This is a genomic window from Paenibacillus sp. LHD-117 (assembly GCF_030929555.1).
Lineage (GTDB): Bacteria > Bacillota > Bacilli > Paenibacillales > Paenibacillaceae > Pristimantibacillus.
This window is the reverse complement of sequence record NZ_JAVFVT010000027.1, coordinates 57,672-101,442: the sequence shown is the minus strand read 5'-3', so window position 1 is coordinate 101,442 and position 43,771 is coordinate 57,672. Positions and strand designations below refer to the sequence as shown.

Genomic DNA, 43,771 nt, shown 5'->3' with positions numbered 1-43,771 from the left:
GTTGCCGCGACGACTGGTGAAGTGGAGCCTTTAATCGTGAAAGTCTGAGCAATTTTAAGCAATACTGAGGAGCACGTGCGTTAAGTGTCCTAGACTCAAGAATTCAGGGGTTGAACCGGTATTTTTGGATGGTATTTTAAGAAAAACTGATATTATGCTAGAGGAGCTGCAGGGTGTCACTGTATTGTCGTACCTGAAAAAAATGCAGTATCCGTTCGAATGTTAAACAAATATACAGATAACTATGAAGAAGACCAAATTACGTTCAATGAAACATTTTATAATTGCCTTATAAATATGTGATTGTTTTCGCGGCTGTCTCTGCTCGGTCCGCCAGAAGGATTACTAGGGAGCGAATTCAGGTAAATAACTTATTTCCAGAGGTGGTAAATTGAATCTATTTAGAGCATTATTAATAATTCATATCTTAGTATTATTAGTGTCTTGTAGTAATGAGTCAAACTTAATCTCATCCACCAGTACTAATTCGCAATCTGCTGAAACTGAAAAAACAGAAAAAGAATTGGTTAATAAAATTATGGGTAGATGGTTTAGTGCTGAAGATATACTAATTTTCTTAGAGCTAAATGATAATATTGAAATTACTTAAAGCTATTCCTGCACGCGCAACTGCAAGGCAGCGAAGGACTGCGGGATATCGCCGACGACGTGCTCAGTCTCGCATTTCAGCAGGAGCTTGGTCTCACGTCTATCTCGGCAGCCCAACATAGTCGCAAGCACTAGCAGGTGAATCCGGAGTTGCTCCAGCATGTGTTCGAGCGTCTCGTCAAGCGGATTCTCACGACATACCGTGCGCCGGCTCATCGCAGCAAGATCGTCGACTCAACAACCGTTACCCTGTGCCTGCAGAAGTACAAATGAGCATAATATGAGGAAGAAAAAGCCGGTTACAACCTTTTGCGTGGCAGTAACCGGCTTTTTGTTTAAGTGTACGTTATTGAAGCTGTCATTTAGAGTTGATCGTGACTGTTTGAGTTTTCTGATCCCAGCTAACCTTAGCTCCTGCAGACTCACTGACGAACCGAATACCGACAATTAAGGTGCCATCGGCTAAAAAGGGCGGTTCAGTAAGCTGAACAGCTTCTCCATTAACGTAGGCAGTCGTACTATCCATGGTTAGTTTAAGCGTAAGTCCATCTTTTTGAGCTGTGACACTTTTTTCTACATTATCCCACTCAACGCTCATGCCAAGCTTGGTGAATATAGGTCGGAACGGGATCATGGTCACACCGTTCGTTTTGTAGACTTTTGAATCAGAAGAGAGATCCTCACCGTCAAAGAGTACCTTAGCAGCGTTCTTCGCATTTACCGATGATAATGCTTTTGCCGATGATAAAGCCATGTATTCGGATGCCAGATCCGCAATACCGTCAACGATACGGTCCTCGGCGTAACCGGGCTGCAGACGCGAGCCGAGCACCTGAAAGGTCTGGTGGCCGAAGGATTCATTGTCAGGAATATAACCGGACGCGGCCTTACCATTGGCGATGGTCACGAACATCGTCTTGGTCATGGGCGACTCTTCCTTCACCCGCAAGCCTATCTTCGTATAAACCTCGGCATTTACCGTCGCCAGGGCGATATCCCCAATGCCGAGTACGCCGATCCGTACGTCTACGTCGTCGCCATCCTCATATACGCCGGCTACACCCTCGCGGGCATTGTCCAGACGCTTACGGCCTGGGAAGGTCAGCGTTTCTTGCAACCCCCGAATTACCGGAGATGCATCAAATTCCTCTGTATGGGTCATTACTCGGATGACTTCCTCCCCGAGAATAATACCTAGCGCTTCCATATAATCAGCTAGCTGCTTTGCAATTTCAGGATCCAGGTCCCCATGCGGAACCTCGTTGTTTCGCAGCGGAGCCTCTACGTCTTCGCGGACCAATTCGTAGCCGTTTATCTCGACGCCGCTTTTGGACGCAAGCGCGTTGGTTCCGGTCCTCAACCACCTCGGGTTCTGATCTCCCGACGCGCCTTGGGTGAATACGGTAATCATATCATCGCCGAAAGCCTGCTCTACGTAACGACTTGTCGCAGATGCAAAATCCCCACTCACGACGCCTGACAAATAACCGTTAACAGGGTGCATGGCATAGTTTACATAGGCAGCAATCGGTTTGCCGTTTGGACGAACGAACGAAAGAACCGCAACGGTCTTGTCCGAAGGCGCATCCAGGTTCGCGGCCTGGGTCCAACGATGCGTTTCTGGGTTGATTGTGTCCCGATTGACATTCAGGTCAGCTGTTCCGGTAGAATAGCCGACAAGAGCCGGTTCCATCTCGGAGGCAGCTTCCTTGACCGCATCCAATAGCACATCAGCAATAAAGTCGGTGCCGTACCTCGGGGTGCCGGATGGCGGTGGAGGTCCTGCCGGCCGATCGCTGTGAATATGGGTAGGAGAGATAATGATATTCTCGAGTGGAGTGTCCAGCTCGGCTGCTATCCGCGTACTGGCATCGGCCCAAACCGGCTCATCGATTCCGCTTATATCGGCGCCGATCAGCGCACCGCGAGTCCCGTTATTTTCGAACACGATCGCGCGGACATAAAGCTTTTCATGTTCATACTCGTTAAGCGGCGGGTAATCCGGGTTGACCGGCGGCGTAATATCGAGCCGTGAGATCCCGACAAGTAATTCCTCGGAATTGCTGGTCGCCGCCCCTGCCGTTGATTCAAAAGGCGAAATTCCCACTGAGATTGTTAAAGCTACAGCGACGCATGACACAAAAACTTTACGTAAACCCATTTCCTCATCCCCTTATTAAAGTATTGGTCTGTTCTAATCATGCTCTTAGTTGTATGCGCTTACACACTTATATTACATCGTTTACTTCCCATCTATCTCACGAAATAGAAGATAATATTATTATTATCTATATTATTTTGTGTTTTCAATCGCCGCCAATACGCACCCGCGAATCATATTCTGGTACGAAATCCCGACGTCCTAATCTTAGTTTCACGAATCTTGCTGTCCAATCCACTCATTCAGTTGCTTATTTACAGCGGAGCCCCCCTGTTTCATTGCTTCTATGATAAAATGGGGCATAATATTATTATGCTTTTTACCCAGCTTCACTAGCGTTGCATTAAATCGTGACGATCTTTATGTCTGAAAATTCATATTTCAAGGCTAGTAAATCCAAAAGGACGGACGCCTCCTAAAGGTAGCTCTTCCAACTTGGATGAATAATGTAAATTTGTTCACACGAGTAATTATCTGAAAGGGTTGGAAGTTCAAAGTGATTGGATTAGATAGTGTCTCATAAGTACGTTTTGGGGTGATTACATGGAAGAAAATTTGAAGATTTTACTTTCTTCGTTAAGTTGGAGTTGTACGGAGGAAGAACAATCCAAAGCTATTTTTCAACTGGTTCAATTTAAAGAAAAACTATTTGATTGTTTGATTACTGAATCGGGTAAAGATAAATGGGAAAATTGCATTAAGATAATTAGTCAATTTGAATATCAGGATAAAGTGAAAATGATTCCACAAATGCTTTTTCTTCTCAAAGATATGAACTGGCCAGGAGCCATTGAATCAGTTAATTTAATGTTGGGAATGGAGTCAGAAGATTTAGCGCCTAGTATTATTAATGCATTAGAAGAAGCCGTTCATGAGAATGACACAATATGGATTGCATGGTTAAAGGAATTTATAGTGACACGTAAACTCAAATTATTACTCGAAGAATATTCTGAAGTACTCAAACTTGCAGAATGGTGAACCCACCATATTCACGCTTCGATCATGCCCTCGGTCCGGCATATGGAGGTCTAAATGGATAATAGCCAAACGCAAGAATGTACCAACAAATGAAAGGACGCGATAACATGGGAAATAACTTTTACAAAGTATTAGGGACGGTTTTTATGGTCATTAGTGGACTGCTGTATACCCTCGAAAGAATAACAGAAAGAATATCGTCCTCAATTATCGAAGCAGGCTATGCGACTAATGGACATATCACTGATATTGAACCTGAATATCTAGGGTTCTTTCACAACTTTTTTGTTTGGTTCTTTCTGTTTGTCGGGTTTTTGTTGTTAGTATATGGATTCCCTAAGAAAACACATGACAAATAAAGATTAAGAAAAAGCAAAATAGAGAACTAGATTAACAAACCTTCCTCAATAGGGAGGGGTTATGGTAAAATGTTCCTAATGATCTAGTTTCGAAATGCCGGCAACGGCAGATTGATACAAAACTGTACGGTGGTAAGATGAACCCCTCTTCGAGATGTGATTCTGCTTGGCTTTGAAGGTTCCCAAATCGTAAACAGATGAATCCAGCCCTGCAAAAGCGGTCAACTGTTTAATGGTAGGGAACCTTTTTTAATCGCCAATCTCCGCAACTATTTATTGAGTACAGCCGGACACATCCGACTCCCGAAAAATCAAAGAGCAAGGAGGCGTAATGTTGCTGATTCGACAAGGTCGCATTCAAGATAAGTTTCAACTAACCAAGATGAGATTTGACTTTTCTATGGAAAACAAAGTGACAACCCCCGATTTATATCAATCATTTTATGAAGAGTGTAATTTATTTTTTGAAGACATGTTTGAATCGAAACGATGGGTTGTTTGGGTTGCTGAAATAGAAGGCGAAATTGTATCACATGTTTTTATTGAGATAATAGATACGGTTCCAAGACCAGGACGAAAGAAATCCCCATTTGGGTACGTTACGAATGTATATACAGTACCTGAATATCGATCACAAGGGATTGGTGGCAAAATCTTGGATGAAGTAAACAACTGGGCGAAAGAAAACGGATTAACATTTTTAATGGTATGGCCCAGTGAAACCAGTGTTCAATTTTATGAAAGATATGGATTTAGGAGCGCCGAAGAAATGATGGAGAATCATTTAAAACATAATGTGGTCGTAAGAAAGGGGTCATTTTCATGTCAAGTAAAACCATCAATGAATTTTCTAGTTTCATCTCTTATATCGAGAGCCTAAGAAATCTACCAGAACAATATTGGATGCTACCCATTGCACCGGGAAAATGGATTTTAAAAGAATTGGTTTGTCATCTATGGAATTGGGATCACTATAGCTTGAACGTAATGATTCCTTTGATGGAGGCAGGCGCAAAGCTGCCCGATTTTGTAAATATTGAAGAACATAATGAGGCTGCAAAGGAATTAGCTAAGTCGTTTAACAACGCAATCGATCTTATTGATGTATTTGTAAAGAACAGGGAAGAGATGGTACAGCTATTAATCCAAAAATATGACAAGACTGTCAGGTTTACGATTGGTAATGGAAAAAGACAATACTCATTTGATAGTTATGTGGGTATTTTTACTCATCATGACGAACATCACAAAACACAAATAGAAGATATGAAGCGCCGGCTTCATCTGTGAATAAAATTGATATTTAGGAGTAGATTTTATGGTCAATCCAAAACATTTTGTTTCAGCGGCTGCAATTGTACTAAATGATAAAAACGAAATATTGCTTATTAAAGGTCCCCAAAGAGGCTGGGAAATGCCAGGTGGAGTAGTAGAAGAGGGAGAGTCATTAACGCAAGCAGCGATCCGAGAAACTAAAGAAGAGTCGGGCGTAGATATAGAAATCATTAGATTTTGTGGAGTCTACCAGAATGTAGCGGAATCGATTTGCAATACGTTGTTTCTAGCGAGGCAAATTGGCGGAGAACCCATAGCCACGAATGAAAGCTTGGAGACTGGTTTTTTTCCAATCGAAGAAGCGTTAGGCATGGTGACCTTTATGAATTTTAGGCAACGGATCGAAGCCTGTTTAAACCCGGAGAAAGCTCTAAACTTTGTTGAATTCTAAAACTAGAAGGGACGATTTACAATGACACGGCAGATTACGTTGGCTGATGGCAGAAATGTCGAAGTAGATTGTCTTAGCTGCGCTTTAACAAGTGGATTAATAACGCCAACTGGCGGAGTCATTTATGAATCGAAACATTTTCATATCCATCAAGATGTTGCATATCCAATACGGGGATTAGTGATTCTGGCTTCAAAACGGCATTTTTACTGTATGGATGAGCTCACTGACGAAGAACAATTTGAATATATTTCGTTAATCCATAAGGTTAGAAAGGAACAACGAACAAGACTCGGGATAGAGCAGGTTTATTTTTTTTACAACGAAGACACTACGCATCACTTTCATTTATGGATGGTTCCTAGATTTGAATGGATGAATCAATTTGGGAAATCAGTAGAATCCTTAAGACCTGTCTTATTACATGCCAGGAATCAAATGAACAATGAAGAAAATATGAAGGATGTTATTGAAGGAATTAATGAATTAAGAGAGGGATTAAAAGGGAGAGACGGTGATGGATATCAATCAAATCGAAATCGTTACTTTGGAAGCTAAACATTTTGTAGGAGTTCCAGTGACTAATGTCTTCCAAAGATTTGATGCCGAAAGAATGAAAGAGGCAAACCGTATATTTATGACGAGAAGAGAAGAGATTAAAGCAATCCTCAATGAGCGAGAATATGTGTGCCCTCATTTTGCAAACGATATTTTATTTACATATATTTACTGCATGGAAGTTGTAGAAATAAAGGAAATTCCAGATGACATGATTGGCTTCAGTATTCCAAGTCAAAGATATGTCAAATTAAGATCTGTTGATCAAGATCCATATGCGTTAAGTAAAGCTTTTTTAAAAGAAAAAAAACTTGAAAATAATATCCGCTCACTAGCGTTAGAAGTGTTTAGATTTGGAGAAGAACAACACTTCAATCATGCAGATATTTTCGTACCAATAAAATAACAGAACGATCTCAAGACTTTGGTGATAATACATCAACTCACTACGAGAGGAACTTCGAAATGATTACATACGCTGAGAATAAAAAACTTCATGCAAAAGATGTTGCTAAGGTGTTCAAAAACTCGGGAATAAAAAGACCTTATGATGACCTGGACCGAATACAAAGAATGATTGATCATTCAGATCTTATTATTAGCGCTTGGGACGAAAATAAATTAATTGGTATCGCGAGAGCGATAACGGATTTTTCATACTGTTGTTATTTATCCGATTTGGCAGTCGATCAGGAGTATCAGAATCAAAGCATAGGAAAAAATCTAGTAAATCGATTACAACTCCTTTTGGGAGATGAAACATCGTTAGTTCTGCTATCTTCGCCGGGAGCTATTCATTTCTATCATAAAATTGGGTTTGAGAAATCGGATAAAGCATTTGTCATTGCAAGAAAGAAGTAGAAAGAAACGGAGAGATTTCAATGAAGAATATCTTTCTAGTCAGACATTGTAAGGCCGATGGGCAAGATCCATTGGCCAGATTAACGGATGAAGGAAGAGTTCAAGCGAAACAAATAGCTGAGTTTTTCAAGAATGAATCTATTGATGAGATTATTACGAGCACGTTCAAAAGAGCGATCGATTCAATCTCCCCATTGTGTGATGAGCGTAATCTGGACTATTCGGTCGATACAAGGCTTGAAGAGAAGGTATTAAGTTCATTGAAATTAGATAACTGGATGGAACTTCTGAAGGAATCTTTCGATCAATTAGACATTGTTTATGAAGGCGGGGAGTCCTCTAAGGCGGCAATGAATAGAGGAATAGAGGTCATCCATGAAATTATGAATGGGCTAAACCAAAACGTTGTGGTAGTAACACATGGAGCGTTGATGACCTTGATTATGAAATACTTTGATAACAGTATCGGCTATGAAGAATGGCGTAATTTAACAAATCCTGATATTTATCTTCTAAAAATAGATGACACAAACCCTATGGTCGAGCGAATATGGAAATAAGAAATGGAATGTTCCCGAAAGGCAAGTCGAGACTTCCGTTGTATTGCGGAGTAATTGAAAGGTGGATTGAAGCATCATGTCTCGGAACATAGATAAACGCAACATTTTGGATGACGAGGTTTTTACGTACAAAGTATCAAAGGACAATAAGGTATTCATTTCCTGGAGAGGGAAACAGGTGACGATTTTATCGGGGAAAGAAAGCGAGAAGTTTCTTCAAAAAGTCATGAACGCCGATCATAAGGAAGCGCAATTGATCATGGCAAAAGTGACCGGAAATTTTAAGCGGGGCAATGAAAAGGATCATAAGTAGGAGTCGGGAGAATTGTAACGAAGAAAGAATGTAGCTTAAAAATGCTGAAACGAGGTACTTCGTTGTGAATCAAGTTTCGGAAATGGTTTCAACATTTTGTTTGTTTTTTCTAATACAACTTCCGGTATTAATTGTTTATAACTTAATTAGGAACAGAAATGTACTCAAACATATTCGTATAATAATAGCTATAGCCTATGTAATGGTAATTGCGGAATTAACGTTATGGTCTTGGTCTCCTGTTACAGGTCAAACGCCGATTCGTTGGTCGGATATTTCATATAATTTTATACCCTTTAACAGTATCCTCGGTTCTTGGAATCATTCGTATTATCTCGTTGGTATTCGAAATATTGTAGGCAATATTTTTTTATTGCTGCCGCTGGCCATTATTCTTAAAACGAAAGGCTCGTTTAGGGTCTTTTGGGTTGGATGTGCGATCTCGTTAGCTATTGAAATGGTTCAAGGCCTTTTATCGAAATATGGATTCATTAACAGGAGATCCGTTGATGTAGACGATTTAATCTTAAACACTGCAGGTTTTTATATGGGCTACTTGATCCGGAGCGTCTTAACCCACTTTTATAGAAGGGTGCTTTATGGTAAGAGTTCATTAATGGGGGTAGGGGGATCGCATGCATCTCAGAGGCGTGATTCTTGAAGGTTATTCCAACGCGGGCAAGACGTCGGTACTCAAAGCGATAAAAAGATATCAGGCACTCGATGAAACCGCAGAACGCAGCGTCGTTGTGCTTGGAGAACATTATTCTCAAGTGTTAAACAACGTCCATGGACAGTTTATCTCTTTAACTCCCGAAGAGCATCTCAAATTGCTTCGAGACCGGGTCGATATGTTAAAAAATCTTGATAGTTGGGCAGCTCATCTAGGTCCGGCATCTCGAAGTTCCAGAGGTTTATTTTTTGTCCTTGAGCGGTTTCATCTAAATCATAGAGCTGCCTTTCCAGACGAAAAGTCTGCTGAAATCAGCTTAATCGAACAAGATCTGCTAGCTATGGGCGCGAGATGTGTCTTGCTTACAATCTCCGATGAAGTGGTTGAAGAACGCGTGAAGAGTAGGCAACCGGCGGAGTGGGCGTGCAAATCGAGGGAAGAGATCGAGCGATCCTGTAATCAGCTCATCCATTCTCAATTGGAGTACAGATTTCAAGCTGAACGATCCATCATACCCACTTTGGAAATCAACACGGATGCTAAGGACTGGGATGAATACGCTCGTTTGATCATGGCGGGTAGTTGACTTGAAATGATAGATGATCGTAAGCCAAAGTAAACGAGGTGTTATAAGCCAAATGATCAAATATAACCAGATGAAAATCGAAGACGCCTCTCATTTAAGAGAAATTGATCGGTCGGAGTATATCGATCACACATATAAAATGATCAATGGCGTGTTGACTGCGATTCCCGAATCCGGTCATGAATGCCCGAGTTGGAATGATGCGATGCTGAACGGTTTGGAAAGCCGATTTGTGTTCGAGCTCCAAAACGGCGGAACGGCGATCGGCGCTTACGATGATAACAAGTTAGTCGGCTTCGGGGTGCTAGCCCATCTTTTCCGCGGCGAATACAAAGATCAACTTCAGGTCGATTTGATGTACGTGTCCCGGAACTATCGCAGGCAAGGGATTGGGACAACGATCCTGCAACAGTTAAGCCATCTGGCGAAAAATAAAGGCGCCAAATCCTTGTATATTTCGTCTACCGAAACCCGCTCGGCCGTGTCGTTCTATATGAGTCAAGGCGGACGCTTGGCGCAAAAGGTGGATGATGAATTGTTCGAGAAAGAACCGGCCGACATCCACATGGTAAAGGAGCTCGATTAATAATGGATGCTCAGCAGGTTGCGATTCGGGCATGCCAAGAATCCAAAAAATACTTGAAGCCCGGCATATCCGAGAAGTGGTTTTCGGATAAATGCGAGGAAATTATGTTCTCACTCGGCGCTGAAAGCTTATGGTATCCCATGCTCGTTAATTTCGGCCGCAACTCGATCTACTGCAAGAGCCACTGCTAGGCAAAACATGGGCGATTGAACCTCACATCAGCAACGGGACATTTGGCGCTAAATTCGAAAACGTTATTCGAAAGTAAACTACTATTGGATGGAGAAGATAAAATGAAACTAGCGTTTTTAATAATCGACATGCAGACGATCTATTTGAAAGATCAGGTAGAAGAGAAAGCGATCCAAAGATCATGCGAATATATCAATCATGTTGCGGGCGTCATTCGTTCACACAATCATTTGGTTGTCCATGTCCAGGACGTCGAAGGCATAAATGATTCGAACAGAGAAAGTTATCGTATTATTCCCGAGATTGACGTTCAGCAAGATGATCTCATCGTGACCAAAGAATACTCGAATGCCTTCTGGAAAACGGAATTAGAGCAAGTGTTATCAGCCAACGGCATTAAACTTGTCATCCTTTCTGGTTTTGCGGCCGAGCATTGCGTCTTATTTACCTATAATGGCGCGATTGAACGAGGATTCAAACCTATACTGTTGCAACATGGCATTCTCAGCACGAATCATGAGGCCATTCTTGCCGCCAACAGAGACCGGCACCTGATTTCATATCCAGTCATTGAATTTCTTGCCATGGAGTCATGATCAAGATGAAACGCATGGTTATGATTAGCGATATCCATGGATGTATCCAACAACTTGACCGATTGCTGCAGCTTATCGCTTTTCATCCAAAAGAGGATCAGCTGATCTTGCTTGGCGATTATGTGGATCGGGGGCCGAATAGCAAAGAAACCGTGAACAAGGTAATCGAGTTGGTTCGCGAACAGGGTGCCATTGCTTTGCGCGGGAATCATGATCAAAGGCTCGTTGATTTGATTCGCAACGATAGTCATGCGATCCGATCGAAGTTTCTCCAGCATGGAGGCGCCCAAACGATTCAAAGCTATTGCGATCTCGATCTCGATCATGATGTTACGGATGAAATACTAGACCAAGCGATAGAGACGATTCGTGTTCGTTATAGCCATCATATCGATTTTCTAAGCGATCTTCCGTTATATCACGAAGACGAAAACCATATTTATGTTCATGCCGGGCTGAATCCCGCCTTCGCGAATTGGAAGGAACAATCCGAACATGATTTTATGTATATCAAGGATCCTTTTATTCGATCGGACTTCGATCTTGGCAAAACGGTTGTGTTCGGACATACGAGAGCGATGGCTATTCATGGATCCGCCGATGTTTGGTTTGGCCGGGACAAGATCGGGATCGATGGCGGATGCGCCTACGGCATGCAGTTAAACGGCTTAATCTATCAGGACGAAATTTATAAAACCGTACGAATCGAATTATAAACAGGGGTAGGATGACAAGTCATGAAAATAACGTTGCGAGAACTAAACGAGCAGGATGCGGCCACGGTCTCCAATGCTTTTCGAGAACAAGGATGGAACAAGCCGATCGAGCAATACGTTCGTTATTTGGATGAACAGCGAGGCGGCCGGCGCGTTTCGATCGTGGCCGAAGCCGACGGGGATTTCGCCGGATACGTCAATGTGATATGGAACTCTCATTATCCGTCGTTCAGGGAGCAGTCGATTCCGGAAATCAATGATTTTAACGTTCTGATCAAATACCGCCGTCTAGGGATTGGGACCAAGCTGATGGATCAAGCCGAGGCCGTCATCCAAGAACGGTCTAATGTCGCCGGCATTGGAGTCGGTTTATTCTCGGATTATGGCCATGCTCAAATTCTGTACGCAAAACGAGGTTATGTTCCAGATGGCAAAGGCATTCATATCGGCGATCGTTATGCCAGCTACGGAGATCAAATCACGATTAACGATGACGTTGTGCTCTATTTGACTAAAATTCTAAAGTAAGGGATGACTGCAACGAATGAAAGTAAGCAAAAAAACGGGAGAAAATTACAACTGGGGATCGAATTGCGATGGTTGGCATTTGGTCAATAACGATGATTTGAGCATTATTCATGAAAGAATGCCTCCCGGAACAAAAGAAACGAGACACTATCATAACCGTTCGAGGCAATTCTTTTTTGTGCTGTCGGGAATGGCCACGGTCGAGATGAACGGGGAGCAGTTTGAAGTAGAGGCGCAAGAGGGACTCGAAGTTCCGCCTCTTACCCCGCATCAAGTGTTTAACCGTACGAATGATGACATAGAATTTTTGGTAGTTTCACAACCGACGACCAAAGGAGATCGGATTTTGCTAGAGGAATAGGGAATATAAATGACAAGGAATTGGGGCTGAATGATTTGATTCTTTGGATAAATGGCGCGTTCGGATCCGGCAAGACGACGACTGCAAATGAACTTCATCGCAGAATCCCGCATTCGTTCATCTACGATCCCGAAAACATCGGTTATTTTATTCGGAAGAATGCGCCTAAGTCGATGCAGAAGGATGATTTTCAAGACCATGAGTTATGGCGATCATTTAACTATTCCATGCTTCTGTCCATTGCAAAAGACTATTCAGGTACCGTCATCGTACCCATGACGATAGTGGATGAACAATATTTCGACGAGATCGTGACGCGATTGCGGACGGAAGGGGTCGAGGTCAAACATTATACGTTGGCCGCAAGCCGCGACACGTTGCTGAAACGGCTGAAGCGAAGAGGAGATGGCAGCGGCTCATGGCCGGCCAAGCAGATCGACAGATGTATCGCAAGTTTATCGAAGGAAACGTTCGCGAAACAGATCGAAACGGATCAGTTGACCATCGATGATACGCTTGAGATTATCTCGGCTGATGCGAACATCCCGCTGAGACCGGACCATAGAGGGATCGTGAAGAAGAAACTCGATCGATTGGCTACCACGATAAAGCATATTCGATTTTAGCCGTCACTTTGAAAAAAAAAAGGAGTGTACATAAATGGGTATCATCATTCGCACCGAAACGTCCAAAGATATCGAGCAAGTCTTCGACGTGAACCGGGCGGCATTCGGCAATCGCGACGACGAAGCGCAATTAGTAGAGCGAATTAGACGATCGGAGCAGTTTGTCGCTCAGCTCTCCATCGTGGCCGAGCGGGATGGCGATATCATAGGTCACTTGCTGCTTAGTAAGGCGGAAGTTGTTGATGATGAAAGTAGGCATGAAGTCATTGTACTTGCGCCGATTGCCGTGCTCCCGAATGTCCAGAAGCTGGGCGTCGGCACACGGCTAATTGAAGAAGGGCTAAAGCGATGCAAAGAGCTCGGTTACGGTTTGGTTCTATTGATCGGGCACCCTGATTATTATCCGAGATTCGGATTCCGTCCGGCGCGTTCCTTCGGTTTGGAATTACGACAATTCGAAGTGCCCGATGACGTATTCATGGTTTGTGAGCTCCAAGAAAACGCGTTGCGGCAAATAAAAGGCGAGCTGCGGTACCCGGTTTCATTTTTCGACAATAGTGGTTCTGCCAGATGAACACAATGGATCGAATCGCCCTTATTCGGGCCGAAGAAAAAAAGTATCACGATCAATGTTATGATCGAAATCTCTTATTCGAACCGGGATCTTGGCTGTATAAGCCTGTCCGCACGGTGATGGAGCTTCTCCCCCTGTTGGTAGACAAGGAAGGCATGCGGGTATTGGATCTTGGTGCAGGCGTCGGACGGAACGCCATCCCTATCGCTCAATACTTACAATCCCGGTCAGCCTCCGTTGTCGCCGTCGATCTCTTGGAATCGGCCATTCACGGCTTGCATGATTACAGCCGACAACATGGCGTAGACGATTCGATCGAACCGGTCTTATCCGACATTGAAGGATATGCCATCGCGGAGAACTCGTTCGACTTCATATTTGCCGTGTCCGCACTTGAGCATCTTCGTTCGATAGATTGCCTTACCGCGAAACTCTCGGAGATGGCGAAGGGAACGAAATCCGGCGGAATCATTTGTATTATTATGGGTACGAACGTTCGTGAGGTGTTGGAAGAGACCGGAGAGACGATCGAACCGATGTTCGAGCTTAATCTTCCGACGGGAAAGCTTTTACAACTGCTAGAAACACAATTTAGGGATTGGGACGTTCTGAATCATCATGTAAACACACAACGATATTCCATTGAACGACAGGGGCGAGCCGTGCAACTTTCATGCGATTGTTTGACGTTTTCGGTTCGTAAACGATGGTAATCGATGGTATGATAAAAGTGCTAAGGCGCCGTGATCGGAAGGAGCGGATGATACGTGGAGTGTCTCGGTTGCAGGTTGGCCAACAATAAAATAGAAACAAACATCGTCTACGAAGACGAATACGTCACCTGTCTGCTCGACATCGATCCCATACACGAGGGTCATACGTTAATCCTGCCCAAGGCGCATCTGACGGAGCTCGAATCGATCGATGAGGTTACTCTGCTGGCCATCATGCGCGCATCGGCACGAATCGCTGCCGTATTAAAAGAAGCGTACCATCCCGACGGCATATCGATCATGCAAAACGGAGGACTATTTAACGACCTTAATCATTATCATATGCATGTATTTCCCCGTTACGATAACGATGGTTTCGGTTGGATGGAACCGACGGTAAGCACATCCCCGCGAAATAGCTTGCAAAACGTGCGGGACCTATTAGTCCGAAAATTAATGTAGTTAACTATCCAATCTCTATCACTAGGGAGGTTTTTTCGTGCCGTATCCTGATCTTGCTGCGTTTCCCACATTATCCAAGACGATCGATTGGGGCGAAGTAAAAGCCCAATTTGCTTTCGCCGACAAGGTCCGACGAGCGGTTGGTCAGCAATGTCAGCATCGTCCCTTGCGTCGGAGATCGGTATGTGATTTTCCAAGTCGACAATGGCATGTGGGAGCTGCCCGGAGGAACGTTGGAGCCGGGAGAACGATATATGGAAGCGCTGCGGCGCGAGGTTATGGAAGAGCTTGGCGGCGAGCTTCAGTCCTATGCCATTATCGGGCAGTTCAATTGCGAGTCGAGCTCAGCTAGTCCCTTTAAGCCCCATATTCCTCATCCCCGATTCGTGAGGGTTATGGGATACGGTCAAGTCAAGCTGGTCGGCAAACCACTGAATCCGGCTGACGGAGAACAGGTCGTAGCCGTAGAGGTCGTCGGGATCGATGAGGCGATTCGCCGATTCGAGAGTGTAGGCCGCTCGGATTTGGCCGAGCTTTATCGTCTGGCGGATGTGATTCGAAAACAAACGGAGGTGCATCATTTTGGGAACCGCATATGAATCGATTCGGCCGGAGCATGAAGCTTTTATCCGGGAACAGTACTTATTTTTTGTAGGAACGGCAGCGCCGGACGGTCATGTTAACCTTTCGCCGAAAGGGCATGATGTATTTCGTATCTTATCGCCAAACCGCGTCGCGTATCTCGACTTGACCGGCAGCGGCAACGAAACGAGCGCTCACTTGACGGTTGCCGATCGGATCACGTTCATGTTCGTCGCTTTCCAAGGAAAGCCGCTCATTCTGCGGTTTTACGGACGCGGTAAAGTCATCTTGCCGGGATCGGAACAATGGGAAGAGTTAGCGCCGCTCTTCGAGCTGATGCCCGGACACCGGCAAATTATTGTGGCGGACATCGATATCGCGAAGACGTCATGCGGTTTCAGCGTACCGTTTTATAGCTATGACGGCGAACGGAATACGCTTCTTGATTGGGCGAACAACAAAGGGGAAGAGAAGCTGACGGAATACCGGAAGCTCAAAAATTCAACAAGCATGGACGGAATCCTTACGCCGATCGGCGAATCCTTGCTTTAACGGACCTGTCGGTCTGTAGGCGATAGGTTATTCACCCATGATCTTCTAGGAGGGATCACGTTTGGACCCCGGCGTGCAATCGAAGCGGGGCGGGCCTGGTCGAGGAAAGAGATTCCGATGAGTGAAGCGCGTGCTGCCGCCTTCGCGGCGCATGCGGCGGCGCGCGACGCAGGCCATGCAGCTGCATGCGCGGCCGCGAGAGCGGCGGGACATGCGGCCGCGACGGCTCATGTCGCCGGGCATGCCACACATGCGGCTACGTACGCCGCCAAAGCGGCAGCCTTTGCGTCCTGCCCGACCGAAGCAACCGCAGTCACGACCGCGGAACGCATCTGGCAATATCAACAGTTGCTTCAACGGGAGGCATACATTCAATCGTCGCCAACCGAGAAAGGTTAGGAACGCAGCATGAGGTTTGTACCTTCAACGGAAGAAACTTTGCTTGAAGAGCTGAAAATCATCAATTCCAACGTATATTACAACAGAATTGTCAAGGGAAAGCCAACCCTCACGATCGAAGATGTAGCGGAAGAATGCGCCGAAGCGCGCCAATTCGGCGCGGAACGTTATTTGATCGAAACGGATGACCGTTTTATCGGGATTTTGGAGTTGCTTATGCACAATCCAAAAGACGGCTGTACATGGTTGGGGCTACTAATGATGAAGCGAGACCATCAGAGGCAGGGATTGGGTTATGCCGCGCTTGAACGATTCTACGATTTGTTGAAGGCGCGCCAAGTCTCAAACTTCCGGTTAGGCGTCGTCGTGCAGAACGAACCCGCGCATCTCTACTGGCAGCGGCAAGGCTGCATTCAGGTGAAGACGACAATGAATAATGATGGTCAGGAAATCGTCATTTACGAGAAAACGCTATAGGGATAACCGGATCGGTCAGGGGGCGCAAGTTACGATGAACATCATTCGCACGATTACGCAAGAAGAAGCAGAATCCTTCTGGGCTCTCCGGTTAGAGGCGCTGCAGACGAACCCGACCGTATTTGGAAGCTCATATGAAGAAGCTCTTCATACTTCTGCAGAGGTTGTTAAGGAGCGGCTGCGATGCGATGGTAATCAATTTGTATTGGGCGCTTATTCCGGCGAGAATCGGCTCGTTGGCATGGTCGGATTTAAGCGGGAGACATCGATTAAGGCCAAACATAAAAGCTTTATATGGGGAATGTATGTAACGCCGTCATTCCGTCAGCACGGCATTGGCAGGCTGCTGATGGAAGAGGCTTTACGCCGTGCTTCCGCCATGCATGGACTCGACCTTGTTCTACTTTCAGTCGTCACATCGAACGAAGGGGCGCGCAAGCTCTATCATTCTTTGGGATTCGAAACCTATGGAACGGAGCGCTGCGCTTTGAAGATCGGCGGAGTCTGTTACGACGAAGATCATATGGTGTATTGGATACCTACATTACGGGCGAAGGATGAGGTATGAAATGATTTTGGAATCGGCACTTCTCAAGAGGATAGTTTTCGAAGACCGCGGCTCCATGCTCGCGAAACGGTACGCCCATTAAAAAGGGTGTACCGTTTTTCGTTTGCTATCGGGTGGCTATGCTATAATGATTGAACTCAAAAATAGCCCGCAAAAGGAGACGAATCCCATCATGACGATAGAATTACATACGGAGCGATTAAGGTTGAGGAGGCTGGAACCAACGGGTGGTGACGCTGCCGCGGTGCTCGACTACTTCAAACGGAACGAACGGTTTTTGGAAGCGTGGGAAGTGAAGCGAGAGGCAAGTTATTATACGCTAGATGCGCAGACGGATCTATTACGACAAGATCAAGCAATGATGAACACGAGCCAGATGTCTAAGTTTTGGCTTTACAAATGCGGCGAGCCGGAACGGATTATCGGGTCGGTTGCGCTCAGCAATATCGTCCGCGGCGCTTTTTTGTCTTGTCACCTTGGTTACCGACTAGATGAAGCCGAGCTGAATAAGGGGTTCATGACAGAAGCGATCGGGAGAGTCGTTGCTTATGCATTCGAAGAGCTGGGGCTGCACCGGATCGAAGCGAACATCATGCCGCGTAATACGGCATCGCTTAAGGTCGTGGAGAAACTTGGTTTTCGAGACGAAGGACTGGCGCTGCGCTATTTGAAAATAAACGGGAAATGGGAGGACCACATCCATATGGTCCTCCTTAACGAAGAGCTGGAATAAACAAGATTCACTCATTGCGGGCAAAAGATGAAATCAAACGGCTGCGATTTTCACTTTTTTGTAGACAGACGATTTGTCATAATGGGATCAGCAGCTACCCATTCTTCAATAGCTTCCGGAACGAGGAGTCTAACGTCTCCAAGTCGGTCGAGCCTATGATGGAGTCGGTTACCTTGCCCTCTGTGTTCACGAAATATAATGCGGGGAAGCCGTCGCCACCGTATCTGGCGTAAACGTCGCCTTTCAGGTCGAGTAGAATTGGGTACGCAAGCGCATGGCGTTCCGCGTAGGCGCGCACTTCCGATAAGTCGTCTCGATTCGTGATGTTAATGCCGATCAGATTAATACGATCCTTATATTTTTCATGTAGGGCCGCCATCTTCGGCGCATCTTCGTTACAGTATGTGCACCAGGACGTAAATAACGAGATGACCGTAGGCTTCTCGGCGAAGTCGACCGTGACCGCTTCGTTGGTGCGGAGTTCGGGCAATTGGATTTGGGAAGCTTGGACTGTAGCTGCCTTGCCATTCCAATTGGTTAACCCGATGTAACAGATGAAACCGACCGCGAGGATCGCGATCGAGATATTCAATATTTTTTCACCGCGTTTCAATCGAAATCATCCTTTCTTGATCGCCAATATCCATTACTAACCATTATACGCCAACCTAGGAAAGTATCATAACTATATCAAAAAAATTGGAGAGATTATCATGTCGAATCCTATGATCTCAATCGTCGAAGTCACTCGTGAATCAATGAATCCGGAGACGCTCCAAGCGTTAGCCGAGTTGCTTGTCAACGTCGTCGATGACGGCGCGTCCATCGGTTTCCTGCCGCCCTTCTCCTTCGAACTAGCTCGCGCGTATTGGGAAGAAGTTCTGCAGCCAGGGGTATTGTTATGGATCGTCAAGCGCGATGACGCCATTGTCGGCACGATCCAGTTGCAGCTTGCGATGAAGAGCAACGGGTCGCATCGCGCCGAAATCGCGAAGGTCATGGTCCATACCGGTTACCGCAAACAAGGAATCGCAAGATCACTTATGCTAACCGCGGAATCGAGAGCGAAAGAGGTAGGAAGAAGTTTGCTCGTGCTAGATACAAGAGAGGGAGATCCATCGAATCTATTGTACCTGTCGCTTGGTTATACGGAAGCCGGGCGCATCCCGCAATACGCTCGTTCGGCCACAGGAACGTTAGACGGCACCGTGCTCTATTATAAGCTTGTCTAGCGACTCGTTCGATTTCGGATAAACATAAATCTAATGCGGTCAAAAATCAGCTTCCCGCTTATCCATTCCTCCTCAAAATCGGTTATAATGTTGGAGGATAGAAAATTGTAGAAAGTGGGAGCAGCATGGGTCGTAAATGGAATAACATCAAAGAAAAGAAAGCATCCAAAGATGCCAATACAAGCCGCATATACGCGAAGTTCGGAGTCGAGATTTACGTTGCGGCGAAGAAGGGCGAACCGGATCCGGAATCCAATCGCGCACTGAAGGTCGTTCTGGAACGCGCGAAAACGTACAACGTGCCAAGAGCCATCATCGACCGAGCGCTCGACAAGGCGAAAGGAAGCGCGGACGAGAATTACCAGGAGCTCCGTTACGAAGGTTTCGGTCCGAACGGGTCCATGGTTATCGTGGACACGCTCACCAATAACGTGAACCGGACGGCTCCGGCCGTACGCGCCGCGTTCAATAAGCAGGGCGGCAGCATGGGCGTGAGCGGATCGGTTTCCTATATGTTCGACGCAACGGCCGTGTTCGGCGTATCCGGCAAGTCGCTGGAAGAAGTGATGGACATCATGCTGGAAGCCGACGTCGACGTGCGCGACATTCTCGAGGAAGAAGATTCCGTCATTGTCTATGCCGAGCCGGATCAATTCCATGCAGTTCAGGAAGCGTTCAAGAAAGCGGGAGTGGACGAGTTCACCGTTGCCGAATTGACGATGCTCGCCCAGAATTACGTAACGCTGCCAGGCAACGATGCCGAGGCGCAATTCGAGAAGCTGATCGACGCGCTGGAAGATCTGGAAGACGTGCAGCAGGTTTATCATAACGTTGAGCTTGAAGACTAATTGAACTGCAGCACATGGTGAAACGGCTGTCGCTGTCCTTTGGCGGCGTGGCGCGCTTCATTCCGAGAATTCTAAGCTCGGATAAGGTGCAAAAAGGGAGATGGAGACATGGATTTACGATATCCGATTGGCCAGTTTGCACATGCCGGCGATATTGATGCCGAGCAAAGAGAAGCATGGATTCGGGACATCGCCGAGCTGCCGGCATTGTTGAAGGAAGCGGTCAAGGACTTAAGCGAGGAACAGTTGAATACGCCATATCGCGATGGCGGTTGGCAAGTGCGCCAAGTTGTTCATCATATCGCGGACAGCCACATGAACAGCCTGATCAGGTTCAAGCTGGCGCTTACAGAGGAGCATCCGACAATCCGTCCGTATTACGAGGAAAGATGGGCGGAGCTGGCGGATACGACTGACGAACCCATCGATTCCGCGCTGGAATTAATCGATGCTATGCATCGCAAGTGGATCACGTTATTGCGGGCGATGAGCGAGGAGCAATTCGCGCGAACGTTCTATCACCCCGGATCGGGCGAGACCGTCCGTCTAGACACGAATCTCGGCATCTATTCCTGGCATGGCAGGCATCATTTGTCCCATATCACCAGGCTTGCGGATCGCTCGGGCTGGAAATAACATCATCAGCGAATTAACTAAAAGCGCAAACGGGTGGTACGCACACGTTTGCGCTTTTTTTGGCCACGATAGAATTGAAACCATAGAACGGTTGTTTGCGTAATGCAGGGCAAGGGTAATCCTTATGATAGAAAACAATACACGATACGCCAGTTTATATCGGGCCTAGGGAGGCATGTCAATTGAAGAGTAAAGGACTTGCGGTTATTTTGGCCGTTACGTTATTCGTCGCACAAGGCTGCGGCATCTTGGACGGGATCGGTCAGACGGTGAATTTCGCCACGGAAACAACGACTTATATGGACTCGCTGAAAACTTTCGGAACAGAGATGAATACGCTCGCCGAGCAAGCGGTTGCCGATCTGGATGCGAGAACGGATCTGAAGGAACGCATCCTGGCCTTGAAGGAACAGATCGTTCAATACGAAGGGTTAACCGTTCCTGATTACGCAAAGGATCTGCATGCTTCGATCGTTCAATACAACGAGAACCTGCAAACCGGCCTTGACCAGGCACTCACGAACATTGAACAGGGGAGAGCCGCGTTCGACGCGACGGGTATTCCCGACACGCTTAACAAATTAAACGAGCTATTGGGACAAATCAACCAGTTGGCTCCTTAACGAGAAGCCGGGGTATATTGCGCAGCCTTGTTTTGCGGGTTACAATGGATAAGAACATATGATCCGTCAAATGAGCAAGGAGAGTGCACCAGGTTTTGACATCCAAGAACTACTCATCGTTTTCATTTTCTTCGCACTATCGTTTAATGGCCTTGCTGCTCGTCGTCGTCATCGCGGGGATGAGCCAAGGCCTGCTTTTGCCTCTATTATCCATTATGTTGGAGCATTCGGGCGTTTCTTCCGATCTGAACGGAATCAACTCGGCGGCCATGTATATCGGTATTTTCTTGACGATGTTCATCATCGAGAAGCCCGTTGTAAGGTTTGGCTACAAGAAGGTGATCGTAACCGGCATTCTACTCGTCACGATCTCGACACTGCTATTCCCAGTCACGCAAACATTAACGGCATGGTTCATTCTCCGGTTGCTGGTGGGCGTTGGCGACAGCTCGCTTCACTTTGCAACGCAGCTATGGATCGTCAGTTCAAGCCCGGCGGATAAACGGGGCAAGTATATATCCTTATACGGCATGGCGTACGGCGTGGGCTTCAGCATCGGTCCGCTTGGCATAAACTTGCTTGCTCTCGGTCAAGCACTCCCGTTCGTCGCAAGCAGCCTGTTCTTCACGGTGGTGCTGCTCCTCGTGCTTCGGATGAAAAACGAATGGCCGGAGAAAGCCGCGAAGGATACCGCCGCGGAGAATCGGTTTATCCGAACGTATCGGCTCGCATGGTTCGTCTTGATCCCGGGACTTCTGTACGGGCTGATGGAAGCATCCATGAACAGTACTTTTCCGCTATATGCCATTCGAATCGATATCGGCCAGCAATGGATTTCGCTGCTGCTTCTCGCCTTCGGCATCGGCAGTTTGATCCTACAGCTGCCTCTCGGCGTTTGGAGCGACCGAATCGGGCGCAAGCCTGTATTGATCGGCTGCGGGTTCATCGGCGCTTTCGCTTTCCTTACTGTGCCTTTGGCAGGGGACAATATTGCTGTATTGTTTGTCCTATTCATGGCGGCTGGAGGCGTCGTCGGTTCCTTCTTCTCGCTCGGACTAGCTTATGCGGCCGACATACTGCCACGGAACATCTTGCCGGCTGCGAACGTCATTGCTTCGATTCACTTCAGTCTGGGCAGCGTGATGGGACCGACGTTAGGCGGCTTCGGCATGCAATACGTGTCCTCGCATAGCCTGTTTTTGTTCCTTGGCGCAGCTTTCCTTTTCTTCGCCCTGCTCGGCTTCGGCTTCCGTCCGAAAGCCCAGCAGATCTCTTCGGGATGAGCGAAGAGGGCGTTCAGGAATTAGGATAAATTCTAATAAATCGTAAAACTTACTGTGGCAAAGGATGAATCCATTCGATGAAAGTGATCATAACGGGCGTCACCGGCATGGTCGGAGAAGGCGTCTTGCACGAATGCCTCTCTCATCCATCCGTTCTTGAAGTGCTGGTCGTGAACCGCAAGCCATGCGGCAAGTCGCATCCGAAGCTGAAAGAGATTATCCATAACAACTTCTACGAGCTGAGCAGCATCGAAGACGAGCTCAAAGGCTACGACGGTTGTTTCTTCTGTTTAGGCGTCACGTCCGTCGGGTTGACAGAGGAGTCGTATTCGCGAATCTCTTACGACCTTACTCTCCAAGTGGCATCTACCTTAGCCCGCTTGAATCCGGAAATGGTATTTTGTTACGTATCCGGCAGTGGCACGGACAGCTCGGAGCGCGGCAGAAGCATGTGGGCCAGGGTGAAAGGACGCACCGAGAACCATCTTATGTGGCTGCCTTTCAGGCGCGCGTATATGTTTAGGCCCGGATATTTGCATCCTACCCCCGGTTTGAGCAACGGCCATCGCTACTACAAGTGGCTGAGTCCGCTTTATTATTTGCTTCGCCCATTCTTGCCCAATCAACTGCTGACGCTTCGGCAGCTCGGACTCGCGATGATCCATTCCGTCAGTCGCGGTTATCCCAAGGCGATCCTTGAGACAAAGGATATCGCTTATCTCAGCAAACCGGAAGGAGCTCGTTAGCTCTCATGACCATCGAATCACTAGTCGAGATGTTTCGCAGCAACGGCAATGCGGAGGATGCGCGCGCGATGGACGCGTACATGAAAGACCATTTTCCCCATCTCGGAATCCGAACTCCGCAGCGGCGCGAGCTTCAGAAGTCGTTTCTGAAGTTGCATCCGCCTCAGAAGGAGTGGATTCCCATTCTATGGGCCCTGCCGGAGCGGGAGTTCCAACTGATGGCCGTTGATCTGCTCGTGGGGATGAAGAAAAAGCTGACCGCCGCCGACTTGCCAATGGTGGAGACGGTTATCACGAATAAGTCATGGTGGGATACCGTCGACTTAATCGCGTCGCATGTTGCCGGCAGCATCTTCCGCAAGGACGAAGACGCAAGAAGAACCTTTTTGAAGCGGTGGATTGAATCTCAGAATATGTGGCTCAATCGGACGGCCATTCTTCATCAGCTGACTTACAAATATGATAACGATGAAGCATTGTTGTACGAATGTATCCTACCGCATATAGGTTCGGGCGAGTTTTTCCACCAGAAAGCGATCGGCTGGGCGCTTCGGGAATACGCGAAGGTAAATCCGGACGCAGTGAAGACGTTCGTGGCCACCCATCAATTGAAACCGCTTAGCGTTAGAGAAGCGTTGAAGCATTTTCGAGAATCGTAATCGAACAAGCCTTGCATGGCATTGGCATCACGACGCTCGATCAACTCGCGGGCATAACCGAAGCCGAACTCATGAAGCTTCACGGCATGGGGCTGAAAGCAAGGGATATTCTCAAAGCGGCACTACTGGAACGCGGACTGTCGTTCGCGAAGTAGTTAAAGGAAAACCGCCGTGTCAACCCATTCCAGAGGTGCGGATTATGCGGATCAAGATCGAAATCATCGGTCCCCCAACGATTGTAGCCAAAACGATTTTCCGGTTCCCGTTTCTGATGGACAAATCGCTGTAACATGACGCGATTTGTTCTTTTTATTATATTTAATGTCAAGCCAATCGACGCTTGGAAGAGAACGGATATTCGAATATCATTCGCATAAGAATGGGACGCTAATGGCAATGTATGGCCTAAACTATGCCATCGATATGCGATAAGGACGGGGGACATCAAATGCGATTCAAGGACGTATTCTCCATCATCGGACCAAGCATGATCGGACCTTCCAGCTCTCATACCGCAGGAGCCGTTCGGCTTGGCATATGCGCACGGCAGGCGCTAGGCGACATGCCGACGCATGCCGAGATCCGTTTCTTCGGTTCGTTCGCGGATACGTACGCGGGCCACGGAACGGATCTTGCCATCGCCGCAGGTTTGCTCGATCTCGAAACCGACGATCCCCGCATCAGGCATTCGATCATGCTTGCCGAGCAACTGGGCATGTCGATCAAGTTCGTGCCGATGACGAGGCCAAGCGCGCATCCGAACACGGCCGCTATGCTGCTAAGGAAGGATGAGAGAAGCGTATCGATGACGGGCTGCTCTATCGGCGGAGGAAACATCGAAATTATCGGCGTGAACGGCTTCGATGTGAAGTTCACGGCCGTATACCCGACGATTCTCATCTATCATCGGGATCGTCCGGGCATGGTCGCGGAAATATCGGATATCGCTCGCCAGGCTGGCATTAATATCAGCTACATGGAAGTCGATCGCAAAACGCGCAACGGCGAGGCGTTAACCGTCATCGAGAGCGACGAACGATTCGATCCCGAAGCGGCGCGGCGGCTCGAAAGCTTGGCCGATGTCAAGGAAGTCAGCATTATCGATTTGTCGAGGAAGGAGACAAGGCCATGAGATTTTCAACGCTGGATCAGCTCAAGGTATTATGCCAGGCAGAATCGGTCACGATCGGCCGTCTCATGGTGATCGAGCAAGCGCATGAAACCGGCAGCAGCGAAACGCAAATCATGGAGCAGATGACGGCCTATTACGGCATCATGAAGGAAGCAGTGCGCAAGGGGCTGGAAGAAGACACAACTTCAAGGAGCGGATTAACAGGCGGCGATGCGAAGCGCGTCATGACGTTCTTTGGAGATACCGGCATGCCTGCTCTCGGCGAATCTGCTTGTAAGGCCATGGCCTATGCGCTGGCTGTCTCGGAGGTGAACGCATCGATGGGACGTGTTATCGCGACGCCGACCGCGGGATCCTGCGGTATCATCCCAGGCGTGTTCGTCAGCACGCAGGAGCGATTCGGCTGGACGGATGATCATATGGTATACGGCTTGTTCGCCGCCGGCGCAATCGGCTACGTCATCGCCAATAATTCCTTCGTCTCCGGAGCCGAGGGCGGCTGTCAGGCCGAGGTCGGATCCGCAATCGGCATGGCCGCTGGCGCGTTGACGGAGCTGCGGGGCGGAACGCCGGAGCAAGCGGTCCATGCCGTCGGTCTGGCGCTGAAAAACTCCCTCGGCCTCATCTGCGACCCCGTAGGCGGTCTCGTCGAAATTCCTTGCATCGTGCGCAACGGATTCGGTTCGGTGACGGCGCTTGCGGCCTCCGATATGGCACTCGCAGGCGTTCGGAGCGTCATTCCTTCGGATGAAGTCATCGACGTGATGCTGGAGGTAGGCTCATCCATGCCGGAGAAGCACCGCGAAACCGCCAAGGGAGGACTCGCCCAGACGCCTACAGGCCGCAAGATCATGTATCAACTGTACGGGAAGGGAGGCACGACCAAAAAATGATCGACGTCAATATAAAAGCACTTAGAGCGGACTCGAATCCGTCTCTAAGTGCTTTTGTTTGGGTCAGCCGATTATGAACGCAGCGTCTTAAGGGCGCCGCTCCATGCGAGAACTTGGTCCAACATGCCGTTCACGTTCGTCAAGTGCAGATCCGCCGGCTTAAACGCGCCGTTATCGAAGTCGGTGAACAGCGAGAGTGCGGGGTGAACGCGCACGTCTGCGACGGACAGTTCGCCGAGGATGCCGCGAAGATGTTCGGCTGCTCGCGCGCCGCCGACTGAGCCATAGCTGACAATGCCTGCCGCTTTGTTATTCCAAGCGTCGCGGGCGTAATCGAGCGCGTTCTTGAGCGCGCCCGTGATGCTATGGTTGTATTCTTGGACGATGAAGACGAATCCGTCCAAGCTCGCCAGCTTCGTATTCCAGGCGGTCGCTTGCTCGGTAGCGTCGGCTTCGCCGAGAAGTGGAAGCTTGTAGTCCGCGATATCGACGATTTCATAATTGGCGTCGCCGCGTTTGTCCGCGATTCCTTTCACCCATTCCCCTACCTGCGGGCTCACGCGGCCCTGTCTTGTGCTGCCAAGAATGATACCGATGTTTAATGCTGCCATTTCTCTTTCCTCCTCGATCTATTTGTTTTTTCCAGGCCTATTTCTTAAATAACCAAATTCACCCGGATTCATTCACAATATAGGATAATTTTGGAGAAAGCAAGCGCCTAGAGGACTAGGCCGTCGCTGAGTACGTGTTCAAAAAGTCCGGTTTTCAGCACAAGAGCGTATGCTTCCGAAGCTGCGTTTTTTTCAAAAACGCTGAAGAAGATTGGATGAAGCTAGAAAATGAGGAGCGGAGCGTAGTGATAGCTACGTGAGCACCTGCAATGTTTCCGGAGGAAACATACTTCGTAAGCATTCGCTTAGTTTCGGCTGAATTCAAGATTCGATGTCGAATACGCTACCTGGTATACTTCGTGATCAAAAGTGGACTTTTTGAACAACCACTATATTATTGGCTATAGCCCTAACGAACGATTTCCGTCATAATACGAATAAAGCTTGAACTCGCTAACTTTCAATGCAAGTCTAGAGGAGGGTGGAAATGGACGAACCATTAAACCAACAGAAATTATTCAAACGAACGATGATTGTCGTTCTTTTATCCCAGCTGTTCGGAGGAGCGGGGCTTGCCGCGGGCGTGACCGTCGGCGCGCTGCTTGCCGCAGACATGCTGGGCACGGAAAGTTACGCCGGCCTTCCATCGGCTCTACTGACGCTCGGTTCAGCCCTTGCTGCGTTTCTGATCGGCCGGTTCACGCAGCGATTCGGCCGCAGACCGGGGCTTGTCACCGGGTTCTTGGCCGGCGGTATCGGCGCGATCGGCGTTATTCTGGCTGCCGTGTACGAGAACGTCATTCTGCTATTTCTATCGCTATTCATCTATGGCGCGGGCACGGCAACCAATCTTCTAGCCAGGTATGCGGGTACGGATCTTGCGAAGCCGAATCAACGGGCAACCGCGATCAGCATGGCGATGGTATCCACGACATTCGGTGCCGTTGCGGGCCCCAACCTGGTCGACGTCATGGGACGGTTCGCAGAATCGATCGGCATCCCCGCGCTTGCCGGACCGTTCCTTCTCGGGGCAGCCGCGTTTATCCTAGCAGGTCTAATCGTGTTCATCCTGCTGCGCCCCGATCCATTTTTTGCGGCCCGGTCGATTGCCGAGCAGCAGAAGAATGCGGGTGAAGGGCTTGGCCAGGGCATCTTGGCAACCGTCAATAAAAGAGGAATCGCCGCTGGCGCTTGCGTTATGCTGTTGACCCAAATGGTCATGGTCGCCATCATGACTATGACGCCTGTCCACATGAAACATCACGGCCATGGGCTGACGGAAGTCGGCGTCGTCATCGGCATTCATGTCGGCGCGATGTTTCTGCCTTCTCTCGTGACCGGCATGCTGATCGACAAAATCGGACGCATGCGAATGGCGATCGCCTCCGGAATCGTGCTGCTCCTCGCGGGGCTGCTTGCCGCCTACGGCTCAGGAGATTCCATGCCGATTCTGATCACGGCTCTGGCCCTGCTGGGCTTAGGCTGGAATCTTGGATTGATTAGCGGCACGACGCTCATCGTGGACGCTACGCCGCTATCAGCAAGAGCCAGGACCCAAGGCAACGTCGACGTGCTCGTCGCGCTTGCCGGCGCATCAGGCGGAGCGTTGTCGGGCGTCATCGTGGATTATTCCAGTTATGCGGCTCTATCGTTAGCCGGCGGATTATTATCCTTGCTGTTAATACCCGTGTTGTTATGGTCTAATGCGAAACCTCGCACGGAAACGAATGGACAGAGGAGCATCGAAACATGAAATTAACGACATTAACGATCGATGGACGAGAGCGAGCCGCCGTCGGCTTGCCAGGCGGTTACCTGCTGACCGAAACGATGAATGGCTCGTTCGGCAAGCAATGGGGGGAGTCGGTCGATAAGATTCTTGCGAATGGCGACATCCCTTCATTGCAAGCCTTTCTTCGCGAAGAAGGAAACAAACTTGATCAGTTGGCGCCTATTCCTTACGGGGAAGCCGTGTACGCGCCCTTGCTCCGCACCTCCAAAGCCGTATGGGGAGTCGGCGCGAACTTCAGGGAAAAAGCGGCCGAGATGGCCGTGACCCCACCAGACGGAGAGCCGATTTGTTTCCTGAAGCCTCCGACCACCCTTATCGGACCAGGCGAGCCTATACGGCTTCCTGGCTTGTCCGACCGGGTAACGGCGGAAGCGGAGATCGGCATCGTCATCGGCCGCACATGCCATCGCATTTCCGAAGAAGAAGCGATGGATGCCATTGCGGGATTCATCCCGACGCTCGATATGACCGCACAGGATATTCACGCACGCAATCCCCGATTTCTTGCCAGGGCCAAAGCGTTCGATACCTTCTTTAGCGTCGGTCCGTATATGCTGACGCCAGACGAATGTCCCGCTGCGGAAGATTGGATCATCGAGACGAGGCTGAACGGGGAGACGGCTTACCGGACCGACGTATCTTGCATGATCTATTCCATTCCATTCATCGTCGCTTTTTTCTCCAGCTTCATGACTTTGCATCCCGGGGATATCATTATGAGCGGTACGCCCGGTTCAGTCGCTTTGAAGCCGGGCGATATCGCGGAATGCCGGATCGCCGGCTTCGATCCCCTCCGCAACCCGGTGATCGCGGATTAAAGCTTCCGGAATGGCCAGCTACCGGTCCCGATTAAGATATGTAAATCCCGGATGTTTGACGACCGGCCGCTTCACTTTGTTCAACCGGGCAATGAAATCGGGTTTTACATGAAGGTTGCTTTCCACTAGCTGGGGAGGCGTCAATGCCATCCATTGATTCAGCGACAGGTCTTGGAACCTGTCGCTTTTGAACATTTCCAGAAACCATAATGTTTCCGTCCCCGTGTTCTGAATGTAATGGCCGAATGCGAACGGCACGTATCCGACGTCTCCCGCCCGAAAGTCGAAGGTGCGTGCGTTGCCTTCGGATCCGAATACGGTCATGCGGCCTTGACCGGTCAAATAATATTGCCATTCGTCGTTATTGGGATGCCAATGAAGCTCGCGCATGGCGCCCGGTTCGAGCTCGACCAGCGCGGCGGCAACCGCCTTGGAAATGGGGAAGACCGTGGAATCGACAATTCGCACGCTGCCGCCGGGCATCCGCATCGGGGGCTGCGCAAGCAATCGATAGGCGAAAGGAAGCGGAACGGTACCGTTCGGCGATTCGACCGCCTGCGTCGCGAGTGGGCCGGGAACGTCCGCTTGATAGATATAGAGCTGTTCCTTCGGGATGGCATCGAAATCCGATTCCGGCACGCCGAAGTTAGCCGACAGAACTTCCTTAGGCGTGTGCGCGAACCAATCGGAGATCGACAACGTGTTCAGATCGGAGAAATTGCCGTCGTCGAACACGAGTAGAAATTCGCAGCCTTCCTCCAAGCCCTGGATGGAGTGGGGGATGCCTGGCGGGAAGTACCAGAGATCGCCCGGTCCGATATCGGCGATAAAATTGCGGCCATTCTGGTCAACGGCCGTTATCCGGGCCCGACCAAGCAGCATATAAGCCCATTCCGCCTGTTGATGCCAGTGCAATTCCCGCACGCCGCCCGGCGTCAGATACATGTTAACGCCGGCTAGGGTCGTGGCGATCGGCAGCTCGCGCACCGTAATTTCTCTTGACCAACCGCCGTGATTCAACTGCATGTGGGTGTCCGAAAACGAAAATCTCATATTCGGGATGAGCCCGTTATCCGTTTTCGGCGGAACGAGCATATCCGGATTTTGCAGGTCCCGCATGACATCGCGCGGTCCGCGGTCTACGCCTCCGGCGCCGTCTGCGCGAATGGGTTGCGGCACTGGAACAGCTCCCGAATGGTTCTGACTATCATGAGCCATGCAATGATACCTCCCGCGTTCGTAATAATGTTGCCGTCGTAACTATGGTTATGTGCAGGCAAAGCGTAATATCCATTGCGCGGACGATTCCGAAAATTCAAACGAATCTTGCGATTTGGATTTACAAACAAACGATTTATTTGTTAGAATAATCCCCATATCCAAAACGCGACGACGAGAAGAGTAGGGAACAACGTTCTTGCACAGAGAGCTCCGCCAGCTGAGAAGGAGCCAAGGACCGTTCGCCGAACCAAGCCTCCGAGCCGCATGCCGGAACCGGAAGGGGATGGCATGACGGGAGCTCCCGTTACAGAGCTAGAGTATAAGCATGCCGCAGCGCTTCCATGCCGTACTTGAAGAGGTTAATATGGCGACATATTAATGAAGCTGGGGTGGCACCGCGACAACTTCGTCCCCAAGACATCATGTCTTGGAGGTGAGGTTTTTTTTGTTTGGCAAGCCATTACCCATTCATTAGGAGGAAGCCGATCATGGGCAACTTAGAGTTGGAAAATAATCACTTAGTCAGCCTGATTCGCAGCGAGCTCGAAATAAACCCGCTTGATCGGACGATGTGCACGAGATTCCCGCCCGAACCGAACGGCTACTTGCATATCGGGAGCGCTTATGCGATTCAAACGAACCATTCGATCGCGCGTATGTGGGGAGGCAGATTCCACTTGCGATTCGACGATACGAATCCGTTGAAGGAGGATCTCGTCTACGTTCAAGCGATCATCGAGGATATGAAGTGGCTAGGCTATGATCCCGGAGTCCATATTTATTACGGATCGGACTATTCGGATCGGATTTACGAGGCTGCGGCGACGTTAATTAAACATGGCAAAGCCTATGTCTGCGACTTGACACCCGAGGAAGTTGCTGCATTCCGTGGGACGTTGACCGAGCCCGGTCGGAACAGCCCTTACCGTGATCGGTCCGCCGAAGAGAATCTGAAGCTGTTCGAGGAAATGAAACAAGGCCGTTACACCGCCGCTTCCAAGGTTCTCCGCGCCAAAATCGACATGGCTTCTCCCAATATGAATCTGCGGGATCCGATTCTGTACCGCATCATCCACGCCGAACATTATCGGACGGGGAATGATTGGTGCATCTATCCGATGTACGACTTCGCCCATCCGATTCAAGACGTCATCGAAGGCATTACGTATTCGCTCTGCTCGATCGAATTCAAGGACCATAGACCGCTTTACGAATGGGTTCTCCGCGAGCTTGGCATCGCGAATCCCCCGCGTCAGCGGGAATTCGGCAGGCTTGGATTAACGGGCGTCGTCACGAGCAAACGGTTCCTTCGGCAATTGGTTGAAGGCGGTCATGTGGACGGCTGGGACGATCCGAGGCTGCCGACGCTTCGCGGACTAAGAAGGCGAGGCTTCACGCCGGCGAGCATCCGCGGCTTCATCGAAGAAATCGGAAGCATCCGCACGCAGAGCACGGTCGACGTCTCGCTGCTCGACCAATGTCTGAGGCAAAAGCTCAAAGACCAAACCGTGAGCGTGATGGCGGTTCTGGAGCCGCTCAAGGTCGTCATTACGAATTACCCGGAAGGGGAGTCGGAGCTGCTATCGATCGAGAACAACGCCGGCAACGGCGAGCTCGGCGCGCGCGAGGTTCCTTTTGCCAGAACGATATACATCGAACGGGACGACTTCATGGAAGATCCGCCCAAAGGATACCATCGACTGACGGTCGGCGGGGAAGTACGGTTGAAGGGAGCCTATTTTATCCGCTGCAATAGCATCATCAAGGATGCTGCGTCCGGCGAGGTTGCCGAGCTTCATTGCACGTACGACCCGCTGACGAAGAGCGGAACGGGATTCGCTGGCCGCAAGGTGAAAGGGACGATTCATTGGGTATCGGCGGAACATGCCGAGGAAGCGGATGTTCATCTGTACGACCGGCTGCTGCTGGACGAGAGGACGCCGAATGAAGAGAACGGGGAGTGGAGGGAGCTGCTGAATCCCGATTCTCTGATCGTGAAGAAAAATGTGTTGTTTGAGCCTTGCTTGAGAGGAGCTCAGCCGGGAGACCGGTTCCAATTTTTCCGACATGGCTATTTTGCCGTCGATCCGAAACATTCGTCTCTCGAGAAGCTGGTGTTCAACCGGATCGTGCCGCTCAAAGATTCTTGGAATCCGAAATAAAAATGCGAAAACCCGCTCTAGCAGCGGGTTTTGTCGATTGATCATACATTCCTTCATAGCCGGTCGATTGGGGCGACGATCCATGGAATCGCATACAGTTTACGTAGAAATACGTCTTATGGCTTGTAAGCGCTGTCCCTATAATGAGGGGTGGATAGAAGCATCGCTTCTGCCATTACCGAATCCAAAGGAGGATCATGATGCGCAACAAGTATGTCGTATGGTCATTAGTCGTCGCCCTGTTTTTCTCCAGCTTTACCTTCGCGATCGGACCGCTCGATGATGTAACGGCGGCTGGTGGACCGAACCTGACGCTGGGCAAAAACGTGACGGCTAGCGGCCAATCGCAAACGTACGCACCGGGCAATGTGAAAGACGGCAATCAAGGAACGTATTGGGAAAGCACGAATAATGCCTTCCCGCAATGGATTGAGGTCGATCTGGGGGCGAGTACAAGCATAGACCAGATCGTGTTGAAGCTTCCGGCTTCATGGGAGACCCGGTCGCAAACCTTATCCGTACAAGGAAGCGTGAACGGATCATCGTACATTGATATTGTCGGGTCGGCAAGTTATACATTTAACCCGTCTGTCGCAGGCAATTCGGTCACCGTCAACTTTGCCGCGACGAACACCCGTTACGTTAGAATCGCCGTAACGGCAAATACCGGCTGGCCGGCCGCCCAGCTATCGGAATTCGAGATTTACGGCTCGGGCATCGCGCCAACGCCTACTCCCACCGTGAATCCGACGCCGACGCCGGCAAGCGGCACTTATCAAGCGGAATCGGCTACATTAACCGCCGGGGCCAAAACGAATACGGATCATGCCGGCTACTCCGGGACCGGCTTCGTCGACGGTTACTGGACGCAAGGAGCGACAACGACGTTCACGGTAACGGCCGGGACGACGGGCAATTATATCGCTGCGCTGAAATACGCGAACGCGACAGGCAGCGCAAAAACGATCAGCGTTTACGTCAACGGAACGAAGATCCGCCAAACCTCGTTGCCTAGCTTAGCGAATTGGGATACCTGGAGCATCAAAGAAGAAACGCTTGCACTCAACGCAGGCAGCAATACGATCGCATACAAATATGACGCTGGCGATTCCGGAAACGTGAATCTGGATCAACTGACTTTGACCGCGACATCGACTCCAACACCAACGCCTACACCAACGCCAACTCCAACGGCTACTCCAACAACAACGCCAACTCCTACGGCTACTCCAACACCAACGCCGACACCGACGGCAACGCCAACACCAACGCCAACACCGACGCCTCCGGGCGGCAACATCGCCATCGGCAAACCAATCACGGCTTCCTCCAGCATATTTACTTACGTGGCGACGAACGCCAACGACAACAGCACCGACACCTATTGGGAGGGCGGCGGCAATCCCAGCACATTGACGCTCGATCTCGGGACGAACCACAACTTGACGTCGATCGTGCTGAAGTTGAACCCGGCTATAATATGGGCCGCGCGCACGCAAACCATTCAAGTGTTAGGTCATGATCAGAACACGACAACCTTTGGCAATCTGGTATCATCCCAAACCTACTCATTTAATCCTGCAACGGGCAATTCGGTCACGATTCCGGTAACGGCGACCGTGAAGCGGCTTCAGCTTTCGATCACGGCCAATTCCGGCGCGTCGGCCGGCCAGATCGCGGAGTTCCAAGTATTCGGCACGCCGGGACCGAATCCGGATCTCATCGTAACGGACTTGTCCTGGACGCCGGCAGCTCCGGTCGAGACGAACGCGATCACTCTTAGCGCCACGGTTAAAAACAACGGTAATACCGGCTCCGCGGCGACGACGGTCAACTTCTACTTGGGGAGCGAACTCGCGGGATCGGCTCCGGTCGGCGCGCTAGCGGGTGGTTCGTCGGCAACGGTTACCTTCAACGCGGGCGCCAAAACCGCGGCAACCTATCCTGTCAGCGCCATGGTCGACGAAAACAACGCGGTCATCGAGCAGAACGAAGCGAATAACGGCTTCAACAGCCCTGATTCGCTCGTTGTCGCCCCGGTAGCCAGCTCCGATCTCGTCGGCACGGTATCGTGGACGCCAAACAGTCCGGTCGTAGGGAACGCCGTCTCGTTTACGATCAACTTGAAAAACCAAGGCAACATCGCTTCCGCAGGCGGCTCCCACGCGATATCGCTTGCCCTGAAAAACCCGGCGGGCTCCACGCTGCAAACGTTCAGCGGCTCGTATAACGGGTCTCTTGCAGCCGGCGCATCCGTCAACGTAAATCTATCAGGTTCGTGGACGGCAACGAGCGGCGCATACACGGTTGCGCTGGCGATTGCTGCGGACGGCAACGAATTGGCCGTGAAACAAAGCAATAACAACAGCACGACGAGCTTGTACGTCTATTCCGCGCGCGGAGCAAGCATGCCGTATACGCGGTACGATACCGACGACGCAACTCGCGGTGGAGGCGCGGCCTTGCAGTCCGCACCTACTTTTAACCAAGCATTAACGGCTTCCGAAGCTTCCGGACAAAAATATGTTTCTCTTCCTTCGAACGGATCTTACGCGGAGTGGACGGTCCGGCAAGGGGAAGGCGGAGCTGGCGTGACGATGCGGTTCACGATGCCCGACTCGGCGGACGGCATGGGACTGAATGGCTCGCTGGACGTATACGTGAACGGCGTCAAAGTAAAAACGGTGCCGCTAACGTCTTATTACAACTGGCAATATTTCTCCAGCGACCATCCGGCAGACGCGCCGGGCGGCGGTCGCCCGCTGTTCCGGTTCGACGAGGTCCACTGGAAGCTGGATTCCCCGCTCATACCCGGCGACAAGATCCGCATTCAGAAGAGCAACGTGGACAGCCTGGAATACGGCGTCGATTTCCTGGAAATCGAACCCGTGCCTACGGCCATCGCTCGTCCCGCGAACGCCGTCTCCGTTACGGATCACGGAGCCGTGGCGAACGACGGCCAAGACGACTTAACGGCGTTCAAAGCCGCCGTAACCGCAGCCGTCTCTTCCGGAAAGACGCTTTACATTCCGGAAGGCACGTTCCATCTGGGCAACATGTGGGAGATCGGCTCCGCAAGCAATATGATAGGCGACATTACGATTCTTGGGGCCGGCATCTGGCATACGAATATCCAATTTACGAATCCGAACGCTTCGTCGGGCGGGATATCGTTCCGCGTGCAAGGCAAGCTCGATTTCAGCCATATCTATATGAACTCGAAGCTTCGCTCGCGGTACGGACAGCAAGCGGTGTACAAAGCGTTCATGGACAATTTCGGCACGAACTCCAAAGTCCACAACGTCTGGGTCGAGCACTTCGAATGCGGTTTCTGGGTGGGCGATTACGCGCATACGCCGGCGATAATCGCAAGCGGGCTCCTTATCGAGAACAGCCGGATTCGGAATAATCTCGCGGACGGCGTCAACTTCGCCCAAGGCACGAGCAACTCGACCGTACGCAACAGCAGTCTGCGGAATAACGGAGACGACGCGCTCGCCGTATGGACCAGCAATGTCAACGGAGCTCCGGCAGGGGTGAACAATACGTTCTCCTACAATACGATCGAGAACAACTGGCGGGCGGCAGCGATCGCGTTCTTCGGCGGCGGCGGCCACAAGGCAACCCACAATATGATCATCGACACCGTAGGCGGCTCCGGCTTCCGGATGAACACCGTCTTCCCGGGTTACCACTTCCAGAACAATACGGGCATCCTGTTCTCGGACACGACGATCATAAACAGCGGCACCAGCCAGGATCTGTACAACGGCGAACGCGGCGCGATCGACCTCGAGGCGTCGAACAATTCGATCAAAAACGTCACCTTTACGAACATCGATATTTTAAACACGCAGCGAAGCGCCATTCAATTCGGGTACGGAGGCGGTTTCGAGAACATTGTATTTAACAACATTAACATTAACGGAACGGGGCTGGACGGCGTCACGACATCACGTTTCTCGTCGCCTCACCCGGGCGCGGCGATCTATACGTACACCGGCAACGGCTCGGCCACGTTCAACAACCTGACAACAAGCAACATCGCTCATCCGAACTTGTACTTCATCCAGAACGGATTTAATCTGACGATTCAATAGTCCAAAATGATGACACGGAACAACCCGCTGCCACAGCGGGTTGTTTGTTTTTGCCCGTGGTTGACGCGATGCGCGATAAGATGCTAACGTTACCGTAAACGTGGCAGAGAAGGGAAGATTCCAATGACTTTGCAGCAACTCAAATATGTCATCGAAGTCGCGAATCGCGGCTCCATTAACGAAGCAGCCAAACGTTTATTCATATCCCAGCCGAGTCTTTCGAACGCGATCAAGGATTTGGAAGAGGAGATGAGGATCTCCATCTTCGAACGGACGAACAAAGGAATCTCCTTGTCCAAGGAAGGCGTCGAGTTTCTAAGTTATGCCCGTCAAGTGGTGGAGCAAGCGGAATTGCTGGAAAGCCGCTACCTGAACGCCAAGCCGTCGCCGCAGCACTTCTCGGTATCGACGCAGCATTACGCGTTCGCCGTCAACGCATTCGTTAGCCTCGTGCAGGAGCATGGGCATGAGGAATACGAGCTTACGCTGCGCGAGACAAAAACCTACGAGATTATCGAAGACGTCAAAAACATGCGCAGCGAGATCGGCATTCTGTACCTGAACGAGTTTAACGGAAAAGTGATCAACAAGCTGCTCAAATCCGCGAATCTTCATTTTACCAGCTTGTTTACGGCAAAGCCGCATATCTTCATCAGCATCAACAATCCGCTGGCCAAACAATCGATCGTCACGATCGACCAGCTTCAAGATTATCCGTATCTATCCTTCGATCAGGGCGAATACAATTCGTTCCACTTCTCCGAAGAAATTCTTAGCACGCTGAGCCATAAGAAAAGCATTCGCGTCAATGACCGGGCGACGTTATTCAACCTGCTGATCGGGCTAAACGGCTATACGATCTCGACCGGCGTGCTGAGCTCCGACCTGAACGGCAACGAAATCATCCCAGTCCCGCTCGCGATCGACGAGACGATCAACGTCGGATGGATCGCGCAAAAAAACATGCCTTTGTCGGCGCTAGGCACCGCTTATATCGATGCGCTCCAGCTGGCGGTCGCGACATAAGAAAGGCGTTTTTCGCTGCTTGTTATAGCTAATGACTATGACCAGATATAGATTATTTGAGTTACGCTATATCCGAACTTCCATGGTATCTTTCTTGTAACGATAAGTAGGGAGTGTTGCAAGATGACAAAAAGCAGTGTATTGGGATACCCGCGCATCGGCGCGAACCGGGAGTGGAAAAAAGCGTTGGAGGCGTTCTGGTCTGGCAAACTGGAAGAATCGGAGTTTCTGAAGCAGCTTCAAGAGATTCGAATCGCTCACTTGTGCAAACAGCAGGAACAAGGCATCGACTACATTCCGGTAGGCGACTTCAGCTACTACGATCAAGTGCTGGATACGGCCACGATGTTCGGAATCGTGCCGAAACGTTTCCCGTATGACGGCGGACCCGTTCCTCTGTCGCTCTATTACGGAGTCGCCCGCGGCACCAAGGATGCGACCGCCAGCGAAATGACCAAATGGTTTAATACGAACTATCACTATATCGTCCCCGAGCTCGATGGGGCATCGCCTGTCGTTACCGAGAACAAGCCGTTGATCGCCTACCGCGAGGCGAAGGAAGCGCTCGGCATCGAAGGGAAACCGGTCATTATCGGGCCGCTCACCTTCCTGAAGCTATCCAAAGGTTATAAAGCTTCGGAACTAGACGCCTGGATCGACCGTTTGGTTCCGTTATACGTGCAAATCTTGCAAGAGCTGGAGCAGGAAGGTGTCGCTTGGGTGCAGATCGACGAGCCGATACTCGTGACGAAAGTTGACGAGAAGGATATCGAACGACTGAAGTCCATCTACGGAACCATTGCTGCCAACGTCCCTAACCTGAACATCATGATGCAGACGTATTTCGAATCGGTCGACTATTACCAAGAGATCGTCGCGCTCCCCGTCAAAGGGATCGGGCTGGATTTCGTGCACGGCTTGGCAGGCAATTTGGAATCGATCAAAACGAACGGGTTCCCGTCCGATAAAGTGCTGGGCGCTGGCGTCATCGACGGCCGCGGCATTTGGAAAGCATCGCTTCGCGGGAAGCTGGACCTGATTGGCGAGCTAACGGCAATCGTGCCGGCCGATCGGCTTATCGTTCAAACCTCTTGCAGCCTTCTTCATGTGCCCGTCACCGTTCAAAACGAGTCGAAGCTTCTTCCGGAGCTGAAAGAGGCTCTGGCCTTTGCGGACGAAAAGCTTGGCGAAATCGCGTTGCTGAAGAAAGCCGTTGCTTCCGGCGAGTCGGCGGTAGCCGAAGAGCTGGCGCGCAACTCGCGCGAGCTTCAGGCGATCGAGCAATCGGGCGCCCGCAACAGAGGCGAGATTCAAGCCGCCGTCGCGGCCGTCAGCAAGCAAGAGCCGCTGCGCAGCTTGCCGTTCGCTGAGCGTCACGCGGCTCAGGAGCGCAAGTGGCAGCTGCCGATCTTCCCGACGACGACCATCGGTAGCTTCCCGCAATCCGCCGAGGTTCGCAAAGCAAGACAGTCATGGCGCAAAGGCGAATGGAACAACGAACAGTATAACGCGTTTATTCGCGAGCAAATCGATCTTTGGATCGGTCTGCAGGAAGAGATCGGACTCGATGTACTCGTCCACGGCGAATTCGAACGGACGGATATGGTCGAATTTTTCGGGGAGAAGCTGGCAGGTTTCGCCTTCACCGAATTCGGTTGGGTGCAATCGTACGGATCGCGCTGCGTTAAGCCGCCGATCATCTTCGGAGACGTCGCCTTCGAACAGGCCATGACCGTTGAGGAAACGCGGTACGCGCAATCGAAGACGGCCCGTCCAGTGAAAGGTATGCTTACGGGACCGATTACGATCATGAACTGGTCGTTCGTCCGCGATGACATTACGCGCGAGCAGATCGCATACCAGCTGGCTTACGCGCTGAGACAAGAGGTTGAGGCATTGGAGCAGGCCGGCATCGGGATGATCCAGGTCGACGAACCGGCAGTTCGCGAAGGTCTGCCGCTGAAGGAGAAAGACCAAGCGGAATATTTGGCATGGTCGGTCAAAGCTTTCCGGATGACGACCTGCACCGTGCAAGATACAACGCAGATTCATACGCATATGTGTTATTGCGAATTCCATGACATGATCGACTCCATCGAGGCGATGGACGCTGACGTCATCTCGATCGAGACGTCGCGCAGCCACGGCGAGCTCATTCACAGCTTCGAAGAAAACACGTACAAGCTGGGCATCGGCCTTGGCGTCTACGACATCCACAGTCCGCGGGTGCCAAGCGTCGGCGAAATGACAAACATGATCGACCGCGCGCTTCGCGTCCTCGATCCGAAGCTGTTCTGGATTAACCCGGACTGCGGCCTGAAGACGCGCGGTTCGGAAGAGACGATTGCTTCCTTGCGCAACATGGTGGACGCGACACGAATCGCACGGGAGAAACATACCGTTCAAGTATAAGAAAACAAGGGCAGGCGCTTAGGCGCTTGCTCTTTTTTTGTTGCTGCTTGATTCTCGATCTGTTATGATGAATGAGACTTATTAAACGTCTTTAATAAGTGGAGTTTGGGATACAGGCGGTGATTGTAATGGACGATTTGGTCGCGACCCCCAAAGAGACGAAAAAAGCGATCGAGCAGGGCATCCGGCAAGCTCTGCTTGAACTCGGCAGCGCGACGAAAGCGGAGATTAGCGGGAAGCTCTCCATCAGTTTTCCCACAATTAGCAAATTTCTGGCGCGAATGGAAGAGTCGGGCGAAATCATGACGCTTGGCCTTGGCGAATCCAGCGGAGGACGCAGGGCGATCCGATATTCGTACAACCCCGAGTATCGGCTTGGACTGGCGTTGTTTCTCGAGAAGGAAGAAACGCAGTATATGATTTTCGACAGCAGGGGAGAGACGAAAGAGAAGGGCCGTACCTCAACCTCGTTAACGAAGGATGCAGGCAGCTTGGCCGAACAAGCGGGCAAGATCCTTTCGAAATATCCCAATATCGGCTCTATCGCGATCGGAGTGCCAGGCGCGGTCCGGCTTGGCCGGATCGTATTGATTCCCGACTACCCGCAGCTGCAGAACGTCGACCTCAAAGGTGACTTCGAACAACGATTCGGCATACCGGTCGTCGTGGAGAACGACATGAACGCGGCCGTTCTCGGATATAGCCGCATCCGATTCCCGGTTCACGAGCAACGGCGGCAAACCTTGGTTTACTTGTACTTTGGACAGAACGGACCCGGCGCGGGCATGTTGATCAACGGGGAAGTGGTACGGGGAAGCACCTATTTCTCCGGCGAGGTTTCGTTTGTCCCGCTGCACGACGATCGGAATTTCGGGCAAGCCATGTTCGACGTCAGAGGCCCAGGCGGGATCCGTCACTTAAGCGAGGCAACAATCGATTCGGTAAGCCGGCTCGTCGCATCTCTTGCCGCGATCTTGAATCCGCATGAGATCGTGTTCGGAGAAGACGAAGTAACTAATCGGCAGCTTAGACGAATCGCGCTCGGCAGCGCGGATTATATCCCCGAGGCGCATCTTCCGAAGCTCTCATTAAGCGACCGAGACGACGACTACTTGACCGGATTGCGCGAGCTTGGACTCGATCTCTTGATGGAAGGCGCAACGATAAACAACTAACGGAAGAAACAAGGTGACTGATTTGGCAACATTTTTTTTGCTTCTTATTTATTTGGCATTCATTAGTTTAGGATTACCCGATTCATTATTAGGAACGGCATGGCCGGTCATGCAAAAGGAATTCCACGCGCCGCTCGAAACGGCCGGTTGGCTTTATACCACGATCGCCGCCGGCACGATCGTATCCAGCTTGGCGAGCGGAAAGATGATCGCGAAATTCGGCACGGGCAAAATAACGCTCGTCAGCTGCTTGATGACGGCAGCCGCTTTGTTCGGCTATTCGCAATCGCCGTCGCTTGTCTGGCTCGTGTTGTGCGCGATACCGCTCGGCCTTGGCGGCGGTTCCGTGGATGCGGGGCTTAACCATTATGTCGCCGCCAACTACAAAGCGCATCATATGAGCTGGCTGCACTGCTTCTGGGGTGTCGGCGCTACGATGGGTCCCGTTATTATGGCGAACGCGATGGGCGATGGCTCATGGAGAGGCGGGTACGGAACCGTCGCCGCCATTCAATTCGGACTGGCGATCGTGCTGCTCCTCACGTTGCCTCTTTGGAAAAAGAATAACGGGAACGGCCGTCAGGAGAACCTTGACAACGACAATGCAATTGATGATAGTCCCGTAATCGAAGAAGGCGGAGCTCCGAAACATCCGCTTCGACTGAAAGGCGTTAAATTTTCTCTACTATCGTTTTTGTTATACTGCGGGATCGAGGTCACCGTTGGTTTATGGGGAAGCAGCTATCTCGTCGAGCTCAAAGATTTGCCTGCTTCCGTCGCCGCGCAATGGGTCTCCATGTACTATGGAGGCATTACGGTCGGCCGATTCATCACGGGGTTCGTCACATTCAAGCTAAGCAACCGGATGCTTATCCGCATAGGGCAAATGACGGCTTTGTCGGGAGCGGCGCTGCTCGTGCTGCCGCTGCCGCAAGCATTCTCATTGGCAGGTTTCTTGATCATCGGGTTAGGTCTCGCGCCGATCTATCCCTGCCTGCTTCACGAGACGCCGGTCCGCTTCGGCCAAAAAAACGCGCAGACGATCATGGGCTACCAGATGGCGGTCGCGTACACGGGCAGCACGCTCGTCCCGCCGATCGTCGGTTTTCTCGCAGTGACGTTCTCGATCGGCGTCTTTCCTTACTATTTGGTGGCGACCGCGGCCGTCATGCTGATTCTATCGGAACGTCTGAACGTTTATTTCCATCGGCGAAACCAAATCTCTCATCGGCGAAACCAAGTTTCTAGCCGACAAGCATAACGAAAGAAGGCCGCCTCGCGAGAGGCGGCCTCCTTTCGTTTTATGGCATTACGAGCACAAAGATCAATATCGACATTGCCATACAATCGATAACCTATTGCATCGCCGCTTGACGTCTGCTTGCATTAAAGTTATTATAGACTCGTGAAGTCTGTAAAAGCGGTAGAGGAGGGTTCCGACATGAAATATTCGAAGGCGACGAACTATGCCCTTCACACGATGCTTTTTCTTGCGGTCGCCACGCCCGAGAAACCAATCGGCGTGCAGCTGCTTGCCGAGAAGCAGAACGTATCCCCGACTTACTTGTCCAAAATTTTGACGAAACTTGTTAAGGCCGGGATGATCGAATCGGCATCGGGCGCGAGCGGCGGATACCGGCTGAAGCGGAACTGGGAGACGATCTCGTTCCTCGATATCATTCACGCGATCGAAGGGACGACCTCCTTATTCGATTGCAGCCTGGACCACGGGCCGGAATGCTTGATCCAGCAAGTCGTTCTTGAGGCGGAAGAGAAGATGGAGCAGCAATTACGAAGCAAGACGATGTACGAACTTGCCAAGTCGATGAAAAACGTTCAATAATAAAGGTTGTTTAAAAAGCCCAATTTTGATCACGATGGTTCTCAAGAAGCCTATTCGACTTCGAATCTTGAATTCAGCCGGAACTTCCGGTGCTCACGTAGCCTCCAGCTACGCTCCGCTCCTCATTTCCTAGCTTCTTTCAACCTTCTTGGTGCTGAAAACCGGGCTTTTTGAACATGCACTAATTGGGCGTTTTTTCGCCTTAATTATAGATATTATTTATCCTTAAAATCTAATTTATATGGAGGTTAACGAAATGACCGATTTTTTTGACGCTGCCAAGTGGGAGCAAGCATGGAAGAACGACCCTCATACAGGCGTAAACAAAATGAAGGCAGCCGGCATCGATACTACGCATGCTTTCGATTATAAGGCGGTTTCTTTTAACAAAGAAGTGTTCAGCGACGAGGGCAAACGGCGGACGAAACGGATCATGAACTGGATCGAAGGACAAGGGGTACGCTTTCAGGATGCAACCGTCCTCGATATTGGAGCCGCATCGGGCGG

General features: G+C 50.2%; 51 protein-coding genes, 2 pseudogenes and 1 other annotated feature (1 of these 54 running past the window's edge). Of the genes and pseudogenes, 48 read left to right on the top strand and 5 right to left on the bottom strand.

Going from position 1 to position 43,771, the window contains the following annotated elements:
* Window positions 1-967: 967 nt before the first annotated feature.
* Entirely contained in the window at window positions 968-2,770 is a 1,803-nt protein-coding gene (locus tag RB620_RS20310) for a neutral/alkaline non-lysosomal ceramidase N-terminal domain-containing protein (RefSeq protein ID WP_308097478.1), read from the bottom strand.
* A gap of 543 nt (window positions 2,771-3,313) precedes the next feature.
* Between RB620_RS20310 and RB620_RS20305 the strand changes: the two genes are divergently transcribed.
* Complete coding sequence (locus RB620_RS20305) at window positions 3,314-3,751, top strand: DUF5071 domain-containing protein (RefSeq protein ID WP_308097477.1); 438 nt, start codon at window positions 3,314-3,316, stop codon at window positions 3,749-3,751.
* A 434-nt stretch (window positions 3,752-4,185) separates the two neighbouring features.
* On the opposite strand, the pseudogene RB620_RS20300 reads toward RB620_RS20305, so the two are convergent.
* Window positions 4,186-4,347: pseudogene (locus RB620_RS20300) on the bottom strand (transposase); the annotation flags it as partial.
* 94 nt (window positions 4,348-4,441) lie between these two features.
* Between RB620_RS20300 and RB620_RS20295 the strand changes: the two are divergent.
* The 26 genes from RB620_RS20295 to RB620_RS20170 all read left to right on the top strand — a co-directional run bounded on the left by RB620_RS20295 (window position 4,442) and on the right by RB620_RS20170 (window position 18,052).
* On the top strand, window positions 4,442-4,990 hold the full coding sequence (locus tag RB620_RS20295) for a GNAT family N-acetyltransferase (protein WP_308097474.1): 549 nt from the start codon (window positions 4,442-4,444) through the stop codon (window positions 4,988-4,990).
* Window positions 4,933-5,400: a DinB family protein gene (locus RB620_RS20290; protein ID WP_308097473.1), complete on the top strand. Its 468-nt coding sequence runs from the start codon at window positions 4,933-4,935 to the stop codon at window positions 5,398-5,400. The genes RB620_RS20295 and RB620_RS20290 overlap by 58 nt, the downstream gene beginning before the upstream one ends.
* A gap of 28 nt (window positions 5,401-5,428) precedes the next feature.
* Window positions 5,429-5,836 (top strand): NUDIX hydrolase, encoded by a 408-nt coding sequence (locus tag RB620_RS20285; protein WP_308097471.1) that lies wholly within the window; start codon window positions 5,429-5,431, stop codon window positions 5,834-5,836.
* A 21-nt stretch (window positions 5,837-5,857) separates the two neighbouring features.
* Window positions 5,858-6,394, top strand: coding sequence for an HIT family protein (locus RB620_RS20280; protein WP_308097469.1), 537 nt, complete (start codon window positions 5,858-5,860; stop codon window positions 6,392-6,394).
* Entirely contained in the window at window positions 6,354-6,800 is a 447-nt protein-coding gene (locus tag RB620_RS20275; RefSeq protein WP_308097467.1) for a GyrI-like domain-containing protein, read from the top strand. The genes RB620_RS20280 and RB620_RS20275 overlap by 41 nt, the downstream gene beginning before the upstream one ends.
* A 59-nt stretch (window positions 6,801-6,859) precedes the next feature.
* On the top strand, window positions 6,860-7,255 hold the full coding sequence (locus tag RB620_RS20270; RefSeq protein ID WP_308097465.1) for a GNAT family N-acetyltransferase: 396 nt from the start codon (window positions 6,860-6,862) through the stop codon (window positions 7,253-7,255).
* A gap of 20 nt (window positions 7,256-7,275) precedes the next feature.
* The gene (locus RB620_RS20265; protein WP_308097463.1) at window positions 7,276-7,815 is read left to right on the top strand and encodes a histidine phosphatase family protein; all 540 of its coding nucleotides are present in this window, start codon (window positions 7,276-7,278) and stop codon (window positions 7,813-7,815) included.
* Between the two features lie 76 nt (window positions 7,816-7,891).
* Window positions 7,892-8,128 carry a hypothetical protein gene (locus RB620_RS20260; RefSeq protein ID WP_308097461.1) on the top strand — a complete coding sequence of 79 codons (237 nt, stop codon included), beginning with the start codon at window positions 7,892-7,894 and terminating at the stop codon, window positions 8,126-8,128.
* Between the two features lie 64 nt (window positions 8,129-8,192).
* Window positions 8,193-8,789, top strand: a complete 597-nt coding sequence (locus RB620_RS20255; RefSeq protein WP_308097459.1) for a VanZ family protein — start codon at window positions 8,193-8,195, stop codon at window positions 8,787-8,789.
* Entirely contained in the window at window positions 8,764-9,387 is a 624-nt protein-coding gene (locus RB620_RS20250; protein WP_308097457.1) for a hypothetical protein, read from the top strand. The genes RB620_RS20255 and RB620_RS20250 overlap by 26 nt, the downstream gene beginning before the upstream one ends.
* Before the next feature lie 52 nt (window positions 9,388-9,439).
* Entirely contained in the window at window positions 9,440-9,973 is a 534-nt protein-coding gene (locus tag RB620_RS20245) for a GNAT family N-acetyltransferase (RefSeq protein WP_308097455.1), read from the top strand.
* Window positions 9,974-9,975: 2 nt separating this feature from the next.
* Complete coding sequence (locus RB620_RS20240; protein ID WP_308097454.1) at window positions 9,976-10,164, top strand: M24 family metallopeptidase; 189 nt, start codon at window positions 9,976-9,978, stop codon at window positions 10,162-10,164.
* Between the two features lie 102 nt (window positions 10,165-10,266).
* Window positions 10,267-10,761: a cysteine hydrolase family protein gene (locus tag RB620_RS20235; protein WP_308097452.1), complete on the top strand. Its 495-nt coding sequence runs from the start codon at window positions 10,267-10,269 to the stop codon at window positions 10,759-10,761.
* 5 nt (window positions 10,762-10,766) lie between these two features.
* Window positions 10,767-11,477 carry a metallophosphoesterase family protein gene (locus tag RB620_RS20230; RefSeq protein WP_308097450.1) on the top strand — a complete coding sequence of 237 codons (711 nt, stop codon included), beginning with the start codon at window positions 10,767-10,769 and terminating at the stop codon, window positions 11,475-11,477.
* A gap of 21 nt (window positions 11,478-11,498) precedes the next feature.
* Window positions 11,499-12,005, top strand: coding sequence for a GNAT family N-acetyltransferase (locus RB620_RS20225; protein ID WP_308097448.1), 507 nt, complete (start codon window positions 11,499-11,501; stop codon window positions 12,003-12,005).
* Window positions 12,006-12,021: 16 nt separating this feature from the next.
* The gene (locus RB620_RS20220) at window positions 12,022-12,366 is read left to right on the top strand and encodes a cupin domain-containing protein (protein WP_308097446.1); all 345 of its coding nucleotides are present in this window, start codon (window positions 12,022-12,024) and stop codon (window positions 12,364-12,366) included.
* Between the two features lie 35 nt (window positions 12,367-12,401).
* Window positions 12,402-12,992, top strand: coding sequence for an AAA family ATPase (locus RB620_RS20215; protein ID WP_308097444.1), 591 nt, complete (start codon window positions 12,402-12,404; stop codon window positions 12,990-12,992).
* Window positions 12,993-13,026: 34 nt separating this feature from the next.
* Entirely contained in the window at window positions 13,027-13,566 is a 540-nt protein-coding gene (locus RB620_RS20210) for a GNAT family N-acetyltransferase (RefSeq protein ID WP_308097442.1), read from the top strand.
* Window positions 13,563-14,279 (top strand): class I SAM-dependent methyltransferase, encoded by a 717-nt coding sequence (locus RB620_RS20205; RefSeq protein WP_308097441.1) that lies wholly within the window; start codon window positions 13,563-13,565, stop codon window positions 14,277-14,279. The genes RB620_RS20210 and RB620_RS20205 overlap by 4 nt, the downstream gene beginning before the upstream one ends.
* Before the next feature lie 54 nt (window positions 14,280-14,333).
* Window positions 14,334-14,741: an HIT family protein gene (locus tag RB620_RS20200; RefSeq protein WP_308097439.1), complete on the top strand. Its 408-nt coding sequence runs from the start codon at window positions 14,334-14,336 to the stop codon at window positions 14,739-14,741.
* A 185-nt stretch (window positions 14,742-14,926) separates the two neighbouring features.
* Window positions 14,927-15,340 (top strand): NUDIX domain-containing protein, encoded by a 414-nt coding sequence (locus RB620_RS20195; protein WP_308097436.1) that lies wholly within the window; start codon window positions 14,927-14,929, stop codon window positions 15,338-15,340.
* A complete protein-coding gene (locus RB620_RS20190) occupies window positions 15,324-15,875 on the top strand; it encodes a pyridoxamine 5'-phosphate oxidase family protein (protein WP_308097434.1) in 552 nt (183 codons plus the stop codon). Before RB620_RS20195 ends, RB620_RS20190 begins: the two co-directional genes overlap by 17 nt.
* Before the next feature lie 54 nt (window positions 15,876-15,929).
* Entirely contained in the window at window positions 15,930-16,274 is a 345-nt protein-coding gene (locus tag RB620_RS20185) for a putative immunity protein (RefSeq protein WP_374121437.1), read from the top strand.
* Window positions 16,275-16,283: 9 nt separating this feature from the next.
* The gene (locus RB620_RS20180; protein ID WP_308097430.1) at window positions 16,284-16,751 is read left to right on the top strand and encodes a GNAT family N-acetyltransferase; all 468 of its coding nucleotides are present in this window, start codon (window positions 16,284-16,286) and stop codon (window positions 16,749-16,751) included.
* A 34-nt stretch (window positions 16,752-16,785) separates the two neighbouring features.
* On the top strand, window positions 16,786-17,319 hold the full coding sequence (locus RB620_RS20175) for a GNAT family N-acetyltransferase (protein ID WP_308097428.1): 534 nt from the start codon (window positions 16,786-16,788) through the stop codon (window positions 17,317-17,319).
* A 172-nt stretch (window positions 17,320-17,491) separates the two neighbouring features.
* Entirely contained in the window at window positions 17,492-18,052 is a 561-nt protein-coding gene (locus tag RB620_RS20170) for a GNAT family N-acetyltransferase (RefSeq protein WP_308097426.1), read from the top strand.
* A gap of 94 nt (window positions 18,053-18,146) precedes the next feature.
* Here RB620_RS20170 and RB620_RS20165 read toward each other — a convergent pair whose 3' ends face one another.
* On the bottom strand, window positions 18,147-18,665 hold the full coding sequence (locus tag RB620_RS20165; protein ID WP_308097424.1) for a TlpA family protein disulfide reductase: 519 nt from the start codon (window positions 18,663-18,665) through the stop codon (window positions 18,147-18,149).
* A gap of 100 nt (window positions 18,666-18,765) precedes the next feature.
* Here RB620_RS20165 and RB620_RS20160 point away from each other — a divergent pair, with 100 nt between their 5' ends.
* The 11 genes and pseudogenes from RB620_RS20160 to sdaAA all read left to right on the top strand — a co-directional run bounded on the left by RB620_RS20160 (window position 18,766) and on the right by sdaAA (window position 26,104).
* The gene (locus RB620_RS20160; RefSeq protein ID WP_374121435.1) at window positions 18,766-19,284 is read left to right on the top strand and encodes a GNAT family N-acetyltransferase; all 519 of its coding nucleotides are present in this window, start codon (window positions 18,766-18,768) and stop codon (window positions 19,282-19,284) included.
* A 125-nt stretch (window positions 19,285-19,409) separates the two neighbouring features.
* Window positions 19,410-20,132, top strand: a complete 723-nt coding sequence (locus RB620_RS20155) for a YebC/PmpR family DNA-binding transcriptional regulator (protein ID WP_308097422.1) — start codon at window positions 19,410-19,412, stop codon at window positions 20,130-20,132.
* 108 nt (window positions 20,133-20,240) lie between these two features.
* Window positions 20,241-20,768 carry a YfiT family bacillithiol transferase gene (locus RB620_RS20150; RefSeq protein WP_308097420.1) on the top strand — a complete coding sequence of 176 codons (528 nt, stop codon included), beginning with the start codon at window positions 20,241-20,243 and terminating at the stop codon, window positions 20,766-20,768.
* 182 nt (window positions 20,769-20,950) lie between these two features.
* Window positions 20,951-21,391 carry a DUF6376 family protein gene (locus RB620_RS20145; protein ID WP_308097418.1) on the top strand — a complete coding sequence of 147 codons (441 nt, stop codon included), beginning with the start codon at window positions 20,951-20,953 and terminating at the stop codon, window positions 21,389-21,391.
* A gap of 95 nt (window positions 21,392-21,486) precedes the next feature.
* Entirely contained in the window at window positions 21,487-22,674 is a 1,188-nt protein-coding gene (locus RB620_RS20140; RefSeq protein WP_308097417.1) for an MFS transporter, read from the top strand.
* Window positions 22,675-22,751: 77 nt separating this feature from the next.
* Window positions 22,752-23,420 carry an NAD-dependent epimerase/dehydratase family protein gene (locus tag RB620_RS20135; RefSeq protein WP_308097416.1) on the top strand — a complete coding sequence of 223 codons (669 nt, stop codon included), beginning with the start codon at window positions 22,752-22,754 and terminating at the stop codon, window positions 23,418-23,420.
* 5 nt (window positions 23,421-23,425) lie between these two features.
* Entirely contained in the window at window positions 23,426-24,079 is a 654-nt protein-coding gene (locus tag RB620_RS20130) for a DNA alkylation repair protein (protein ID WP_308097414.1), read from the top strand.
* Between the two features lie 11 nt (window positions 24,080-24,090).
* Window positions 24,091-24,234 carry a helix-hairpin-helix domain-containing protein gene (locus RB620_RS20125; RefSeq protein WP_308097413.1) on the top strand — a complete coding sequence of 48 codons (144 nt, stop codon included), beginning with the start codon at window positions 24,091-24,093 and terminating at the stop codon, window positions 24,232-24,234.
* 172 nt (window positions 24,235-24,406) lie between these two features.
* A pseudogene (locus tag RB620_RS20120) lies at window positions 24,407-24,508 on the top strand (epimerase); the annotation flags it as partial.
* Between the two features lie 19 nt (window positions 24,509-24,527).
* On the top strand, window positions 24,528-25,211 hold the full coding sequence (gene sdaAB, locus RB620_RS20115; protein WP_308097411.1) for an L-serine ammonia-lyase, iron-sulfur-dependent subunit beta: 684 nt from the start codon (window positions 24,528-24,530) through the stop codon (window positions 25,209-25,211).
* Window positions 25,208-26,104, top strand: coding sequence for an L-serine ammonia-lyase, iron-sulfur-dependent, subunit alpha (gene sdaAA, locus RB620_RS20110; RefSeq protein ID WP_308097409.1), 897 nt, complete (start codon window positions 25,208-25,210; stop codon window positions 26,102-26,104). Before sdaAB ends, sdaAA begins: the two co-directional genes overlap by 4 nt.
* 71 nt (window positions 26,105-26,175) lie before the next feature.
* Here sdaAA and RB620_RS20105 read toward each other — a convergent pair whose 3' ends face one another.
* Window positions 26,176-26,715 (bottom strand): NADPH-dependent FMN reductase, encoded by a 540-nt coding sequence (locus RB620_RS20105; protein ID WP_308097407.1) that lies wholly within the window; start codon window positions 26,713-26,715, stop codon window positions 26,176-26,178.
* A 487-nt stretch (window positions 26,716-27,202) separates the two neighbouring features.
* Here RB620_RS20105 and RB620_RS20100 point away from each other — a divergent pair, with 487 nt between their 5' ends.
* Complete coding sequence (locus RB620_RS20100; protein WP_308097405.1) at window positions 27,203-28,468, top strand: MFS transporter; 1,266 nt, start codon at window positions 27,203-27,205, stop codon at window positions 28,466-28,468.
* On the top strand, window positions 28,465-29,325 hold the full coding sequence (locus tag RB620_RS20095) for a fumarylacetoacetate hydrolase family protein (RefSeq protein ID WP_308097403.1): 861 nt from the start codon (window positions 28,465-28,467) through the stop codon (window positions 29,323-29,325). The genes RB620_RS20100 and RB620_RS20095 overlap by 4 nt, the downstream gene beginning before the upstream one ends.
* An 18-nt stretch (window positions 29,326-29,343) precedes the next feature.
* On the opposite strand, the gene RB620_RS20090 is transcribed toward RB620_RS20095, so the two are convergent.
* Entirely contained in the window at window positions 29,344-30,543 is a 1,200-nt protein-coding gene (locus tag RB620_RS20090) for an oxalate decarboxylase family bicupin (protein ID WP_308097401.1), read from the bottom strand.
* 162 nt (window positions 30,544-30,705) lie between these two features.
* Window positions 30,706-30,963 (top strand) — a binding site (T-box leader).
* Window positions 30,964-31,034: 71 nt separating this feature from the next.
* Between RB620_RS20090 and RB620_RS20085 the strand changes: the two genes are divergently transcribed.
* From RB620_RS20085 to RB620_RS20050, 8 genes are all read left to right on the top strand, one after another.
* Window positions 31,035-32,708: a glutamine--tRNA ligase/YqeY domain fusion protein gene (locus RB620_RS20085; RefSeq protein ID WP_308097399.1), complete on the top strand. Its 1,674-nt coding sequence runs from the start codon at window positions 31,035-31,037 to the stop codon at window positions 32,706-32,708.
* A gap of 200 nt (window positions 32,709-32,908) precedes the next feature.
* Window positions 32,909-36,808, top strand: coding sequence for a CARDB domain-containing protein (locus tag RB620_RS20080; protein WP_308097397.1), 3,900 nt, complete (start codon window positions 32,909-32,911; stop codon window positions 36,806-36,808).
* Window positions 36,809-36,931: 123 nt separating this feature from the next.
* Window positions 36,932-37,834 carry a LysR family transcriptional regulator gene (locus RB620_RS20075; protein WP_308097395.1) on the top strand — a complete coding sequence of 301 codons (903 nt, stop codon included), beginning with the start codon at window positions 36,932-36,934 and terminating at the stop codon, window positions 37,832-37,834.
* 123 nt (window positions 37,835-37,957) lie between these two features.
* The gene (metE, locus tag RB620_RS20070; RefSeq protein WP_308097393.1) at window positions 37,958-40,246 is read left to right on the top strand and encodes a 5-methyltetrahydropteroyltriglutamate--homocysteine S-methyltransferase; all 2,289 of its coding nucleotides are present in this window, start codon (window positions 37,958-37,960) and stop codon (window positions 40,244-40,246) included.
* A 128-nt stretch (window positions 40,247-40,374) separates the two neighbouring features.
* Window positions 40,375-41,421 carry an ROK family transcriptional regulator gene (locus RB620_RS20065; protein ID WP_308097392.1) on the top strand — a complete coding sequence of 349 codons (1,047 nt, stop codon included), beginning with the start codon at window positions 40,375-40,377 and terminating at the stop codon, window positions 41,419-41,421.
* A 22-nt stretch (window positions 41,422-41,443) separates the two neighbouring features.
* Window positions 41,444-42,682: an MFS transporter gene (locus RB620_RS20060; protein WP_308097390.1), complete on the top strand. Its 1,239-nt coding sequence runs from the start codon at window positions 41,444-41,446 to the stop codon at window positions 42,680-42,682.
* Between the two features lie 180 nt (window positions 42,683-42,862).
* Window positions 42,863-43,264 (top strand): RrF2 family transcriptional regulator, encoded by a 402-nt coding sequence (locus RB620_RS20055; RefSeq protein ID WP_308097387.1) that lies wholly within the window; start codon window positions 42,863-42,865, stop codon window positions 43,262-43,264.
* A 256-nt stretch (window positions 43,265-43,520) separates the two neighbouring features.
* Window positions 43,521-43,771: the 5' end (the start) of a class I SAM-dependent methyltransferase gene (locus tag RB620_RS20050; RefSeq protein ID WP_308097385.1), read on the top strand. The gene runs 646 nt beyond the window's last position; the window shows 251 of its 897 coding nt (coding positions 1-251); it begins with the start codon at window positions 43,521-43,523; its stop codon lies off the right edge, out of view.

Coding starts and splice junctions, on each gene's coding strand:
- RB620_RS20280 (WP_308097469.1), top strand. CDS start 5,858: ATGACACGGCAGATTACGTTGGCTGATGGCAGAAATGTCGAAGTAGAT.
- RB620_RS20100 (WP_308097405.1), top strand. CDS start 27,203: ATGGACGAACCATTAAACCAACAGAAATTATTCAAACGAACGATGATT.
- RB620_RS20085 (WP_308097399.1), top strand. CDS start 31,035: ATGGGCAACTTAGAGTTGGAAAATAATCACTTAGTCAGCCTGATTCGC.
- RB620_RS20105 (WP_308097407.1), bottom strand. CDS start 26,715: ATGGCAGCATTAAACATCGGTATCATTCTTGGCAGCACAAGACAGGGC.
- RB620_RS20075 (WP_308097395.1), top strand. CDS start 36,932: ATGACTTTGCAGCAACTCAAATATGTCATCGAAGTCGCGAATCGCGGC.
- RB620_RS20240 (WP_308097454.1), top strand. CDS start 9,976: ATGGATGCTCAGCAGGTTGCGATTCGGGCATGCCAAGAATCCAAAAAA.
- RB620_RS20245 (WP_308097455.1), top strand. CDS start 9,440: ATGATCAAATATAACCAGATGAAAATCGAAGACGCCTCTCATTTAAGA.
- sdaAA (WP_308097409.1), top strand. CDS start 25,208: ATGAGATTTTCAACGCTGGATCAGCTCAAGGTATTATGCCAGGCAGAA.
- RB620_RS20135 (WP_308097416.1), top strand. CDS start 22,752: ATGAAAGTGATCATAACGGGCGTCACCGGCATGGTCGGAGAAGGCGTC.
- RB620_RS20160 (WP_374121435.1), top strand. CDS start 18,766: ATGTCGAATCCTATGATCTCAATCGTCGAAGTCACTCGTGAATCAATG.
- RB620_RS20150 (WP_308097420.1), top strand. CDS start 20,241: ATGGATTTACGATATCCGATTGGCCAGTTTGCACATGCCGGCGATATT.
- RB620_RS20170 (WP_308097426.1), top strand. CDS start 17,492: ATGACGATAGAATTACATACGGAGCGATTAAGGTTGAGGAGGCTGGAA.
- RB620_RS20225 (WP_308097448.1), top strand. CDS start 11,499: ATGAAAATAACGTTGCGAGAACTAAACGAGCAGGATGCGGCCACGGTC.
- RB620_RS20290 (WP_308097473.1), top strand. CDS start 4,933: ATGTCAAGTAAAACCATCAATGAATTTTCTAGTTTCATCTCTTATATC.
- RB620_RS20295 (WP_308097474.1), top strand. CDS start 4,442: ATGTTGCTGATTCGACAAGGTCGCATTCAAGATAAGTTTCAACTAACC.
- RB620_RS20310 (WP_308097478.1), bottom strand. CDS start 2,770: ATGGGTTTACGTAAAGTTTTTGTGTCATGCGTCGCTGTAGCTTTAACA.
- RB620_RS20090 (WP_308097401.1), bottom strand. CDS start 30,543: ATGGCTCATGATAGTCAGAACCATTCGGGAGCTGTTCCAGTGCCGCAA.
- RB620_RS20055 (WP_308097387.1), top strand. CDS start 42,863: ATGAAATATTCGAAGGCGACGAACTATGCCCTTCACACGATGCTTTTT.
- RB620_RS20175 (WP_308097428.1), top strand. CDS start 16,786: ATGAACATCATTCGCACGATTACGCAAGAAGAAGCAGAATCCTTCTGG.
- RB620_RS20080 (WP_308097397.1), top strand. CDS start 32,909: ATGCGCAACAAGTATGTCGTATGGTCATTAGTCGTCGCCCTGTTTTTC.
- RB620_RS20180 (WP_308097430.1), top strand. CDS start 16,284: ATGAGGTTTGTACCTTCAACGGAAGAAACTTTGCTTGAAGAGCTGAAA.
- RB620_RS20065 (WP_308097392.1), top strand. CDS start 40,375: ATGGACGATTTGGTCGCGACCCCCAAAGAGACGAAAAAAGCGATCGAG.
- RB620_RS20205 (WP_308097441.1), top strand. CDS start 13,563: ATGAACACAATGGATCGAATCGCCCTTATTCGGGCCGAAGAAAAAAAG.
- RB620_RS20305 (WP_308097477.1), top strand. CDS start 3,314: ATGGAAGAAAATTTGAAGATTTTACTTTCTTCGTTAAGTTGGAGTTGT.
- RB620_RS20250 (WP_308097457.1), top strand. CDS start 8,764: ATGCATCTCAGAGGCGTGATTCTTGAAGGTTATTCCAACGCGGGCAAG.
- RB620_RS20270 (WP_308097465.1), top strand. CDS start 6,860: ATGATTACATACGCTGAGAATAAAAAACTTCATGCAAAAGATGTTGCT.
- RB620_RS20155 (WP_308097422.1), top strand. CDS start 19,410: ATGGGTCGTAAATGGAATAACATCAAAGAAAAGAAAGCATCCAAAGAT.
- RB620_RS20265 (WP_308097463.1), top strand. CDS start 7,276: ATGAAGAATATCTTTCTAGTCAGACATTGTAAGGCCGATGGGCAAGAT.
- RB620_RS20210 (WP_308097442.1), top strand. CDS start 13,027: ATGGGTATCATCATTCGCACCGAAACGTCCAAAGATATCGAGCAAGTC.
- RB620_RS20130 (WP_308097414.1), top strand. CDS start 23,426: ATGACCATCGAATCACTAGTCGAGATGTTTCGCAGCAACGGCAATGCG.
- sdaAB (WP_308097411.1), top strand. CDS start 24,528: ATGCGATTCAAGGACGTATTCTCCATCATCGGACCAAGCATGATCGGA.
- RB620_RS20230 (WP_308097450.1), top strand. CDS start 10,767: ATGAAACGCATGGTTATGATTAGCGATATCCATGGATGTATCCAACAA.
- RB620_RS20285 (WP_308097471.1), top strand. CDS start 5,429: ATGGTCAATCCAAAACATTTTGTTTCAGCGGCTGCAATTGTACTAAAT.
- RB620_RS20095 (WP_308097403.1), top strand. CDS start 28,465: ATGAAATTAACGACATTAACGATCGATGGACGAGAGCGAGCCGCCGTC.
- RB620_RS20275 (WP_308097467.1), top strand. CDS start 6,354: ATGGATATCAATCAAATCGAAATCGTTACTTTGGAAGCTAAACATTTT.
- metE (WP_308097393.1), top strand. CDS start 37,958: ATGACAAAAAGCAGTGTATTGGGATACCCGCGCATCGGCGCGAACCGG.
- RB620_RS20235 (WP_308097452.1), top strand. CDS start 10,267: ATGAAACTAGCGTTTTTAATAATCGACATGCAGACGATCTATTTGAAA.
- RB620_RS20260 (WP_308097461.1), top strand. CDS start 7,892: ATGTCTCGGAACATAGATAAACGCAACATTTTGGATGACGAGGTTTTT.
- RB620_RS20220 (WP_308097446.1), top strand. CDS start 12,022: ATGAAAGTAAGCAAAAAAACGGGAGAAAATTACAACTGGGGATCGAAT.